Below are 54,985 nucleotides of genomic sequence, written 5' to 3' on the forward strand. Positions count from 1 at the left end.
CCCTTCTACCCCACGGGCACCCTGCTCGCCTCACCCCTTCATTAGCGGCCCGCCGCGCACTCAGCCCGCCACCCTGCCCGTCCCCGGCCGCGCCGCCCGGCCGCCCAGCCAGCCCGCTCCCCGCCACGCCACCCAGCCCACTTCCAGCCAAGCCGCCAGCCAGTCCAGTTCCAGCCACGCCATCCGGCCAGCCCACTTCCAGCGAAGCCGCCAGCCAGCTCAGTTCCAGCCACGCCATCCGGCCAGCCCACTTCCAGCGAAGCCGCCAGCCAGCCCAGCTCCAGCCAGGCCGTCCGGCCACCCAGCCAGTCCAGCAGCAACTCGGCGCAGCGGCCCAGCCGTCGCCCGCGCGGGTCCGCGCTGATCTCGTCAAGCCATCTGCAGCTCCACTCTCGACCCGGTGCGGGACTTCCGCACCCGCAGCCGCGTGGGGATGCGCTGGCGGAGTTCCTCGACGTGCGACACCAGGCCCACCACGCGACCGCCGGCGCGGAGTTCGTCGAGGATGTTCATCACCACGTCCAGTGTTTCGGCGTCCAGGGTGCCGAAACCCTCGTCCACGAAGAGCGTGTCGAGCAGCGCACCACCGGTTTCGCCTGCCACCACGTCGGCTAGGCCCAACGCCAGCGAGAGCGACGCGAGGAACGATTCGCCGCCCGACAGTGTCTTCGCTGGACGCACTGAGCCGGAGTAGTCGTCCAGCACGTCGAGGCCCAGGCCGCCCCTCGTGCCGCGGGCACCGGCCGCGTCCGAGTGCACGAACGAGTAGCGGCCCTGGCTCATCGTGCGCAGCCGCGCGGTCGCCGCGAGCGCGACCTCTTCCAGCCGAGCCGCCAGGACATACGAGCGCAACGACATCTTCCGCGCGTTCTGCCCTCGCCCATTGACCACTTCGGACAGCGCCCGAAGTTCCGCGTACTCCTCCTCCAACGGCCGCAACTCCGACAGCGCCTTGCCCAACCGTCCGGACAGCTTCACCAGCTCGCGATGTTGCGCCGAAACCGCTTGCTGCACGGCAAAAGCAGTATCCGCGCGAGCACGCGTTTCCTTCGCCCGTTCGGCCAGCGGCTCGACCTCCACCGCGTCATCCGGCGAGATCCCGAACAGTTCCGGTTGCGCGAGCATCTCCCGCGCACCGGCGGCCGTCGCTTCCGCCTCGGCAAGACCCTGTTCGAGCTTCGTAACCTGCTCGTCGCTGCGGACGGCCCCGCGCATTTCTTCGAGGGTCGAGAACCCTTTGGCATGCAACGAGATCTCGACGAGATCGCGCTGCTCCGCGAGCCGGGCCTCCGCTCCGGACACCGCGGTGTGCGCCTCCGCGGCCAAGTCGAGCGCACCAGCGAACGTGAGCAGGTGCTGCCGTCGGGCGGGGACGTCCGGGAATTCTCCCCGGCCCGCGACCAGCCGCTGTTCGCGCTCGGCCATCCGCTCGTCCAAGGCGCGGATCTCGCTGTTCGCCTCGGTGACCGTCTGTTCGGCGAGGCGACGCTGTTCGGCCAACTGCTCGGCACCGCGTTCCAGCTCGGTGACTTTCCTGTTCAGCTGGTCCTTGCGTTGCGCCTTGTCGGAGAGTTCCGCGACGACCGTCCGGGCTTCGGTCAGTGCGGTCGCGATCTCCTCCGCCGTGCGTCCGTCCAACCGTTCCCGCAAGGCGACGACCCGCGCCTTGGCCTCTTCCAACGCGGACACCACTCGCTGACGCAACGCCGACGCCTTCTGTTCGGCTTCTTCGGCAGCGCGTTCCTCGGCCGCGTCAACCAACGGCGCGTCATGGTCGGCCGGTGCCGGGTGTTCGGCCGACCCGCACACCGGACACGCCGCTCCCTCGGCCAAGCCAGCGGCCAACTCGGCTGCCATGCCGTCGAGACGCCGTTCGCGAAGATCGAGCCGACGTTGCCGAGCCGTCTGGTGCTCGTCGACCACTTCGCGCAGTTTCGCCTCACCACGCGCGACTTTGGCTTCAGCTGGCGGCAACTCCTCGGCCGCACGAGTGAGCGCCGTCAACTCTTCGACGCGGGATTTCGCGCCGTCCAGCTTCGCTGCCGCTTCTCCAGCCACCGTCGCTTCGGTACGCGCGGCAACGATGAGACCAGGCAGCTCCGCCAAGCGCTCCGCAAGCCCAGCAACCTGCTCGGTGGCTTTCTCCACGGCTTTCTGCCGCTCCGCACGACGTTGTTCGTCGCTCTTCTGCTGAGTCGCTTCCGCGGCCAACTCAGCGAGAGCACCCGCCTCCTCGCGAACGGAACCAGCGCGCTCGCGAAGGTCGGCGACGGCGAGCCCGACCGCGTCGAAACCGAGGTCGGCGAGATCTCGGATCCGGTCTGCCACCAGCACTTGCGCGTCGCCGAGTTCAGCCGTGCGCCGGTCCATCAACTCGGCCTCAGGCACCACCGCGGCAGCGCGCCGAGCTGCCGCGATTTCTTCCGTCCACTCAGCACGTTCGGTCGTCTGCTCGGCGATCTGCGTCAGCCGGGTGTGCGCGAGGCGCACCCGGCGGATTTTGTCCGCGTCCTCTTCCGCCTCGCGAAGCGCGACCTCAGCGCTCTTCGCGTTCGAACGTGCTTGCGCTGACTCGGTTTCCGCCGCCTCGGCCCGAGCTGCGATCTCGGCCAGGACAGCATCGACCCACTCCGGCTGACCTTCCTCCGGCGGTTCCTGCTGCGCTTCCTGCGCGTAGCGCGCGAGCAGCTCGCGAACCTCCTGCTCCCGCTTTTCCAGCGCACGACCGCGTTCCGCGCGAAGGTCCGCGAACCAGCGTTCGACGTCGGAGAACCGCTCGGTGCCGAAAAGCCGTTCCAGCAGCTTCTCGCGCTCCGTGGTGTCGCTGCGGAGGAACTTCGCGAATTCTCCCTGCGGCAGCAGGACAACCTGGAAGAACTGCGCCGCCGTCATGCCCAGCAGCCGCTCGACGGTGCGCGCCACCTCGTCGATGCGGATGCTCCCGTCCGGCGGCAGCCCAGCCGGCGGTTCGCCGACCCAGGTCAGCGAAACCCGGGCCTGCTGCGTGGTGAATCCGTCACCGCGCTTCTTCGGTCGCTGGTACTCCGGGCCGCGCACGATCCGCAGCCGCTGACCCTGCACGGTCAGCTCCAGCACGACCTCGGTCCGCCGATCCGGTTCGGCGAGATCGCACCGCAACCGCTTGACGTCGCCGCGCGCGCCCGGCACCACGCCGAACAACGCGAACGCGATCGCGTCGAGCAGCGTGGTTTTGCCCGCTCCGGTGTCGCCGTGGAGAAGGAACAGACCGTCGGCGCCGAGGGCGTCGAAGTCCACCACCTCCCGCCCCGCGTAGGGGCCGAAGGCCTCCACCTCCAGCAGATGCAGTCTCACAGTTTCTCCACCGCCGCCCGGTTCGCTGCTTCGAGCGCCAGGTACACGAGCCGCTCCTCGCGTTCGGTCGGCGGAGCACCTCGGCAGTCGTCGAGGAAACTGCGCGCGATCTCGATGTCGCTGCGCCCGCGCACCGCCTCGGCGTACTTCAGTTCGGTGCCGGCGGCCCCGCCGTCGGGTCGCCAATCCATGTGTACCGCGTAGGGAAAACGGTCCTGCAGCAACCGCATCGCATCGATCGGACGGACTCGGTCAGTGACGGTGACCGAGAGGAAATGCTCGCGCAAATGCTCGTGCTCGGGGTCCTCAAGCAAAGCGGCGAGTTCACCGGAGAGGGTCGCGAGCGGACGCGGCACGGGCAGCTCGTGCCGGCGGACCTCGGCCAGGCCGGTGGCGTCGAGATCCACGAACCACACCGATTTCCGTTGCCGCGCTTCGGAAAACGAGTACGCCAGCGGACTTCCGGAGTACCGGAGGTGTTCCGCGAGCGTCTGCGGACCGTGCAGGTGGCCGAGCGCGACATAGTCCACGCCGTCGAACACCGAGCCGGGAACCTGCTCGACCCCGCCGACCGCGATGGTGCGTTCCGATTCACTGGCCTCGCCGCCGGTGACGAAAGCGTGTGCCAGCACCACGGACCGCGTTCCCGGACGACCGGCCAAGTCGTCGCGCACCCGCCGCATCGCCTCGCCGAGCACGCCGGTGTGGCCGCGCGCCTCCGGCACGCCCAGCGCGTGCCGCGACGGCTCGGGTTCGAGATACGGGATGCCGTAGAACGCGACCGCGCCGTGTTCGTCGTGCAGCACAACGGGTTCCGCGATGCCTCCGACGGTCGCGCGGACGTGCAGCCCGCCCGCCGCGGCGAATTCGGCGAACGCGCCCAGCCGCGCGGCCGAATCGTGGTTGCCCGGCGTGATCACCAGTTCCGCGCCGGCCCGGCGGATCCGGGTCATCGCGGCCGTGGCGACGCGGACAGCTTCGGCGGACGGCACCGCTCGGTCGTAGATGTCACCGGCCACCACCACGACGTCGACCGACTCGCGGTCGACGAGTTCGGCGATGTGCGTGAGGGCGGCCTCCTGTTCGGTAAGCAGATCGGCGCCGTGGAACGTGCGGCCGATGTGCCAATCAGAGGTATGGAGGACTCTCACGGCGACCACGTTAGGAGCAGACCCCGACGAAATCCGGTAGGCACGCCGTGACCCCACTCGAACGTGTGTACGAAGCCGATCAGGTCCACTGGGGACACGCCAGCGCCGAATCTGCAAAGTCGCAGGTCAGCTACGCAGCGCGACTACGGATGCCGGTTTTTGTCGGTGCGGTCCGCCATGATGTCTCGCGTCCGGACACCCGATGGACCCGACGGAGAGGAGGACCGGGTGGAGACGGTGATTACCACCGCGGCCATCGTGCTCGCGCTGCTCCTGTGCGTCGCGGTCGTCGTGCTGTGGCGGCTGTACAACGACGGAATGCGCCGGGCCGACGCGGCCGCGCGGCTCGTAGCGGCGGAGCGCGCGAAAGGCGACCAGCAGCAACTCGCGCTGCGTCGGTACGAGGTGGCGTTCGCGTCGATCCACGGCCGCGGCGAACTCGGCGAACAGGTGCTCGCGGAGACCGCGCGCGCACTCGGACTGCGGGAGGGACTGCACTTCACCCTGCAGACCGATCTGGGCGGCGGCGGAAGCGCGAAACCCGACCTGGTGCTGAATGTCGGCGGCGGCCGCGCAGTACCGGTCGACGCGAAGGCGAGCATGGCCATCTGGGCGGAGGCGGTCGAGACCGACGATCCAGAAGAACGGCTCGACGCCTTGCGGGTCCACGTCCGGCAGCTGCGCTCCCGCGCGGCGGAGCTGGCGGGCAAGGGCTACCAGCGATGGGCGGACGCGATCTACGGCACCGTCATGTTCGTCCCGTCCGACGCGGCCGTGGTCGCGGCCCTCGACACCGATCCCGAACTGCTGCGCTGGCTGATCGACCGTCGCGTATTCCTGTGCGGCCCCACGGGATTCGGGGTGCTCGCGTCGGCGGCGCTGTTCGCCGCCAGCGACCGGGCGCTCGTCGAGGACGTCGAACAAGTGCGCGCGGGCGCCGCCGCCGCACACCGTGCCGCGGGCAATGCGGTCGAAGCGCTGAATCTGTCCACAACGCACCTTCAGCGCTTTGTTTCCGCTCGCCGTCGGGAACTCGAGGCACTGGAGTCGTTCCGCGCGACGGTCGCGCCGCTCACCGACGCGTCGGGCAGTCCGGCACCGGTGCCGCAGCTTCGGAAGGGAGACGAGGTGGCAGCTGGTTGAGGTCACGGCGCGATGGCCGTGGGCTCGACAGTCGCGATCGGACGATCGACGGCGTGCTCTCGCGGGATGCGCCTGGCGGCGTGGTTTGGCGGGTGCGGGCGTGGCGGCACGTTCCCAATGGCTCGGCACCAGGCAGGCACGGGGTCGACAGCTCCCCCGTAGGCAAGCGTGATCCGACAGCTCGGCCGTCGGAGGGCACGGTCCGGCTGCTCCGCCTTAGGCAGGCGCGATCCGGCCGCCCAGCCGCAGGCGGGCGCGGTCAGACAGCTCGGCCATAGGCAAGCGCGGTCAGACAGCTCGGCCATAGGCAAGCGCGGTCAGACAGCTCGGCCATAGGCAAGCGCGATCCGGCCGAAAAAGCCGCAGCAGGCGCGATTCGTCCGAATGAGCCTCTGCAGCGCGATCCGGTGGAGCGAGCCTCGGAAGTGCGCTCGGGTGGAGCGATGTGGCGGAGCGCGCCTGACGGCGGGACCGATTTAGCGTCCTGGCGTCGCCCGGTTCGGGCGTTGGCGTGAGCAGTAGCGCATCGCGGTTGCGCGGCAGGCGTTCATGGCGAGCGGCGGCCGTCCGCGACGAGCTGAGCGCCGTCCCGGCGAGCGGTGGGTCCGCGATCATGCGTCGGCGGTCAAGGCGGTGACATGGTCCGCCTGGTCATAGTCCGCCGGTGCGGACTGCTGGCGGCTGGGTGCTGCGACGCGCGTCGGACAGTCGGGCGGCGGAGTCCGGATTGCCCAGAACCAACAGCAAGGTCCAGGTTGGACACTGCTGCCGCGGCGAGCGAAAGGGCAGGGTTCTGCCGTCGCACGGGCAGAATCCGGAGGCTCAGGCGGCTCACGGGAACGTCAATTCCCGGTCAAGTTCCGGAACGGCGAATGTTCCGGAACAGGACCGGCGGTGCCGCCGTCGCCGGGGTCGGCTCGTGGCATAGCCTGGGTCCGCGCAGGGCCGGGAATCGGGCAGCCGGACCATACCGTCGGTATCACCGCTGGTCAGAGGTCTGGTCCACTGTTTCCCCGGCTGGCGGCGCGGGGCGGGCAGGCCGTACCGCGAGTACCGCTCGACCGAACGAGATGTCATGCGGTCGAGTGGCTGCTTCGTGCTGTCCTCGGCAGTGCCAACAAGATCGTGACAAGTACGGGCTACGGTGTGCCTCGTGACCGCGATACGCGATCGCCAGAGCGATCCCGATGCCGATGACGCCCCCGTGCCGTGGGACGAGCGTCTCGTCGTCGGCACGAGGCGCGGCCTGCCCTGGTGGGCGGCTGTGCTCGTGGGCTTCGGCTTGGCAGTGCTCGGCGCCATCATCGACGAGAAGTCCACCGGCAGCCTCGGTTTTGTTTTCAAGGCGGGCTACTTCCTCGGGGCCGTGATCGCGGTCGGCGCGGTGCAAAGACGCGGGCTGTTCGGTCCGATGGTGCAGCCGCCGCTGGTGCTCGCCGTCACCGTGCCGGGCGTCGTGCTGCTGACCGGCGGAGGTTCGGAGGCCAGCGACACCCTGTCGAAGCTCCTCAACATCGGGACGCCGCTGATCAAGGGCTTCCCGACGATGGCGGTCACCACCGGCGTCACGTTGCTGTTCGGCTTCTTCCGGATCTACCGCGAGCGCGACCCAAACGCGCCCGTCAAGATCAAGGACGGCAAGGGCCCGCGTACTCGGGATGAGGACGACGACAAAGCCGCCAGCCGTCCGCGTTCGAGGCCGCCGGCCGGCCGCGCCGGGCAGACTGGGCAGACCGGGCAGACACCGCCTCCGGGCAACCGTCGCCGCCCGCCGCGGGACCGGGATCTCGACGCTCCGCCGCCGCGACGTCCGCGTCCGCCGTCCGACCCTGGCGCCCGCCCTCGGCGCGAGCCGATGGACCCGAACGCTCCGCGCGGTGGCCGCAAGCCGCCGCCGGAGGGTCGTCGTCCGCGGCCGCCGGAAGGCGACCCGCGCCGTCGTGATCCGCGGGGCGACGCGCCACCGCCGCGTCGTCGGCCGCGCGCGGACGAACCGCCGCCCGGACGTCCGCGTCCGCCTCGCCGGGAACCGCCGCGCCGCCAACGTCCTTGGGACGACGAGGGCTGAGCCAGCGCGGAATCCTCGCGTCAAGCACGGTCGCGGTCAGCGGCTAGGCAACACAGGCAAACGAAAAGGCCGCCGATCCCTCAACCGGGATTGGCGGCCTTTTCGTTGTGGTGCAAAGAAATCTCTAGCCTGAGGTCGGCAGCTGCGCGGGTCCTGACGGCTTCTCGCCACAGCAGCCGGGCTTCCTCACAGCTTCTCGGCACAGCGGCTGGGTTTCCTCCCGGCCTCTCTCAGCACAGCGGCTGGACTTCTTCACGGCCTCTCGGCACAGCGACTGGGCTTCCTCACCGCGCCAAGCTCTCCGTCGCAGCAGGCCCCGACGAGAGGCAAGCAGCGAGACCCCAAGCGCCCGTCAGGATTCCGACTTAACAGCCTTCCGAAGCTCCTTAGGCAACGCGAACGCGATCTTCTCGTTGGCCGTGGTCACCTCGTCCACCTGTCCGTACCCGCGCTCGGCCAGCCACTTCAGCAGGTCCATCACCAACACGTCCGGCACCGAGGCCCCCGACGTGACCCCGACCGTCGACACGCCTTCCAGCCACGACTCGTCGACCTCCGAAGCGAAGTCGATCAGGTGCGAAGCCGACGCGCCCGCCTTCAACGCGACCTCCACCAGCCGCTTCGAGTTCGACGAGTTCTTCGAGCCGACGACCAGCACCAGGTCGCATTCGGGGGCCATCGCCTTGACCGCGACCTGGCGGTTGGTGGTGGCGTAGCAGATGTCGTCGCTGGGCGGGTCGGCCAAGGTCGGGAAGCGGTCGCGCAACTGGTCGACGCGTTCCATCGTCTCGTCCACCGACAAAGTGGTCTGGGACAGCCAAATCACCTTCGACGGATCGCGCACGTCCACCTTGTCGACGTCCTCGGGCTTGTCGACCAGCTGCACCTTGTCCGGTGCCTCGCCAGCCGTGCCCTCGACCTCCTCGTGGCCTTCGTGGCCGATGAGAAGGATGTCGTAGTCGTCCTTGGCGAACCGGTTGACCTCTTTGTGCACCTTGGTGACCAGGGGGCAGGTCGCGTCGATGGTGCGCAGGTTCCGTTCCTCGGCCTCAGCGTGCACCGCTGGCGAGACGCCGTGCGCGGAGAACACGACGAGCGCGCCCTCGGGCACCTCGGACGTCTCGTCGACGAAAATCACGCCGCGTTCGCGCAGGGTGTCGACGACGTGCCGGTTGTGCACGATTTCTTTGCGCACGTACACCGGCGGCCCGTACAGCTCGAGCGCCTTCTCCACGGCGACTACCGCGCGGTCAACGCCGGCGCAGTACCCGCGCGGCTTCGCGAGCAGCACGCGTTTGGCGGCGCCGGACCGGGAGATCGTCGGGGTACCGGCGGGTTCGGTTCCGGGACTCGCAGAAGTCATGCCTCCAGGGTACGGGCAGTGCCGAACCGGGGTCGAAGTCCTCGTTCGGATGATGGCGGCGGCCATTCAGGCTGTGCCGGGCGTCACGTCCGGCGCCCCTGGCCACCCGTTCGGTTGGGCAGGACGGCCCTGATGCGGCACGCTGGACCCATGAAGCCACTCCCGCTCCCCCTCCGGGTCGCCGCGGGCCTCGCCGTCACCACCGCCGAGCGGGTTCGTGAGCTCCCGAAGCAGCTCACCGGCCTGCCGGTCACCGTCGTGAGCCAGGTACTGCAGCTGTCCATGCGCGTCCAGCAGCAGGTCACCGAGCTGGCCATCAAGGGCGACGACGCGCTGTCGATGCTGCGTCCCGTCGAGGACACGCCCAGCTGGGCCACGTTCGACGAGGACGCCGAGCCCGAATTCGCCCCGTCCCGGCCCACGCTCGTACCGGTCGACGACCTGCCCGAGCCGCGCACCAACGGCCACCGCACGCAGCCGCCCGACCTCGCAGCGGAAGCCATCGACGATCCGTGGGTCGAGGAGACCCGCGCGCTCGCCGAGGAGCACTCCGAGGGCGAGAACGACAGCTCCGGCCCCGCTGGGCTGGGCAACTACGACGAGCTGACGCTGCCGCAGCTGCGCGCCCGGCTGCGCCGGTTGACCGTGCCGCAGCTGGAAGAGCTGCTGGAGTACGAGAAGGCCCACGCCGACCGCGCTTCGTTCGTCGGTATGCTCGCGCGGCGGATCGGCAACGCCCGCAAGGCCGAGGAACAGCCGGGCGACCCCGCGGAAGGCCAGTGAGCAACGACCCCGCCACCAGCGCGGAGAACCCCTGGCCGGTCCGCACCGTCGCGCGCAAGATCGGCGACTGGGTCCACCGGCTCGGCGACGTCTGGGTCGAAGGCCAGGTCACGCAGATGAACGCGCGGCCCGGCACGCAGACCGCGTTCCTGACCCTGCGCGACCCGTCCGCGGACGTCTCGATGTCCGTCACCTGTCCGATGTGGCTGGTGCGCGAACTGCCGACGCCGCTGCGCGAAGGCGACCGAGTGGTCATCCACGCGAAGCCGTCGTTCTTCTTCGGCCGCGGCACGCTGAGCCTGCGTGCGGACCAGATCCGCGCGGTCGGCATCGGCGAACTGCTCGCGCGGATCGAACGGCTGCGCAAACTGCTGGCCGCCGAAGGCATGTTCGCCCGCGAACGGAAGCGGCCGATTCCCTTTCTGCCCAAGGGAATCGGACTGATCACCGGACGCGCGTCGGCGGCCGAGCGGGACGTGCTGGCGAACGCGCAAGCACGCTGGCCGCACGTCTTGTTCAAGGTGCTGAACACCGCCGTGCAGGGCACGCAAGCCGTGCCGCAGATCCTCCGCGCACTGTCCATTTTGGACAAAGACCCGGACGTCGACGTGATCGTCATCGCCCGCGGCGGCGGCAGCGTCGAGGACCTGCTGCCGTTCTCCGACGAAGCGCTGTGCCGGGCCGTCGCGGCCGCGGGCACGCCGATCGTCAGCGCCATCGGGCACGAGCCGGACACTCCCCTGCTCGACCACGTCGCCGACCTGCGCTGTTCCACCCCGACCGACGCGAGCAAGCGCATCGTGCCGGACGTCCGAGAGGAGACCGCGCGGGTGCGGCAGATGCGCGACCGCGGCCGTCGCGCGCTGCACGGCTGGGTCGACCGGGAGACGCGGCTGCTGACCCAGCTGCGCAGCCGTCCGTCGCTGGCCGATCCGCTGGGTCCGATCGAACGCCGCCTCAGCGACGTCGAGATGCACCGCGAACGCGGCCGTCGCGCGATGCTCGGCCTGCTCGCCAAGGACCAGGCCGAGGTCGCGAACGCACGGGGCAAGCTGGCCGCGCTCGGCCCGGCGGCCACGATGGCGCGCGGATACGCCGTCGTCCAGTTCACTGATTCCGCAGGCAACCTCCACGTGCTCCGCTCCGTCTCCCAGATCGAGGACGGAGCGCAGCTGCGCGTACGGGTCGCCGACGGGGCGGTCCAAGCGGTGGCCGAATCCGTCGAGCCGACGACACCCGTACCGGAAGGAGACCGGCCGTGATGCACCGGGCCCCGGCGTTCCTCCCGCTCACGGTGGACGCCGCCGCCCGGCTCAACGCCGGTCTCCTGCTGCGGCAGGCTCTGGTCACCGACCGCGCGGCCGACGAGTGCTGGACGGCTCTGCTCGCCGGCTGCGGCACCGCGGCTCGACGCGGCCTTGCTCCGCAGCTCAGGCGGCTGTCCGAGGCGACGTCCGAGCACGTCGGCGTCCGGTGGTGGTTCGCCGAAGGAACCGGGCAGCGGCGGCGGGTGGCGAGCGCGCAGGAGAACCTCGAGGACGCCATCGCGGACGGGGACGGGCAGGAGTTCGCGCTGGCATTCGTCGGGTACGACCACGCGATGGCCAGCGCGGTGGTCGCTTGCCCGCAGCGGGCTCGCCACAGCATCCCCGGACAGCTTGGAACCGCCGCCGGACGCGGTAGTCTGCGCCAACAGCCCCGTGCACCACAAGGTCGGAGAACGTGAGCGAAGCAGACACCGCCGGACTCGGTTACGAACAGGCCCGCGATCAGCTCGTCGAGGTCGTGAAGGAACTGGAAGCCGGCGGGCTTTCCCTGGAGCAGTCGCTCGAGCTGTGGGAAAAGGGCGAGCAGCTCGCCAAGGTGTGCGAACGGCATCTGGAAGGCGCCCGCGAGCGGATCGAGGCCGCGCTGGCCTCGGTGGAGACCGACGACGACACAGAGTGACGTGCACCATGCGTTGCTGAATCGGTCAGGTGGTCTAGGGATCTGACAGACTGGGCACCCGCTGACGAACCGTGTTCCGGGAGGCCACCATGACCACCGCCAGTGACCGCAGCCGACGCGAAGCGCCTGATCGCAACCTCGCCATGGAACTGGTGCGGGTGACCGAGGCAGCCGCGATGGCGGCCGGCCGCTGGGTCGGGCGAGGCGACAAGATCGGCGGCGACGGGGCTGCCGTCGACGCGATGCGCCAGCTCGTCTCCACCGTCTCGATGCGCGGCGTCGTCGTCATCGGCGAGGGCGAGAAGGACGAAGCGCCGATGCTGTTCAACGGCGAAGAAGTCGGCAACGGAGACGGCCCGGACTGCGACGTCGCGGTCGACCCGGTCGACGGCACCACGCTCATGGCGAAGGGCATGCCGAACGCGCTGGCCGTGCTCGCCGTCGCCGAGCGCGGCGCGATGTTCGACCCGTCCGCGGTGTTCTACATGGAGAAGCTGGCCGTCGGCCCGGACGCGGCGGGCAAGGTGGACCTCTCCGCCCCGGTCGCGGAGAACATCCGGCGGGTGGCGAAGGCGAAGAACTCCAGCGTCAGCGACGTGACGGTCTGCATCCTCGACCGGCCGCGGCACGAGCAGCTGATCAAGGAGGTCCGCGAGGCGGGCGCCCGGATCCGGTTCATCTCGGACGGCGACGTCGCGGGCGCGATCGCCGCGGCCCGGCCGACCACCGGCGTCGACATGCTGCTCGGCATCGGCGGCACGCCCGAGGGCATCATCGCCGCGTGCGCGATGAAGTGCCTCGGCGGCGAACTGCAGGGCCGGCTGTGGCCGAAGGACGACGCGGAGCGCGAGAAGGCGCTCGCCGCCGGCCACGACCTCGACCGGATCCTGCTCAACGACGACCTGGTCACCGGCGACAACGTGTTCTTCTGCGCGACCGGCGTCACCGACGGCGACCTGCTGCGCGGCGTCCACTATCGGGCGGGAGGCGCGACGACGCAGTCGATCGTCATGCGGTCCAAGTCCGGGACGGTCAGAATGATCGACGGCTACCACCGGCTCGAGAAGCTGCGGGCGTACTCGTCCGTCAACTTCGACGGCAATCTCGACCTCGACGAGGACGAGCGCGCGGTGCCTCCGCTTCCCTGATCTGCCAAGGAGTTTCCCGGTGTCGAAACGGCTGTTCGCGCTGGCGTTGACCGTCCTGGCCGGGGTCGCGCTCGACACCGGGAACTCAACGGCGACGCCTTCGATCGTCGGCGGCACCGACGCGGACCAGCCGTACCCGTTCGCGGTGTCCCTGCACACCTCGGGCGGCGCGCTGTTCTGCGGCGGTTCGCTGATCACGCCGACCTGGGTGGTCACCGCGGCGCACTGCCTGTCCGCGAAGGACCCGGCGACGATCGGGCTGCGCGTCGGCAGCAACGACGCGGACGAGGGCGGGGAAACGCCGAAAGCGGCGGAATTCGTGCTGCACCCGCATTTCAACGCCGAAACGCAAACCGGCGACCTCGGCCTGATCCGGCTGACCGCGCCGGTAAAGGCCACGCCGATCGCCATCGGCGGTTCGGCCGCACCGGGCACGGCGGTCCGGGTAATCGGCTGGGGCCAGACGTGCGCGACCCCGAATTGCGGCCCGGTCGCGAAGTCGTTGCGCCAGCTCGACACGCACCTGGTGCCGGGCGCGAAATGCACGGCGACGTTCGACGGAACGTCCGAACTGTGCACGGAAAGCCCAGGCGGATCCAGTTCGTGCTACGGCGATTCCGGAGGTCCGGAACTGATCCGCGACGGCGACCGGTGGGTGCTGGCCGGGATGGTCAGCCGTCCGGGCAACCGGTCGTCGACGTGCGGAACGGCCCCGTCGATCGCGACCTCGGCGGTGGCGTACCAGCCTTGGCTGGCGGAGAAAACCGGCTGATTCACTCGACGTTGCTCGAATGTCCCGGGAACAAATGGGCCTCCGGATTCAACGCCACCGCGATATTGTTCACCGCCGTAGCCGCCTCGCCGAATCCGGTCGCGATCAGCTTCACTTTCCCCGGATACGCCGCCACATCCCCCGCCGCATAAACGCGCGGCCGGGCAGTAGCCATCGTCGAGTCCACCGAAATCGCGCGATGATCGATTTCCAAACCCCAGCTCTCGATCGGTCCCAAATCCGCGGTGAACCCCAACGCCGCGACCACCGCGTCCGCGCGCAGTTGTTCTTCCGCCCCGCCCTTCACCGTCACATCGACCGCTGTCAGTGAACCGTCCGGGGCCTCGACAAACCGGGACACCTCCGCATCGGTCACCAACCGCACGCCCAGCTCCTGCACCTGCCGCACGATCGACTGCGCGGCCCGGAACTTCGCGCGGCGGTGCACGAGCGTCACGCTCGCCGCGACCGGATGCAGCGCCAGGCACCAGTCGAACGCCGAATCCCCGCCGCCGACCACGACCACGTGCTGGCCCTCGTGAGCCGCGAGCGACGGCACGAAATGGACCATCCCCCGGCCGAGCCAGCCGTCTCCGGCGGGCAGCGGGCGCGGGGTGAACTCGCCGATGCCCGCGGTGATCAGGACCGCGCCCGCGCGCAGCACGTCGCCGCCGTCGAGGGTCAGTTCCAGGCCACCCTCGACGCTCTCCAGCTTCTCCGCTTTGCGGCCGAGCAGGTAGTCCGGCTTCCACGGCGCGACCTGGTCCACCAGTCCCTGCACGAGATCCCGGCCGCGGACCGCGGCGAACCCGCCGACGTCGTAGATCATCTTCTCCGGATACATCGCGGTGACCTGGCCGCCCGGTTCGGGCAGCGAATCGACGACGGCCATCGAGAGGCCGCGGAATCCCGCGTAGTAGGCGGCGAAGAGGCCGGTGGGACCGGCTCCGATGACGACGAGGTCGTAATCCATGAGGCTCGCTCCATGCCCGTGGTGGGGTGCGGTGATCGAGAACACAACCGAGCTTACCGAGGTGGGCGACAACACCCGGCCGGTTGCGCGAAACGGGGCCAGAATCGGGGGTATGGCTGAACAGGAATACCGGATCGAACACGACACGATGGGTGAGGTCCGCGTCCCGGTCGACGCGCTCTACCGCGCGCAGACGCAGCGTGCCGTCGAGAACTTCCCCATCTCCGGCCGCGGTCTCGAGCGCGCCCAGATCCGCGCGCTGGGCCTGTTGAAGGCCGCCGCCGCCCGTGTGAACGCGCGGCTTGGCGTCCTGGACGCCGACGTCGCCGACGCGATCGCGAAGGCCGCCGACGAGGTCGCCGAGGGCACGCACGACGAGCACTTCCCGATCGACGTCTTCCAGACCGGTTCGGGCACGTCGTCCAACATGAACGCGAACGAGGTCATCGCGACGCTGGCCACCCGCGCGCTCGGCCGCGACGTGCACCCGAACGACCACGTCAACGCGTCGCAGTCGTCCAATGACACCTTCCCGACGACGATCCACGTCGCCGCTACCGAGGCCGTCCTCACCGACGTCGTCCCGGCGCTGGAGCACCTCGCCGGCGCGATCGAGGCGCGCGCCGAGGAGTGGAACGACGTCGTGAAGTCCGGCCGCACGCACCTGATGGACGCCGTGCCGATCACGCTCGGCCAGGAGGCAGGCGCGTGGGCCGCGCAGATCCGGTTCGGCATCGAACGGCTGCAATCCGGCCTGCCGCGGCTGGGCGAACTGCCGATCGGCGGCACCGCGGTCGGCTCCGGCCTGAACGCGCCGGACGGCTTCGGCGCGGCGGTCTCGGCCGAATTGGCGCAACTCACCGGGTTGCCGCTCACCGAGGCACGCAACCACTTCGAGGCGCAGGCGACCCAGGACAGCGTGGTCGAGACCTCCGGGCACCTGCGCACGGTCGCGGTGTCGCTGAACAAGATCGCGAACGACCTGCGCTGGCTCGGTTCCGGACCGCGCACCGGGCTGGCCGAGCTGGCGCTGCCGGACCTGCAGCCGGGTTCGTCGATCATGCCGGGCAAGGTCAACCCGGTCATTCCGGAGGCGACGCTGCAGGTCGTCGCGCAGGTCGTCGGCAACGACGCGGCGGTCGCGTTCGCCGGTGCGGCGGGCAACTTCCAGCTCAATGTGAACCTGCCGGTGATCGCGCGCAACGTGCTCGAATCGGCGCGACTGCTCGCGGCCGTCTCGCGGCTGTTGGCGGACAAGGTGTTCGCCGGGGTCACCGCGAACGTCGAACGTACGCGGCAGTACGCCGAGGGTTCGCCGTCGATCGTCACGCCGCTCAACAAGTACATCGGCTACGAGGAAGCGGCCGCGGTGGCGAAGCAGGCGCTCAAGGAGCTGAAGACGATCCGCGAGGTCGTGCTGGAGCGCGGGTACGTCCGCGACGGCAAGCTCACCGAAGCGCAGCTGGACGAGGCCCTCGACGTACTGCGGATGGCGCGCGGCGGCAAGTAGTCAGTGGTCCGTGAAGGACTCCTTGAGGGAATCAGATTCCCTCAAGGAGTCCTTCACGGACCTTTTCGGGCGCAGTCCACATGCGACTCCAGCGGCCACCAGGGTGACGCCAGCCAGGTCCTTTAGCTCGAACTGTTGCGCGCCCATCAACACCGCCACCGTCAGCCCGGCGACCGGCATCAACCCGATCAGGACGCCCGCCCGGTCCGCGCCGAGTCCGACGACGCAGCTGTACCAGAGCACGAAAGCCACCGCGGTCACCAGGACTGCCAGCACCAGCAACGCGACGAGTTCGCGCTCGTTCGGCCACCGCCAGGCCCCAGCCGGATCGACCACCGTCCCCACCACGGAACCGGCTGCGGCAGCGGTGAAACAGCTCCACGTCGAGGTCGCCAACGGTCCGAGTCTGCGCAGCAATCCCACCGCGAGCAGGGTGAACGACGCTTCGCACAGCATCGCCAGCGCGGCCAGCAACAACCCGGGCGCGGAAGCGGATCCGCCGCCGGACAGCACCACGATGCCGAGCCCGGCGAGTACCGCCCCGGCGACCGGAGCGGCGGACGGACGGCGACCGTCGAGCATCGGCGCGAGCAGCGCGAGCACGAGCGGGCTGGCCCCGAGAAACGCCGCTACCGCACTGGGTTCCGCATAGCGCTGCGCCAGCAGAAGACAGGCCTGGAACCCGATCATCCCGGTCGCGGCGAGGCCGAGCAGGGTCGGCAGGTCGCGGAGTTTCGGCCGCGGCAGCGGGCTGCGGGTGACCTTCGCCCAACCCAGCAGCAGAAGACCGCCCAGCGCGTACCGCAACGCCTGCCCGGTGATCACCGGATATCCGTCCAGCATGCCGGTGACCGGCACCGATCCCCCGACCAGCACCGCGCCGGCCACCCCTGAAAGCACCATCGACCGTTTCACACCGCTCAGTCTTCAGCGGAGAGTGGTCTATTCAGAAGGACCACTCAACACTGGCCTAACTGGACCACTTCGCAGTACTGTCGTGGTCGTGGAAACCATCCGCGAGCTGCTGCTGCCCGCCGCCACCGGAGGACGCCGGGGGCGTGCGGTGGAGGCCGCGTTGCGCGACGCGATCCGTACCGGACGACTGGCGGTCGGCACCCGGCTGCCGTCGAGCCGCGATCTCGCGCGCCAGCTCGGGGTGGCGCGCGGCACCGTCACCGCGCTGTACGAGCAACTCACCGCCGAGGGCTATCTGCTGAGCAAGCACGGCTCGGGCACTCGCGTCGCGCCGATCGATGATCCCGCGCCCAATCCTCAAGTCAGCGCACCGAAATCGCCGACGTGGGAGTTCAACCTACGCCCGGGACTTCCTGCGCTGTCGGCGTTCCCGCGGGCCGAATGGCTTGCGGCCGAACGGGAAGCCCTGAACGCGACGCCTGACCTCGGTCTCGGCTACCCCGATCCGACCGGTCATCCGGCGTTGCGCGCGGAGCTGGCCGCCTACCTCGGTCGAGTCCGCGCGTTGCCGACGAACCCGGATGACATCGTGATCACCAGCGGAGCCGCGGAAGCGTTGTCGTTGCTGGCCGACGTCTTGCCAGACCAGCGCATCGCCGTCGAAGATCCGAGCCACCACGGCCAAGCGTCCCTCCTGCGCTACCACGGCCTGCGTCCAATCGGGATTCCAGTCGACGACAAGGGTATCGACGTCGACAAGCTGTCTACTTCGGACTGTTCAGTGGTGCTGGTGACCGCCGCGCACCAGTTTCCGCTCGGCGTCGCGTTGCATCCAGAACGCCGTCGCCAGCTGCTGTCCTGGGCGGCGGAAACCGACGGGCTCGTCCTGGAAGACGACTACGACGCCGAGCATCGCTACGACCGTCCCGCACTGGGCGCGATGCGCGCGCTCGCACCGGATCACGTCGCATATATCGGCAGTGTCAGCAAAGTCCTCGCGCCAGCGTTGCGGATCGGCTGGCTGATTCCCCCGCGCCGACTGCGCGACGCCGTGGCCAGGGTCAAGGAAATGCACGACCTGGGCTGCCCGCCGCTCCCGCAAGCCGCGCTCGCGCACCTGATCGCCACCGGTGGTTACGACCGGCATCTGCGCCGCACTCGACGCCTGTACCGCGCTCGGCGTGACGCGCTTATCGAAGCTCTAACCCAGCGTCTTCCGCGGTGGCAGCCGGTCGGAATCGCCGCCGGGCTGCACCTGGTCGTCCGGCTCCCGGACGGCACCGATGACGTACAGCTGCAGGAAAAACTCGCCGCGGCAAGCGTGCATGCCCCAGCTTTGTCGACATATTCCCATACCGCGGCGGGATATCCCGGTCTCGTGCTCGGCTACGCCGCACTCCCGCCGGACCGGCTCCGCGCCGCCGTCGAGCGGATCGCATCGGCCAGTTGAACCGCCGGTGAACACCTGGTGCACCGGGGAGGGGTCCCGCAGCTGACGCTTAGGGTGGACATTCTCGGGAGCGGGAGCAGGGGGATCACCGTGAGCTTCGGGGAAATAGTGCGAACGCTTGCCGACGTGCTCACGTCCAGCCGCGGCCTCGTGCCCATCGCCGTCGTCGCGGGCGCGACAATCCTCGCCCCGATCATCGACCGCTACGTCATCCGGCGCAGGCGCGTCATCTACCGCGAGCTTTACAACTCGAAAATCGGCCTCAACCCGGTCACGCTCAGCGACTCGGACAACGGTGCGGTGCAAGCAGATCCGGAACTCGTGCGCACCGTACAGCTGCTGGAACCGCTCAGCGTAGTCGTGATCCGCATCCGCAACACCGGCAGCTTCGACATCGGCCCGGACGACTGGGAACACCCGCTGCAGTTCACCTTCGGCCGGCGAGTGGTCTGGGACGCGCGCGTGTCCGACGCCAAGGACGGGCTGCGTGAAGTGGTCCGAAAGGGACTTGAATTCTTTACTCACGACGAGCCTACGCCTGACAACGGAACCGCGCGACTGTCCGGAGTGCGGGCGTTGCTCCCGCAGCGGTTGTCCGCGCTGTTGCGGCAAACCGACGCACCGGTCGTCCAAGCACCGCAATGGCATGGAGTCCGTCTTGAACAGCTTTCGTTGAAGCGAAGGGAAAAGTTCAAGCTGGTCGTCGTGCTGCGCGAGCCGGACGACTGGCGAGGCGGGCCGCTGTCCAAGGAGCTGAACGTCACCGGACGGCTCAGCGGCGGCCGGATCAAAGACGAACGCAAACAGCGCTGGCTGTCGTGGCCAGTGGTGACCGGAGCGATCGGGGTGCTGCTGACCGGAGCGTTGCTGAGCATGCTCCTCGTCGCAGTGTCGCGCGGCTCCGAACCCGGCTGCGGCAACGGATCCCTCGCGGTACGCGGATCCAGCGCGTTCGCGCGGATCATGAACAGCGTCGCGGACGAGTACCAGCGGCTGTGTCCCGGTGCGACCGTCACGACGCAGGCAGTCGGAAGTGTGTCCGCGGTACGCGAACTGGGGCCGTTGCCCGCGGAACAGAAGGACAGCTTGGCCGTGTTGTCCGACGGCAAGGCCCCCGACGCCGGGCCGGATCTGGTCACGCAACCGGTCGCCGTGCTCGTGTACAGCCTGGTAGTGAACAAATCCGTCGGCGTCGACCACCTGAGCGGCGAGCAGGTCCGCGGCATCTTCAGCGGGAAGTACACCAACTGGGCGCAACTGCGCGCGGGCCGGTCGATGCCGATCCGGGTCGTCGGACGCGGGCAGGAATCGGGCACTCGCCGGACTTTCGAGGAAAAAGTGCTGGGCACGGCCGAACCGGGGCTCTCCTCGGACGACTGCCGGACGCCGGCCCGCGACCCGCACGCCGCGGTGGTGCGCTGCGAACGCGGCACGACCGACGAGCTGCTGCGCGCCGTCGGCGACACGCCTGGCGCCATCGGCTACGCGGACGTGCCGGCGGCCAAGATCGCCGCGGCAGGAGGCCGGATCGCGATGGCGAAACTCGACGACCGCTACCCCGACGTGACCAGTATCGACGCCGGGTATCGCTTCTGGACGGTGGAGTACTTCTACACCAAGGGTGTGCCGGAGAACGATTCGCTGCTGAAGCAGTTCCTCGACTACCTGCGCAGCAGCACGGCGCGGGCGGAACTGCAGGACGCAGGGTACACGCCGTGTGTGACGAAGCAGGGGCTGCTGGACCAGTACTGCACTCGTCCGGATGCCTGACCAGCTCTTTTTCACCCGGTCGAGGATGGGGCGGGAGTTTTTGTCGGTGGCGGGGGCGATGATGGCCGGGTGTTGTTCACCGACCTCGTCACCGCCTCCGCCGAACTGGCGGCCACGCGGTCACGGAAAACGAAGATCGCCGTGCTGGCCGCTGTGCTGCGCGCGGCCGAACCCGGCGAACTGCCCGCGGTGATCGCGTATCTCACCGGGCAGACCGCGCAGGACCGGCTCGGAGCTGGCTGGCGCACGCTCGCGGACCTTGCGGTCGAACCCTCGGCCACGTCCGCGGTCTCCGTGGCCGAGGTCGACGTCGCGCTCACGGAAGTCGCGGCCGCGGCTGGCGCGGGGTCGGTCAAGCGACGAGCGGAAGTGCTCACCGCCTTGTTCGCCCGGCTGACCCGTGCCGAGCAGGAGTTCGTGTTCCGGCTCGTCACCGGGGAGCTGCGGCAGGGCGCGCTGGAAGGCGTGATGGTCGACGCGGTCGCGGCGGCGGCCGAGGTGGAAGTAGAGCTGGTGCGGCGCGCGTTCATGCTGTCCGGGCGGCTGCCGGTCACCGGGCAGGCAGCGCTGACCGGGGGCGCGGCGGCGCTCGCGGAGTTCGGGCTGGAGCTGGGGCGCCCGGTGCGGCCGATGCTCGCGTCGCCGGCGGAATCGTTGGAGGAAGCCGCGGCGGAGCACGGGAACGCGATCGTCGAGTACAAAATGGACGGTGCGCGGATCCAGGTGCACCGGCAGGGTTCGGAAGTGCACGTGTATACGCGCACGCTGCGGGAAATCACCGGCAGCGTAGCCGAATTGGTCGAGCTGGTGCGGGCGCTGCCGTGCGAATCGGTAGTTCTGGACGGGGAAACCCTCGCGCTCACCGACGACGGGCGGCCGCGGCCGTTCCAGGAAACGATGAGCCGGTTCGGCAGCACGCGGGACGAACAGGTGCGGGCGTTGCTGCTGCGGCCGTACTTCTTCGACTGTCTGCATCTGGACGGAGTCGATCTGCTCGACGCGCCGTTGTCCGAACGCAACGAGGCGCTGCGCCGGGTGGCGGGCGAGCACGTGATCCCCGGCTCGGTCCGGCCCGAATCGCCGGCCGCGGTGCTCGACGCGGCGATGGACGCCGGGCACGAGGGCGTCATGGTGAAGGACCTCGATTCGATCTACGCGGCCGGGCGGCGCGGGCGCGCGTGGTTGAAGGTGAAACCGGTGCACACCATCGATCTGGTGGTGCTGGCGGCGGAATGGGGCCACGGGCGGCGCACCGGGAAACTGTCGAACCTGCATCTCGGCGCGCGCGATCCGGACGGCGGGCCGCCGATCATGGTGGGCAAGACGTTCAAGGGCCTCACCGACGAGTTGCTGGCCTGGCAGACCGAGCGGTTCCAGGAGATCGAGTCGCACCGCGACCGGTGGGCCGTCCACGTGCGGCCGGAGCTGGTGGTCGAGATCGAACTGGACGGGGCTCAGGTCAGCACGCGGTATCCGGGCGGGCTGGCGCTGCGGTTCGCGCGGGTGGTGCGGTACCGGCCGGACAAGGATCCCGGCGAGGCCGACACCATCGACACCGTCCGGGGGTTGCTGCGCGGCAGCCGTCCGGCGGAGCAGCCCGGCGCTGAGGGACCGGCTGGCCAGCCCGGTTCGGAGGAGCTGCTTGATTCCGCGGAGCTGTCCGGCTCGGAAGATCAGCCCGGTTCCGAGGAGGCGTCCGGATGAGCACCACGCCTGTCGTCCGGATGAGCGGGCATATTCCGGACATCGGGCAGTTTTCCCCGCCGTACTCAGGAAAACGCCCGACGAAAGTTGATGTCGCACTCGTGGCCGCGTGCCCGAGAGTGGGAGCACTGGCCTGCGTCGATGGGAGAAAAGCATGACGTTCCGGGTGAAATCAGCCGTCCGGGGAGTCGGACGGCCGATGACCCTGCTGGCGGGCGTGGCGCTCGCCGCCACCGTGGTGGCGGCACCGGCCAGTGCCGCGCCAGCGCCGCCGCAGCCGTCGCGACACCACTTCTCGGCCGCCGCGCAGTCGTTCGTCGGCGCGACCACCGTGTCCGATCGGGTGGCCCGGCTCAACGCGGCGATGGCCAAGCTGCCGAAGGAAAGCGGCGCGTACAACGCCACGAAGCTGTGGAACCAGGGCATCACCGGCGCCGGATCCACCGTGGCCACGCTGGTGTCGTTCGGCGACGACAAGGTCAAGCAGGTGCTGGACGAGTACTCGCGGCAGCACGGCCTGCCGCCGGCGAACGTCGAGGTGCTGCAGCCGTCCGGATCGGTGCCCGCGTGCACCGATCCCGGAGTGGACACCGCCGCCTGCCAGTCGTGGGGCGGGGAAACCGACCTCGACGTCACGATGATGCACGCGATGGCTCCGGCCGCGAAGATCGTCGTCGCGGCCACTCCGGTCGCCGAGACGCAGGGATTCGCCGGATTGCCGGAAATGATGCACGCCGTCGACTACCTGACCGAGCACCGAATCGCCGACGTGGTTTCGATGAGCTTCGGCACCACCGAGGAGAACTTCCCGTCGTTCGAGTCGATCAAGACCCTCGACCCGGCTCTGGAGCGGGCGAGCAAGGCGGGCGTCACGCTGGTGGCGTCCTCCGGCGACGACGGGCCGACCGGGGCGTACCTGCAGGGTCCCGGCAGGTATCCGTACCGCGTGGCGAGCTGGCCCGCCAGCGACCCGAACGTCACCACGCTCGGCGGCACCCAGCTGCACCTCGACGCGAACGGCGTCCGCACCCAGCCCGACGACCTGGTCAACGCGGCGGACAACGGGTTCAGCGAAGGGGCGGGCCTGTCGAAGGCGTACGCGCGGCCGTCCTGGCAGAACCGGGTCAAGAAGATCACCGGCAGCACGATGCGGGCGTACCCGGACATCAGCATGGAAGGCGTCCAGGGCACGTCGCAGTCGGCACCGCTGTTCGCGGGCGTGCTGGCGTTGGCGGTGCAGGCGAACCACGGACGGCTGGGTCAGATCAACCCGGCGCTGTACTCGAAGCTGGGCCCGAAGGGCACCGCTGCCGGAATCGTCGACGTCACCAAGGGCGACAACAGCCAGTTCAACGTCGAAGGCTTCAAGGCCGGTCCGGGCTACGACATCGCGAGCGGCTGGGGCACGATCGACGCATCAGTCTTCGTGCCTGCCCTGGTGAAGGCGGTGCGGTGATGCGGTAGTCCCCTAACCTCCGCCGCAAGCGGGCGCCCGGGCAAGTTCACCCGGCTCGACGCGACCGATCCTGGTCGTGTCGGGCCGGGCGGACCAGGCCGAAACCGTAGGGTCGGCGGCATGTCCTCGAAAGCGTTGGCCCGGCTGTGGTTCGGGGTGACCGCGGTCATCGTGCTGGCCGCGCTCGTGATTCAGATCGTCGCGCTGGTGCCGGCGCAAGGGCGGTACGCCAGCTTCGGCGGGCGGGTGGCGAACCTGTTCACCTATTTCACGATCATCTCGAACCTTCTCGTCCTCGTCACCGGCGCGGCTTTCGCTCGCGGACGCAGCACCTCGCCGCTGATGCGCGTGCTCTGGCTCGACGCGTTGGTCGGGATCGTGGTCACCGGCGTCGTCTACCAGGTCGCGCTCGCCGGACTGTACGAACTGCACGGGCTCAGCCTCGCCGCGGACATCCTGCTGCACCGCGTCACGCCGGTGCTGTGCGTGCTCGGCTGGCTGATCTTCGCGCCGCGCGTGCTGGAATGGCGCACCGTCTGGTGGTCGCTCGTCTACCCCTTGGCCTGGCTGGTTTTCACGCTCGTCCGCGGTGCGATCGACGGCTACTACCCGTACCCGTTCGTCAACGCCGACGACCTCGGCTACGGGCAGGTCGCGCTGAACTGCCTGCTCGTCGGCGTCTTCTTCGTCGTGCTCGCCAGCGGGGCCCGGCTGGTCGACCGTCGGCTCACGCGCGTACCCGGCGAAACGCGTTCAGCGGATCGCTGAGCCCAGCCTGGGCGAGCGCTCGCCACGCGCCGCGCTTGAGGTCGACCGGTTTGCCCGCGGCGACGCGGTGCATCTGCTGGGTGTGCCACTGAATCTCGAGCAGGCTGTCCGCGAGCCGGATTCCCGTGCGCGGGCACCGCCGTTCGGCTCGCACGTCCTCGCCCGCGAGCAACCGTCCCGGCAGGCCGGGGTCCACCGTGAACGGACGGCCGATCCCGATCACGTCCAGCGCACCGGATTCCAGCGCATCGGCCATCCCGGCCGCCGTGGTGAAGCCGCCGGTGACCATCAGCGCGACGTCGCTGATCTGCCGCGCTTTCGCGGCGTAGTCCAGGAAATACGCTTCCCGCCGCTGCGTACTCGCCCGACCGGACCCCATCATCACGGCCCGCTCGTACGTGCCGCCGGAGATCTCCAGCAGGTCGATCCCCGCCTCGCCCAGCGCGCGGACCACCTGCAGCGACTCGTCCTCGTCGAAGCCGCCGCGTTGGAAGTCCGCGCTGTTGAGCTTCACCGAAACCGGCACGCGATCCCCGACCGCGCCCCGAACCGCACGCACCACCTCAAGCAGGAACCGGCTGCGGTCGCGCCCCCACTCGTCGTCGCGACGATTTACCAACGGCGACAGGAACTGCGAAATCAGATAGCCGTGCGCGCCGTGAATCTGGATCCCGGCGAACCCAGCGTCGACGAACGCCCGCGCCGACACCGCGAACCGCGCCACCACCGCTTCGATCTCGTCCCCGGTCAACGCCCGCGGCGCCGCGAACGCCGTCCGAACCCCACGGTCGCCAAACGGCACCGCCGACGGTGCGACCGGCTGCCGAGACAGGTACCGAGGACTCTGCCGACCGGGGTGGTTGAGCTGCACCCACAACTGCGCGTCCGTCCCGTCCACGGACTGCGCCCACGACCGATACGCCGCCGGGTCAGGCACGCCCGGCACCGCGACGTTGCGGTTCGCCGAGCGCGGTGGGATCGACCATCACGTTGCCGGTCACCAGCAGGCCAGCGCCCCCGTGCGCCCACGTCCGGTACAGCCGCGCGAGTTCGCCGGACGGCGCGTTGCGCCGGTCGCCAAGCTGCTCGCTGAGCGCCGACTTCGCGAGGCGATGCGGCAGCACGGCCCCGCACTGCAGTTTGAGCGGTTCGGCGAGCAGATCCCGAGGATCGGTCATGAGCAGTCCCGTCGTCGCGGCTAACTTACCGCGAGTAAGAATACTCGAAAGTAGGTACCGGCGGTATGCCTCGCGGGCCACTAGGGTCTGCGGCATGACGGCGATAGTGCAGAACCTGGTCACGTCGGGCGTGTTCGAGCTCGACGGCGGCAGCTGGGACGTGGACAACAACGTCTGGATAGTCGGCGACGGCTCCGAGGTGATCGTGATCGACGCCGCGCACGACGCGGACGCCATCGCGGACGTCGTCGGAGAGCGCACGGTCCGCGCGATCGTCTGCACCCACGCGCACAACGACCACGTCAACGCCGCCCCCGCGCTGGCCGAACGCACCGGCGCGCCGATCCTGCTGCACCCGGACGACCGCGTCGTCTGGGACCTGACCCACCCGGACCGCGCCCCCGACGGCGACCTGGCCGACGGACAGGTCATCACCGTCGCCGGCACCGACCTGACGGTGCTGCACACCCCCGGCCACGCCCCCGGCGCGATCTGCCTGCACAGCCCCGACCTGGAAGTCCTGTTCACCGGAGACACCCTGTTCCACGGCGGCCCCGGCGCGACCGGCCGGTCGTACTCGGACTACCCGACCATCGTGAACTCCATCCGCGACCGCCTCTTCCCCCTCCCCGACACGACGATCGTCCGCACCGGCCACGGCGAGGCGACGACGATCGGCAAGGAAAAAGCCGCGTCTCGGAGCTGGCCGGTGGCCTGATCGCGGTGGAGTCATGGGCCGCCGCCAATCACACGCTGAGTGCCGCCCCCGGCTTTCTGGACCGGCGAGGCGCTCACCTTCCATCGCGGACAGCCGGCTACGCGGACCCGGACGGCTATGACCCACTCTGCTGAAGATCGACAGGGAAGCCGATTCAGCCGTTCAGGGAGTGATTCAGCACAATCAGGCAGTCCGCCGCCCCGGACCGCAGGGGAGTCTGCCGCAGTGTTGTTCCGAGCATGAAGCAAAGCACGGCGTCTCGGGGAGGCCTGGCCACGACGAAAGTTGCATGATCGGTGGAACGCCGGGAGCGCCGACAAGACCCGCCTCGCAAATTCGTGGCCAACGAGGCCCGGCGGTCCACGGCGATTGCAAGTCTGGCCGTGCGCCGGCTCGACCGCGATCGCCGAGTCGTTGGAAAGACCACCCACGACCGCTAAGCCAACCGGCGGATCGGCCCGACGCCGTCGCGCGACAGTTGTCGCGCGGCCAAGAACACCAAACTAGACTGGCAGCCCGGCCCGGAGTCCGAGAACGTCTTCGACCGCCAGTTCAGCACATGTCTTCCAGAACGAAGCAGGCCACCGATGTAACCCGTTCAGGATCTGAGAGCACAAGACCCCTGTCGCCGACGACAAACCTGTCCAGCCGCTGCGTGGTCACCTGCGCCCCAGCCGACGTTACGGCGAGCCACCAGTCCCGACAACTTTACCTCCAAGAACTTCTTCACCCTTCCGCGGAGAAGAACACGAAGCCGGCCCGGACCAGTGAGCCCTGATTCGTCCGCATCACCTTGTTCAGGCCAGTCCGATCCTCGGAGGCCAGGTCTCCTCACCGCCTGGAGGCTCGACCATGTTTCGACGCTCGCGGCAGCGGACAGGCACCCTTGGCGCGATGTCCCTCGTCAGGCCCGACCTGCGCGTGTACACCAAGAACCAGTACAGCATCCAACCGGAGGGGGGAGGACCTTCGCGGTTGGCCCGGCGAGATGCAAGCGCTCAAACCCGAGACCCACGTAGGTAAAAGTAGGCTGACGCCGGTGCACACGCCGCACTAACCTACCTGAGGAGGAATAATGGAATTCGAACGAAAAACCTTTGAAATCCGGCTGGGAATTTACGCGAGCGAGGCACAGGCGCAGGGACTGGTCGACCAGATCAGACTGATGCTGTGCCCGGATCCCGACCATCACTCCCCCTGCCCCATTCCTTGGGCCATCGGAATCCTGTCGGAGACTGAGCATCCTGACGCAGTCCAGTACCCGGGCCTCAAAGAACAGTACCGCGTCGAGCACCCGAACGATCAATAGACAGCGACACACTCCGACTGCACCGAGCCTCCTGCGACGTTGAGGTGACTGAGCGGCAGTTTAATGCAGGAATCAGGGCAGGAAGCGTGATCGGTTTCGGTGACGGTCGCGCAGTGTGCGGCCATGATACTGATGCCGTCGCGGACAGCATTGACTATGCTGGCGCACTTGCCCCGCCTCGGACCATAAGTTCGGCGATCGGAGATCTTCTCTGCGGTGACTGGCGGTCGCACTCGCAGATCGCGCTGGCGGCCCTGAAGGTGCCGCAGTCATCGTCCGCGGCACCGAGTGCTCCGTCCAGGGAAGAAGGCAGTCGGTATAACAATTGCGCACGATCACTGCGGCGAACGGCGGCAGGTTCTTGGGCCCTGAGAACCAATCGAGGTACCCAGTGCCATATCCGAGCCAGCAGTTCTACATGACGACAACGAATCACGCCTGAACAGCCCTCCGCAATGCCTGGACGAGGCGAGACATGTGCCTGGCACTAAACCGAGCCGAGAGCCAGTCCGACAGGCAAGCAGTCAACGCGTTCAGCGGCCGCGACCGCAGCGGATTCGGCGTACTGCGCGCATGTGACGATGCTCGATACCGAAATCACATGCCTCGGCAAAGCTGGCTCACAGCAGCAGTTTAGGACGGCGCGCCCATGAATCCGTTTGCTGCGCCCACGAGAACGCGCCGCTTCAGACAGCGTCCGGCCTGCTGCTCCAGCCGCCGCACCCGCTACGCCTGCGCCGCGGGACGCCGGAGATCGACGCAACGTGATCAACCTCCCGAACGAAGAGTTACGCCAAGCCCTGCTACCCCGAGGTAGCCACTGCTTGGTTGTTACACATCAACACAAGCAACGGGGAAGGCCCCAAGATCGACGGACCATCCGAACATTCGCCTAGCCGACCGAGCAACTCCGGCGTACCCTCCTTCTTCCTTGTTCACCACCTCTAGCGCGTGTACCTTGGCCGTTGAGGTGTCATGGATGTTGCCACTCACGGGGAGGGTGAAGTGGGGCAATATTTCGACGTGAATACCGTCCAGACCTTCACGAATAGGTGCACCCAGGGGGTTTCCTGTCATTTTCTGATCGAGACTTTGCCGAGTGGTCTCTGACTCGTCCACGGAGGCTTCAGAGCCGAACAAGATAGCCACCGTGGCCATCAGCGCATTACGACCAGCAGACTCACCGCGATCAGCCGGGGAGGATGAGGAACACGCACAACGGTTGGCGGAAGCCGACCAGGCGCTTCCGCCGATACTGGTACATCGAAGCACGATGCGCATCATTGATGGCATGCACCGGGTACGCGCAGCCAAACTCAAGGGCGCGCAAGATATCTCCGTTCGGTACTTCGAAGGCAGTGACGTAGACGCGTTCGTGGCGGGCGTGCGAGCCAACGTCGAACACGGATTGCCGCTGAACTCGAAGGATCGGCAAGCAGCAGCGAAGCGTATTCTGCGCTCGCGGCCGGAGTGGTCTGATCGATCCGTCGCCAAATCAGCCGGCCTCTCCGATAAAACAGTCGCCGCGATTCGCTCGCGTTTAACTTCGGAAATTCCGCAGTTGCCCACAAGAACAGGGTCCGACGGCAGGATGCGTCCGCTGGACAGCACCGACGGACGAAGACGTGCGCGTGATCTGCTCGTCCAGCAGCCCAATTTGTCGTTGCGCTCGATCGCCAAGGCAGCCGGGATATCCGTTCGCACAGCCAAGGATGTCCGCGACCGACTGAGCAGAGGAGAGGACCCGGTTCCGCCAAGCAGTCGTCAAAGTTCACGCGCCACTGAAAACGCCGGCCGTGCTGAGAGTCGTGACCTCACCGTACTGCTGGTCGAACTGCAGAATGATCCATCCCTGCGTTACAGCGAAAGCGGGCGTCGCTTGCTGCGAGGCCTGGGAGCTGGGTTGCTGACCAGTCAAGAATTCGACCGTGTCGCCGAGACTGCTCCCCCTTACGTCACCGAGAAGCTCGCTGCGGCCGCCGCGGCCTGCGCGGAGATCTGGCGCACACTTGCCGAAGACTTGTCTCGTCGAGCATCTGACAAAACCTGACTTCCACCGAGACTTGCCTAATTCACGGGGCTGTGTTTTTCTTTATTATGAAGAATTGATAGAAGTCAATTCTTTTATTTCCACCCCACACATCGAGGAGCATTCATGATCAAACGTGCAATTATTGGCGCGGCCGGAGCACTCGCAGCATTGAGCTTGTTCGCCGCCCCAGCCGCTACGGCGTCCCCCATAAGCACAAATTCCGCAGTCGCCGCGTCTGCACACGTGCTCGCCAGGTACACCATTACAGTGAAATGCGACCTAGTTCGCATCTCACCCTATGGCAATGTCGGCTACGTGTACGGCACGGGCAGCGCCAGCAGCTATGGTGCCGCGTTCAACAACGCAGAAAAGGACGCGAACACCCACGTGCCCGCAGGGCACTACAAGCGCCATTGCCGTCCTATCTGATATCCGCCGCGCAGGCCTGGAAAGGATTGTGAATTGTTCAGCTCGAGATTCCGCCGCGGCGGTGTAGCCGCTGCAATCGCCATGAGCCTGTTCATCGGCGGGTTTGGCGTGGCAATGGCCGAGGCAAGCCCTCGGGCAGCGACGGTCACTCCAACGTCCTACTGTGACGATTACCCTCCAGTATTCAGAGTTCTTGCTTCCAGCACAGACCCGATCGCCCTCGGCAGGGCGCTTGATACCTGGATAGGGTGGATGGAGGCCGCTTTCCCTCAAGTACCTCCGGCCAACCAGCCGGCGTTCCGGAAGTACATCAACCACATCAGGGACCTGCGCGGCGCGCTGACACCAGCGTCTATCGAGGAAATCCATGAGATCGCAAAGCCAATCCTGGCTTCAGTGATTGCTCGCTGTTCCTGACGAAAAGAACGAGGCGGTGGGGCGAGAGCGTTTCAGCTCTCGCCCCACCGCCTTGTCGTTGGGGCTACCGAAGAATCAGATGACGTCCCGCCGATTCAAGACGACCATGCTCACGACGACGGTGGCCAGGACATAACCGACGAGCACGATAGTCGCCGCGATCGGCACCGCGATGTCGGTAACCCCCAGCGGACCCCCCTGCCCCTGCACAGCGGCACCGAGCGCGTGCGCCAGCACGCCGGAATTCGGCCCGATGAGGATGGCCCGCAACGGCTTCAGGCCTTCGAAGGTGGCGGCGAGTCCCGCGAGCAGCGACTCCAGCGCGAGCGTCCACACCAGGCCGATCGCCAGCGCAGCTGCCACGCTGCGGAAGACAAAGGCCAGTGTGAAGCCTAAGCCCGCGAAAGCCAGCACGGAAAGCCAGCAGGCACCGAACGAGGCGACCAGGTCGCCGATCAGAGGCCACTGCTGAGATCGGCCCTCAGCAGCGGCTACGGCCGTCGCGCAGACAGCCGAAACAACAAAGGACATGACGACCAGGACAGCCATAACCGTCGCCAACGAAGCTAGTTTGCCCAGTACCACCGTCCTGCGGTCGGGTCGCTGGGTAAGCAGTGTGGTCATCGTGCGCCACCGATAGTCCCCGCCGCCGACCAGCGCACCGATGATCAAGGCGATAGCCGAACCGTAAAGCGGGTAAAGCGAAGCGTTGTAGTACGCGAGCCCATCGGGAACGAGGGTGTGAATCAGCGTTTCCGCCTTGCCGTGATCCGGTTTCGCCGCCTCTTTGCGATAGGTCAGGTATTGGACGAGGTAAGCGAACACCACGATCTGGACCAGCCAGACGGCGCCGGCCGCCCAAAGGGCGACTCTGCGTCGCAACTGGCCGAGCTCCGCGCTCGCCACTTGGATGATCATGCCGGCCGCTCCGATTGCTCGATGGACACCTGCTCGCTCGTCCCCGTCGCGAGTTCCATGAAGATCGCTTCGAGCGACCTCTCCTCTTGCCGCAACTCAGTCACCTGAACCCCGCCGAGAGCCAGCTTGCTGCTGATTGCGCCCAGTTCCGCGCCGTCTGATCGAAACCGGATCTCGCCGTTCGTCACTCGGAGGTCTCGCACGCTCTGCATCGCCGCCAGTATCGCGAGTGCATCGTCTTGAGGCGTCGCCTTGATGACCGTTTGCGGCGTGGTCCCGTCACGTCGCAGGTCCCCGACGGTGCCCTCTACCACCAATCGTCCTTCGCGGATGATCCCAATTCGATCGCATACGGCCTCGACTTCGGCCAGCAGATGGCTCGAAAGCATGATGGTGCGGCCTTCATCCTGCAACGAACGAATGAGATCTCTCATGGCGGCCATGCCGGCCGGGTCCAAGCCGTTTGTCGGCTCGTCGAGTATGAGCAACTCAGGTTCCTTGAGCAGTGCGGCGGCGACACCGAGTCGCTGCTTCATGCCGAGCGAGTAGGCACGGAACGGCGTTCGTTTTGCCTCCAGACCAACGCGTTCCAACAGCACCGGCACGGTCTTCGCAGACCGCCCCGAATAGCGGGCTAGGAGCTTTAGGTTGGCAGTGCCGGAGAGGAACGGATAGAACGCCGGAGCTTCGATGAGACAGCCGAGCTTCGCCAGCGTTGCGGGGAAGCCAGGCGGCTTTCCGAGTACCGTGATCGAGCCCGCTGTCGGCCTGACGAGCCCCGCCAGCATGCGCATGGTCGTCGTCTTGCCAGCACCGTTAAGCCCTAGAAACCCGTAAACCTCGCCACTGCGAATATTCAAGCCAAGATCGTCGACGGCACGCTGGCTCTTGCTGTAAACTTTGCTCAGCTTCTCCGTAACTATTACGGAAGGCGTGTTCATTTATCCCCCTGAAGTGATGCTCGGACATCGAGGCTAGCAGCAGCTCGGCGAGCGCGGCAAACAAATCTCACTCATTCAGTGGCTTGACGATGCAAGATCTCCGCGCACACCCTATTGGCAAACCGACAAAAGGGCACGCGCTTCACCGCTTGACGACACTTTGCGAAGCAGGGTAGCTTGAAGCCATATTCTTTCGGGGAAAATCTCATCTGCATTTAGACTAGCGCTTTTAACTGATTCAATCTGGGGGGATCGCATGAGCGCGTGGACACAGTCACGAATAAGTTCTTCCAGACCAAGGCTGAAGTCAGATACCGCCTTTCTTCCCTTGCCAAACGGCGTACTGTTGCGGAACAACAAAGCCAATTTCGCAATCAACGGAAGCTCTGCCTACCAATGGATTTCCGCACTCGCACCGTTGCTCACCGGAGAAAACTCGATCGAATCCATCTGCCTGCCCTTGAGCGAAGAACAGCGTGCTACCGTCCGCCAGCTCGTCGAAGCGCTCGTAGAGCAGGGGTTCGCCGACGACAGAGGCGTCAGCGGCGACGAGGAGACAGCATTACCGGTCGCGGTGCGCGAATTGTTCGCCGGGCAGATCGCGTTCATAGGTCACCACGCGGACCATCCAGAACAGAGGTTCGAGGCATTTCGCCGCAGCCGGGTGCGCATCGTCGGTGCCGGTGCGGCATTCGAAGTCTGCATTGACACGTTGCGGGAAAACGGACTTGAAAATGTCACTGCCACATCGACCGTGGGTCTAGAACTAGGAGCAGAAAGCCTTGACGCGGTAGTTTACTGCGCCACGCCAGGCGATCCAGCCGCGATTCTGGCGCTCACCAAGAGCTGCCTTGCTGCCGGCGTCCTTTTCCTGCCGCTCACTACATTCGGGCACCGAGCAGCGTTAGGTCCGGTGACCGTGCCGGGCGGGCCGTGCTGGTTCTGCCTGCAGCTGCGAATGACGGTCAACCGGAATCCGGAAGAAAGCATCGATCTCTGGCAGCGGATGGCAGGCGGCCCCGCCTTCGCCGAGCATAGAGGCATAACGAGCGCCACGGCCAAAATCCTCGGCAGCGGGCTGGCTTTCACCCTCTTCAACGCGCTGGTCGGCGGCATGAGCGACTACCGGGCCGACGAGGTGGTGATCCAGGACCTGCACACTTTGACCGCTCGGCGAACGCGACTGCTCGCCGAGCCACGTTGCCCATGGTGCACGCCGGTGTCCCGGCATGACCCGGTCACCGGACCGCTGGCCGGCGAAGAACTGCACCGTGAACTCGATGTGCTGGCAGACCAGGAAGTCGGCGTGATCACCGCGTTCGCGGACGAAGATCTCGAACAAGCCCCGCTGAAAACTGCGGCACTCCGCTCCGGCGCGCTGCCGGCCCTGCGCGGTCGGAGACTGGTCACGTTCGGCCTCGACACGATTTTGGAAGCCAGGCTTGACTTGTTCGCCGAATTTGTGCGGCGATACACCATGTCGATGCCGGATCGGCAGGCCATGGTGTGGTCCACTCCGGACGACCTGGCGGCGCGAGGGCTGCCGTTCGTTCCGGGACCTGACTTGGTGACCTGGAGCGGTCTGGCCCACTGCCCGTCCACCGCGGGGCAATGGTGGTTGCCAGCGCTCAGCCTGCGGTCGAGCGAGGAGATCCTGGTGCCCGCCGCAGCGGTCCACCCGAGCACCGATGTCAATTCAGCGCTAGCGTTCGAACCGTCGCCCGCGGGATCCGCCGCGGCGTCCACCGTGGCTGCGGTGATCGATGCAGGAACGCTGTCCGTGCTCGAATACGCGAAACTCCGTGCCCTGGTCACGCACGAAGCGGCGCTGGCCAAGCTGGCTCCCGGGTCACTCAGCCAGGCCGACCCCAGGCTGGCGTTCCTGCTGAGCTGCCTGGAACGGTTTGAGGCGAAGCCGTCGCTCGCCGAAGTGCGGGGCGCCGGCGGCCCGCACGTCGTGCTCGCTTCTGACGGCAGCGGTCACCAAGTCACCGGAGCCGGTCAGACCGGCATCGACGCGGCAGTTGCCGCGCTGCGTGATCTGGCCGGGAGGCACCAGTTGGCAGACGTCGCCGACATTCTCTTGCGGGAACCCGTGCTCGCCGACTTCTCTCCGGCCGCCGAACCGGTCTCGGCGCGCTCGGATCCGGACGAGTTCGCTCGTGAATACACATTCGACGAGATCAGGGAAGGAATCGAGGGGGAGTTGCTTTTCGCCCGCGCCACGAACGACGGCATGACAGGCGCCGGCGCGCTCGTGAGCGGCCGAGTACTGCTTCGTCTGCCTGGATGAGGCAGACGGGTCCATGAGCGCGGCGGGGGCGGCCCTGTGGGGCGCACACGGGAGGAAAGGAGGTGAACGCCATGACGACTGACGTTATGGACGAGCTCAGCCGCCTGGAGGCGGAGACCTTTGAAATTCAGGCGGTCGATTCACTCGACCAAATGCTTCCCGACAGTTCGAGCACGAGCAGCTGTAGCAGCACAAGTTGCTGCAGCTGCACCAGCACCGGTGCCTGACCGTCTGCGAAGACGGCCTGTGCATCAGTTTCGATAAACGGATTCATTGCGATGAGATACGTATCGTAAATTAGCGCGCGTCTTGCGTAATTAACTAATCCGTGTGCTCCCCGCTGGGCCGCTCGCGCCCATGTTTCGAGGAATAGGGATTCCACCGTGTTGACGGAAATCGTGGACGACCGGAAGACGGTCGAGGTGGTGTGGACCGGCACCGCATTGGACGAGAACCTGGCAGCAATCCAGTCCCGGATAAGTACAGAATTGGCGGACCTCGGAGCACCGCTCATCCGGATCGCCACACTCGGCACCGCCGCGCAGACGGACGTCAGCGGCGAAGCCGGACTCCGGATTCTCCCGGTCTGGCTCTACCAGGCCGGAGTTCTCTGCGGCCCGGGCTATCAGATCAGCGAGACAGGCCCGTGCCCCCGGTGCCTGCACACCCACTGGCTCGCCAATCGCAGCGAACCGGAACGGGAGTCGCTGGAGACCTTCGCTGAGATCGTTCAACCACGACCTCAGCCAGATCTCACCGGGTTCGCGCTGACGGCCCTCGCCGCATTGGTGCGGCATCTGGCCGAGAACGGCTCGAGCGCCGAGGTTTACCGCTTCCGGATGGACAGCTGGCAAGTCGACCGCTTCCAGGTGCTGGCCGATCCGGACTGCCCGGTCTGCGGCCAGCCGGTCGCGGACACCGCGGACACCGCTGTGATATCCCTGCGCTCCCGGTCCAAGCCGCACCTCGCGGCCACGCGGCTGAAGCCGGTGCGCGACTACCGGCTGGACGCTGAGAGCCTGGTCAATCCGGTGTGCGGGCCGTTGGGCGTGCGGACCGTCAAGGCCTATCAGGTAGGACCGACCGCACCGGTGAACGGTTTCTTCCGCGCGAGAGCCAAACTCGGACTGCACCAGATGAGCTGGAGCGGTCATGCCAACAATTACGCGGACAGTCTCTGCTACGGCCTCCTGGAGGGACTGGAGCGCTACGCAGGGCAGTCGAGCCGGGGAAGAACCCCCGGAGTGCTCGACACCTACCGAAATGTGGCAGACCATGCGCTGGACCCGCGAGAAACCGGGTGCTACGCGCCCGACTTCTATCAGGCCGAACCGCACTACCAGCCGTACCGGCCGGATCTGCCGCTGCAGTGGGTATGGGGATTCTCCCTGCGCGAGCAGCGGCCATTGCTCGTGCCAGAGCAAGCTGTCTACTACCTCGACCGGCTGGACCGTCCCCCGCTGTACATCCAGGAATGTTCCAACGGATGTGCCGGCGGCAGTTGTGTCGAAGAGGCGATCCTGCACGGCCTGCTCGAACTGGTCGAACGGGACGCCTTCCTGCTCAACTGGTATGCGAAGCGCTCTCTGCCGGAAATAGATGTGTCCACTTGCGACAATCCAGAGATCGGTTTCACCTGTGATCGGCTGCGGTTGCTCGGCTACCGGCCCTATCTCTTCGACATGCGGGTCGACCTGCCGATTCCTGCGGTCATGGCGGTTATCCGGCGCAAGGACGAGAGACTCGGCACGCTGTGTTTCTCCGCGGGTGCGAGCCTGGATCCGGTCGATGCGGTCCGGGCCGCGTTGTGCGAGGCGGCCTCCTATGTCACCGATCTCGCGGACCGGATGAGCACCTGGCTGCCGAGGCTGCGTGCGATGGTCCATGACTACGACCAGGTCGTCCACCTTTCGCACCACTCCATGCTTTACGGACTGCCGGAGATGGCACCACACGCCGGCTTCCTGTTCGACGGTCCCGCGCCTGCCGACATCGCAGGGCTATACAGCGACTGGACTGCATCGCCGAGATCAGCCGACCTGACGATGGACCTGCGGAGGTGTCTCGAACTTGTCTTCCCGCTGAGCGACCTCATTGTCGTCGATCAGACCACCGCTCATCAGCGAGCACTCGGCATGCACACCGTGCGGGTGATCGCACCGGGCCTCGTGCCGATCGACTTCGGCTGGCGGAGGCAGCGTGTCTTGCACCACCAGCGACTGGCCGCACTGCTGGACGGCAAGCCAGCGCACCCGCACCCCCACCCGTTCCCGTGAGAGGACGAAGCCGATGAAACAAGCGTCGACGCTCCTGGTCAAGGACTATGCCGAAGCCGTCTTCGCTCGGGCGCGGACACCGCTTGGGCCTTCCGGATACACCCCAGATTGGGACGACCGGCCCGCCCGTTTTACTGTTTATCCCACCGCGACGAGTTTCCCTCTGCCGGACCGGACTCCGGTGATGTCCGCGTCGCTCGGCGAGGTGTGCCGAAGTCCGGCGACCGGACAAGGAGCCATCGGAATTCCGGAACTTTCCGGACTGCTGAAAATGTCCTATGGATTGCTCGCTCGTCGGACCCGAATCAACTGGAACGGGCCGGCGCCGACGAGCCATGCCCGTGCGGTTTACGCGCGCGGGGCGGCTTCGGGCGGCGGACTCTATCCGATGGAGATCTACTACGTCACCGGTGCCTCCGGTGCGGTGCTGCCGGGGATCTACCACTACTCGCCGGCTGATCATGCGCTCGAGCGGCTGCTCACCGGCGACGTGATCGCGCAGGTGCGCACGGCACTCGGTACCCGCGAAGGTGACCAGTTCCTTCTGATCGGATGCAGGTTCTGGAAGAACTCGTTCAAATACGCGAATTTCTGCTACCACGTCGTGACTCAGGACGTCGGCGCTTTGCTGGAGACTTGGGAGTTCGGCGCAGCCGCCCTGGGCACTTCGATCGCGTCCACGCTGTGGTTCGCTGACGAACAGCTCGACGACCTCGTGGGCATGGACGGTGCCACCGACAGCGTGCTGGCCGTGGCGACGTTGCGCTCTGCCCGGAACAGCGGCGAGCGATCGAGCGGAAGTCCGAGCCCGACGGTCCTCCACCGCGCGTATGAGCAGTCGTCGAAGGTCGTGCGGTTCAAACTGGTCGAGCAGGTGCACGCGGCAACGAAACTGACTCGACCGCCGGGACTGGACTCGATCAAGGATCGGGGAGAGAAGATCGAGGCCGTCCGATACGGCGAGTCGATCCCGCTTCCGCCCGTGCCCGGTGACACGCCCTCAACCGCGCTCGACACGGTGCTGCGGACTCGCGCGTCGAGCTTTGGCGGCTTCACCGCCAGCCCGACGGCGACGTCGGCGGAACTGGCCACGGTGCTCTCGATCAGCGCTTCGGCGCTCCGGCAAGACGGCGACGGCCCGGAACGTCTCACCCGGCTCGCGCTGTTCGTTAACCGAGCCGACGGCATCGCCCGTGGTGTCTACGACTACGACCCGGATGCCCACGGGCTGGTCCGCATACCAGGTGCGCCCGCCGACGTTGGTCGTTTTCTGCAGGACAACTATTTGCTTACCAACTACAACCTAGGCCAGGTGAATGCCGTACTCGCGGTGGTTGGCAGGCTCACCACCGCGCTGACCGCGTTCGGAGCACGCGGCTACCGCCTGCTCAACGCCCAAGCCGGCCGAGCGATCCAAGCTGGCTATTTGGCCGCGGCCGCAATCGGGCTGGGCGCTGGTGCCGCGCTCGGCTTCGACAACCTCTCGATGAACGAGGCGCTCAATGTGTCCGGAGCTGACGAGCGGTCCCTGCTCTTCCTGCTGCTCGGCAAAGAACGCAGATTGCACGCCTCCCTTACGATGCCGGTGGACCAAGGCACGGTGGCCTGATATGAGTTCGACGGAATTCGCGCTCTCCGACCCATCGGGAACCGAGAGATCGGGCAGCTGGCGACTTTCGCCACTCTTTCTGGTCAGGGTCGCCGGGTTGCCGGTCGCCCGGACACGGGCGCTGATCTTCCACGAGACAGCGAAGTGGGCCGGTCAGGTCGTAGCAGCTGAAACCACATTGCGAGCGAACGCGACCGGGCTATGCGATCTGCTGGCAGCCGGCATCGGCTGTTGCCCGGACAGTGCGGGGCGCGCGGCATTGCTGCGAGTACGCCGTGACCTGCATAACCTCCGACTGCCGAAGGAGCACGACCTGAATCAGCTGGAGACCCGGCTGAGGAAGTCGCTCGCCGGCTGGCTGGCCAGCTTCGCGGCCTACCGCGAACTGCGCCAGGCCGGCGATGAGGTTTTCGAGCGAGAAGTACTCGACCGTCGTGCAGCGTTGCGCGAACTAGGGCGTGATCCGGTGTTGCGCAAAGGGATCCTACTCGCCTCGCCGACGTTGGACCGATTTCTGCCCAGCTACCTCGACGGCACGGCGAGCGCCAAGCGCGCACGGCGAATCGAGCGCTCATTGGTCGAGTACACGCTCCGTGCCGCGCTGAAGACCAGTCCATTCAGCACCTTCACTACGGTCGGTCTGGGCAGTTTCGGCCGCGGAACCGCCTCGCTGTTCGACGCTTCGTCCGCCACCGGCACAAGTCACGCCAGACTGAATCTCACCGTGCTCGCCCAACTGTCCGCCTTGGTCGCGGTCGACGAGCACCGGATGGCCGACCTGCCGGTGACGGTCACGCCGGGCTGCGAACGCATCGGCGACCGGATCCGCTATCTCCGGCGACGGCAAGCCCTCGGCACCGAAACCGAGGAAGGGGCCGGCCACCTCGACACTGTCCATGAGGATCTGCTCTACCTGCCGATCGGACCAGTGTTGCGCGAAGTGCTAGGCCTGTTCGCGGAAGGCGAGGTTGTCCAGTTGCGGGTGCTGCACGAGCGGCTGGGCGGTACCGACGCCATCTGGAGGTATCTCGTACGGCTTTACCGGCTCGGGTTTCTGATCTGTCCCGGGTTCGCGTTGGACCTGGGAATGACGGATCCCGTGGCTCGGTATCTGAAAAACTTCGAATCCCTCGATGCCGGTTGGGCGGAAGAGCCAGCACACCGTCTCAGGATTGCCTACCAAGCCACTGCCCGGTACGGACATGCCGACCTGACCGGAAGACGAACGCTGCTAAACAGTGTTCGGCAAGAAATCAGTGCGGCATACGTCGCGCTGGGCAGCGAGCTGACGTTGCCGCGCAATGTGATCTACGAAGACGTCACCCCTGATCTGGCCAGGGTGCAAGGCTCGATGCCCGCGTGGAAGAGCCGGCTGCTTCCCCAACTCTCCGGTGTCGCCGATCTTCTTTCGGCGTTCGATGCCGAGCTGCCGACCCGCTTGCTAGCTCGCTGGTACTTCCGGCAGCGCTTCGGTACCGGCGGACGCTGCTCCGACCTCCTTGCCTACGCGCATGAATTCCGCCGCGATCTCTATGCGCACTACCAGGACCGGTTGCGAGGCAAGGAGACGGACTGGTTCGCAACCTCGGAGCTGCGTGCCGTCGCTGGCGTGCGATCGGCTCTGGCCAACCGGGTGGCCGAGTGCAGCGCCGCGGACGAGGTCACCCTGTCCCAGTCCGATTTACAGGCGATACTGAGCAATCTGCCGGCATCGGTCCGCGGTATCGCGTCCTGGTCGTTGTTCGGCCAGCTGCACGGGCCGGATTTCGTCCTCAATCAGGCTTACTCGGGATGGACACTGATGTTCTCTCGATTCGCGCACTGTTTTGCCGACCAAGACATCGTAGCCCGGTTGCGATCCGTACTTCTTCGAAGCTGCCCAGAAGGCGCAGTGTTCGCCGAAGTGCGCGGCGGCTATGAGACGTCCAATCTGAACCTCCACCCGTCGGTTACCGACTACGAGCTGGTCTGTCCCGGCGAACTACGAGACCTGGCCTCTGAACGCCAGCTCCCGATCGCTGACCTGGAGCTGATCGACGATCCGGAAAGCGGCGAGCTGCGGCTCTGGTCGCACCGGCTCAGATGCCGCGTAATCCCGGTATACCTGGGTTTTCTGCATCCCATCGCACTGCCGGAAGTGCAACGGATCCTGCTGGCTCTGGCTCCGATGGGAATGGCGTCATTCTCCCTGACACCGAGCGCCGTCGAGATCGGTGACGGTGTGGTGAAACGCCCGCGAGTCCGTTGCGGCCGGATCATCCTGCAGCGGAGGTCGTGGACCGCGAATCCGACAGCGCTGTCGCCCGGCGAAGCCGAGACGTCGGCTGCCAAGGCTTTGCGGTGGGCGAGATTCCGCGAACGGCACGGCATACCGGTCAGAGTTTTCGCGCGGGAAGTCGCCGCAGACAACCAGACGTGGGCGAACCGGAAACCCTTGCCGATAGATTTCCATAATCAATTCGCACTGGACCTGCTCGACGACTTGACCCGCAACGCACGCGGGCCCGTGGAATTCACCGAATCTCTGCCAGACAGCCACGACGGACAGGTCAGCGAGCTGATCGTCGAACTAACCAGGCAGGAGGTATTGAAATGAACGACGATTGGATCAGCATGCATATCTTCTACGCGGGGAACTCCGACGCATTGCTGGTGGAGTGCGTGGCTCCGCTCGTGGCGCAGTTGCGCTCGGACGGGCTGCTGGGCCAGTACTTCTTCATCCGATACTGGCTGGCGGGGCCTCATGTCCGGCTCAGGCTCCGCCCCGCCCGAGCCGAAAACGCTGACGAGGTCCGCCGAAGGGCTGAAGATTCGGTGAACGGATTCCTCACGCGTCATCCCGCCCTCTACGAACCGGACTTTCCCGGAGCCGACGAGATGTACCGCAGGCTGGGCATCGCCGAGTACGGCGATGCCTGGTGGACCGAAAGGTTCGGCGCCGACGGCGCCATGGTCTTCGATCCCAACAATTCTTTCCGCTACGTGCCCTACGAGCCGGAGTACCGCCGATACGGCGGCCTCGCCGCCACCCGGCTGGCCGAATGGCATTTCGAGTCGTCCAGCGACTTGGTGCTCAGGCTGACCGCCACAGCCAACGTGCACATCCGGCCGGTACTTCTCGGGCTGTCCCTTCAGCTGTCCCTAATCATGTGTTACGCCTTCCTGGAGACGGACGGCGCGGTCGCCTGGTATCTGGACCGTTCCCGACGTTTCTGGGAAACGTCGTTCATCGAAGATGTCGAGAGTACGCACGCAGCATTCGAACGCAGCTGGAAAACCATGTCGGGCCAGTTGTCTGAACGCGTTCACAAGCTGCGGAAAACAGTCCGAATCGGCAGCTCTTCATTGAGCGTCGTCGAGCGGGAGTGGTTCGCCCATTGCACGGAACTCCGAGACCGGATCGTTGAACTGGCAACGAGTGGGCAAATACTTCTGAAACTTTCCGAAGACAGCGACCTGGAGCCCGCACCTCGACCGAATATTGCACTCTCCATGCTCATGACGTCATATATTCACATGACCAACAATCGTCTGGGCGTCACGATTTTTGACGAGGTCTACCTGTCGTATCTGCTCGAGCGCACACTCGCCGTTCCCAGCTCCGAGTGGGTGACGCCATGAGCGAAGCACTGCTCGCCAGCACACCCGAGATCCGTCCTGACGTGACGATGGGGCCAGCGAAACGGTTGGGACCCAAAGTGGTGCACTATCTGAAGGACACCGCGGGCGACGGGTACCTCGCGACCGGCCCTCGCGAACTTTTCCTCATCAGCAGGCTCGACGGCAAGCACAGTCTGGCGGAGATAGGCGAGGCATACTCCGCGGAATACGACAGGAGCCTCAGCGCCCCGCAATGGCAGCAACTGCTCGGCCTGCTCGCTTACAACGGGCTTCTGGTCGATGGTCCGCCACCGGCGGACCGCGGTGCCCGAACAACGCGAAGCAGCCTGTTCTATCGCCGGATGCCGCTGTTCGACCCGGACCAACTGCTCGGCGTGCTGGACCGGCGACTCGGATTTCTGTTCAGACCCGCGACAGTGTGGATCGAGGTCGCGCTGGGTCTCGTCGTGCTCGGCTTCGTCATCTCCAACGCGGCGGAATTGGCCGCAGACTTCACCAGTCGCTCGTTCTCGCCCATGTTCGCCTCGCTAGCCGTCGTGACAAGTTGGCTGATCATGGTGCTGCACGAACTTGCCCATGGCCTCACCTGCCGTCACTTCGGAGGCCGGGTACGAGAAATCGGCCTGCTGTGGCGGTTCCCTCTGTTCGCCCCATACTGCAACGCCGATGACGTGATGCTCTTCGCCTCACGAAGGCAAGCCATTTACACCGCCCTAGCAGGCACCCTCACCCAACTGCTAACCCTCGCACCATTCACGGTCGCCTGGACGATGACAGCAAGCCCATGGCGAGGGTTCTTCGCGGTCATCGTCCTCATCGGCACCCTGGTCACCCTGTTCAACCTTGTGCCGTTCCTTCCGCTGGACGGCTACTACATGCTCAACCATGCACTGGGGATGGCGGACCTGCGAGGGCAGGCGCGAATCTTCGTGTTCCTCTGGTTCAGGAGGGTGCGCGGCGATACAAAAGCCTCTGTACAGGGTTACTCTCGCAGAGATCGCTGGATCTACGGCTCTTACGCCGCTTGCTCATCGGCGTTCCTGCTCGGACTGCTCGCTGGAGTCATCGGCTGGATATTTTACCTGCTCAGGTCATGGTTTGGCAGTGACTGGCTAGCGGCGTGCGTCCTCGCCGTGGCATGCGCAGCCCTACTTGGGATTCGACTCCTCAAGCGTGCTGTCGACACCCCGAGAGCGAAGAACGGGCACGGTGACCGTGATCAGCGATAGCCGCGCGGAGCCAGTAGCAGACTCGAAGGTTCCCGCTGTTCACCTGCTTGACGGAAGACCTGAACGCGCGGCCAGATCAACGATTCAATACGATATCAAGATCGTGAAATTCGCCACAACATGAAAAGTTGCCAGCACGAATCTCTGGTCCGACGCTCCGTGAACCTGCCCAGCAGATTGATCACAGCGGAATCCGCAGGGCTGCGCCGGGCGACCCGTCGACCTCACTTGACACGGCCGACGATAGGTCCGAACGGCAGACGCTTGCGACCAGCTTTGCCCGACTTGCGACACGCCGTGAGAGCGTTCAGCCGCCCCGAGCCACGCCGCTGGACGCAGGGATCAACTCTTGGCTACCGGGCCAGCCGAGGAACCTCCGGAACCACTCGAACCCGTTCCCGAGCCTCCGCCGCAAGCGCTTGCGCCCACTGCAGCAGCCCGGCCACATCCACCCCATACGGAGGCTCGTCTCGGAACGGCGCGATATTCTCCGCACCCCGTTCCAGCAGCGCGACCGCCCCGTTCCCGTTCCCCCGCAGCGCGTGCGTCAGCCCTACCGCCAGCTGCGCCAGGCCGCGCCACAGTTCCTGCTCCGGGCCGTCCGTCGCCTTCCACGCGTCCTCGAAGACCTCGTGGGCGTGGAACGGGCGGCCGGAGTCCAGCAGGTCCTGCGCCTCCGTCAGGGTCTCCGCCGGGGTCCGCTGCACGCCTTCGGGCTGGCGCGGCACGCCGTCGGCGCCGTAGGGCAGCGGGCGGCCCAGACCATCACGCGGGCGGGCGTTGCGCGCTCGTCCCTGGTCGTCGCGATCACGGCTGTCCACCTCGCCATTGTTCCACGTGCCACGCCGGGTTAGCGTCTCGCGCGCAAGCCACGTAGCCTGGGGACTCGTGCGCTTTCTGGATGGGCATGTGCCCGCTCACGACCTGACCTACGACGACGTGTTCTTGCTGCCGAACCGTTCGGACGTGGAATCCCGCTTCGGCGTCGACTTGTCCACTGTGGACGGCACCGGCGCGACGATTCCCTTGGTGGTGGCCAACATGACGGCCGTCGCCGGGCGGCGGATGGCCGAGACGGTCGCTCGCCGCGGCGGGCTCGTCGTGCTTCCGCAGGACGTCGACACCGAGGCAGTGGCCGAAATCGTCTCCTGGGTGAAGTCCCGCCACGCCGTCTGGGACACGCCGCTGGTCCTCACCGGCGGCGACGCGGTGGCCGACGCCCTCAACCTCGTGCACAAACGAGCGCACGGCGCGGTCGTCATCGTCGATGGCGACGGCAATCCGGTCGGTGTCGTGGACGAAGCCGCCTGCGCTGGTGTCGACCGCTTCGCGCGGCTGGCCGACGTCGCCGAGCCCGCCATGGTCGCGGTGCCGCTGGACACGCCGCCGCGCGAGGTTTTCGAGCTTCTGCACAGCCACGGCGGACGGCTCGCCCTCGGCCTCGACGCCGAGGGTCGCCTCGCCGGCGTCCTCACCGCGGTGGGCGCGCTGCGTTCGGAGATCTACACCCCGGCCGCCGACGCTCAGGGCAAGCTGCGGGTCGCCGCCGCGGTCGGCGTGAACGGCGACGTCGCGGCGAAGGCCGAAGCGGTGCTCGCTGCGGGCGTCGACACGCTGGTCGTCGACACCGCGCACGGACACCAGGAAAAGATGATCGCCGCGCTCAAGGCGGTCCGTTCGGTGTCGCCGAAGGTGCCGATCGTGGCCGGGAACGTCGTGACCGCCGAGGGCACCCGCGATCTCATCCACGCGGGCGCGGACGTCATCAAGGTCGGTGTCGGCCCCGGCGCGATGTGCACGACGCGGATGATGACCGGCGTCGGCCGCCCGCAGTTCTCGGCGGTCGCGGAATGCTCTGCTGCCGCCCGTGAGCTGGGCAAACACGTGTGGGCCGACGGCGGCGTGCGACACCCGCGGGACGTCGCGCTGGCGCTGGCCGCGGGCGCGTCGGCGGCGATGGTCGGCTCGTGGTTCGCCGGGACCCACGAATCTCCTGGCGACCTGCGGTACGACGAGCAGGGCCGCCCGTACAAGGAGTCGTTCGGGATGGCGTCGAAGCGCGCCGTCGGGGCCCGCACGCGCACGGACAACGTTTTCGACCGTGCCCGCAAGGCGCTGTTCGAGGAGGGCATCTCCACGTCGCGGATGGCGCTGGACCCGACCCGGCCCGGCGTGGAGGACCTGATCGACTCGATCTGTTCGGGTGTGCGCTCGTCCTGCACGTACGCGGGTGCGCGCACGCTGGAGGAGTTCCACGAGCGTGCGCTGCTGGGCGTGCAGTCGGCGGCGGGGTTTGCCGAGGGGCGTCCGCTGCCTGCGGGCTGGTAGGGCCTCGTGAGTGGCAATCACGGTTCTAACCGTGATTGCCACTCACGACTAGATCAGCCGTGGTCCTCCAGCATCTCGGTCACCAGCGCCGCGATCGGCGAGCGCTCCGACCGCGTCAGGGTCACGTGCGCGAACAGCGGGTGCCCCTTCAGCTTCTCGATCACCGCCGAGACGCCGTCGTGCCGCCCGACCCGCAGGTTGTCCCGCTGGGCAACGTCGTGCGTGAGCACCACCCGCGACGCCGAACCGAGCCGCGAAAGCACGGTCAGCAGCACGTTGCGCTCCAGCGACTGCGCCTCGTCCACGATCACGAAGGTGTCGTGCAGCGAGCGGCCCCGGATGTGCGTCAGCGGCAGCACCTCGAGCATGCCGCGGTCGAACACCTCGTCCAGCACGTCCTGGCTGACCAGCGCGCCGAGCGTGTCGAACACCGCCTGCGCCCACGGCTGCATCTTCTCGCTCTCGGACCCGGGCAGGTAGCCGAGATCCTGGCCGCCGACCGCGTAGACCGGGCGGAACACCACGACCTTGCGGTGCTGCTGGCGTTCCATCACCGCCTCCAGGCCCGCGCACAGCGCCAGCGCCGACTTGCCGGTGCCCGCGCGCCCGCCGAGCGAGACGATGCCGACGTCGGAGTCCAGCAGCAGGTCGAGCGCCACGCGCTGCTCAGCCGAGCGGCCGTGCAGGCCGAACGCCTCGCGGTCGCCGCGCACCAGCCGCACCCGCTTGTCCGCCGTGACCCGGCCGAGCGCGCTGGAGCTGCCAGCGAGCAGCCGCAGCCCGGTGTGACACGGCAGTTCGCCCACCTCGCCGAGACCGAATTCCGCCGGATCCGCCGAACCGCCAGAGAAGAGCGCGTCGATCAGCTCCTGGGGAGCGTCCACGTCCGCCATGCCCGTCCAGCCCGACGGCGTGACCTCCTGCGCCCGGTACTCGTCCGCGGTGAGCCCGACGGCGCCCGCTTTGACCCGCAGCGGGATGTCCTTCGTCACCAGGGTGACCGCCGGTCGCTCCGTCGCGAGGTTGAGCGCGCACGCGAGGATGCGGTGGTCGTTCGAGTCGGTGCGGAAGCCCACCGGGAGGACGGACGGATCGGTGTGGTTCAGCTCCACCTGCAGGGTTCCGCCCTGGTCGCCGATCGGGATCGGGGCGTCGAGCCTGCCGTGCTTGAGCCGGAGGTCGTCCAGCAGCCGGAGGGATTCCCTGGCGAACCAGCCCAGTTCGGAGTGGTGGCGCTTGGCCTCCAGTTCGCTGATGACGACCAGCGGGAGCACCACCGCGTGTTCGGCGAACCGGGTGACCGCCCACGGGTCGGAGAGCAGCACCGACGTGTCGAGCACATAAGTGATGCGTGGGGATTCGGGCGAGATCGAGGCTTTCTCCGGCGCCGGGGCACCGGTCGAAGAACGGCCTGAGGCCTTGCGGGGTGAACGCTGCGCAGTCACGACGGCATCTCCCTCGAGGGCGTGTGCACCCCACGCCCGCACTCGCTGGGCCGGGCACCTCCCTGGCTGGGTCCGCACTCCCTGACGCTGGCTGCGTCAGGCGGCACGGCCACGAGGGCCGGGTGCCGGCCCCCTCGTGCATCTCGTGGGCGGCTGAGCCGCCCCCTCGATCAACGCCACGACCAGGGCCTCCCGCGAGAACCCGCACGGAACGCGAGTCCTCTATCCCGGAAGGTACCTACGTCCGCCCCGTCGTGCAGGCAGCCACACAGGTGATTCGCCGATTCGTCATCCCACCGTCGGTCGCCCGAAACAGAGTGTCCACAGTGCTCACTCAGCGTCACAGGGTCCGGCGATCAGGGGGTCGCACAGAAGGATGATCAAGGAAAATTAATCACCGAGTGCAGGCAATTCCCAGGTAAAGGCCTTGTACCACGGAGCAGACCAGAATGCATTTCGCGTCCTGGACACTGAACCGTACCGAGTGAACTGGGCCTTCAAGCGCTCACACAATGGGCGTACGCACCATTCGCTAGAGGCCATTCGGGGGTAATTTACTCACTGCGGGACACACCACCGGAACACTCCGGTGCCCCGAATCCCAGTATCTCTACCTAGGAGTGTGCGAAGTGCTGAAGAAGGCTGGAATTGTCGCCGGTGCCGCCGCGGGTCTGATGATGATCGGCGGGACGGCGTTCGCTTCCCCGGCCGCGACCCAGGGTGCCCCGGACCCGACGTTCGGCGACGCCTACGCCACCTTCATCGAGGGCGGCGGCGCGCTGGGCTACGGTGCCGCTTCGCTGGTCGCGGGTGCCTACACCGGCATCGCGCTGACCCCGGCGCTGGTGGCCCACTCGATGGAGCACCACCACGGCTGAGCCGTCTTGGCGCGAAGGCCCCGGAGCCCGGCTCCGGGGCCTTCGCGGCGTCTGCGGCCCGGGGCGAACCGGCCCGGCCGGGTGGGTCCGCCGGGCCGGTTCGCCGCTCAGACTCCGAACCGGCGATGCCGCCAGGCGTAGTCGCGCATCGCGCGGAGAAAATCGACGCGCCGGAATGCCGGCCAGTAAGCCTCGGTGAACCAGAATTCCGAATGCGCGGACTGCCAGAGCAGAAATCCGGAAAGCCGCTGTTCACCGGACGTTCGGATAATCAGCTCCGGATCCGGTTGACCGGACGTGTACAGATGTTCCGAGATGTGGTCGACGTCGAGGATTTTCGCGAGTTCGCGAATCGAAGTGCCCTCGTCGGCGTGCTGCAGGAGAAGTTTGCGGACGGCGTCGGCGATCTCCTGCCGTCCGCCGTAGCCGACCGCGATGTTCACCTCCATGCCCGAGTGGTTCTCGGTCCGCGCCGCGGCGGCGGTGAGCTTCTGCGCCACCTCGAGCGGCAGCAGGTCGAGCGCGCCGACGATGCGCAACCGCCACGGGACCTCGGCCCCGGCGAGTTCGTCGGTGACGTCGGTGATGATCTTCAGCAGCGGGGTGAGCTCGTCCGGATCGCGGTTGAGGTTGTCGGTGGAGAGCAGCCACATCGTCACGACCTCGACCTCGGCCTCCTGGCACCAGCTGAGGAAGTCGGCGATCTTCTTGGCCCCGGCGCGGTGCCCGTCGGCCACGTCGGCGAACCCGGCCTCGCGCGCCCAGCGGCGATTGCCGTCGAGCATGATGGCGATATGCCGCGGATGACGACCGGCCGACTGCTGGATCAGCCGGCGGCTGTAGATGCTGTAGACAACGTCGGACATGAAGGACCGGAGGCTCACGTCGCCCGAGCGTACGCACCCTCGCTTCAGGGGTGTGACGCGCCACGGAGGCTGGCAAAAAACCTACGGTTCCGTAACCTTGGGACGGTGAGCGTGAAGACCGAGCCCCCCGCCGTCCCCGAGGACACCCGCCCCCGGCTGCGCGGCCATATCCACTTCTGGTCGTTCTTCGGCGCGGTCGCCGGAGCCGCCACGCTGATCTGCCTCGCCGCCTCGACGGTTTCCGGGGTAGCCGCGCTGGCGACGTCCGTGTACGGCCTGACCGTGCTGGGCGTGTTCGGCGTGAGCGCGCTGTATCACCGCAGGCTGTGGAGCCCGCGCGCGTACAAGTGGATGAAGCGCGCCGACCACTCGATGATCTTCCTCTTCATCGCCGGCACGTACACCCCGTTCACCCTGCTGGCCATGTCGAAGCCGACCGGATACATCGTCCTAGGCATCGTCTGGGGCGGCGCGGTCCTCGGGGTGGCGATGAAGATGCTGTGGCCGCATGCCCCGCGCTGGCTGGGGGTGCCGATCTACATCGCGCTCGGGTGGGTCGCGGTGTTCGTTCTGCCGGAACTGCTGAGCCATGCCGGGGTTGCGGCGTTGGTGCTGCTTTGCGTGGGCGGTCTGTTTTATACCGTGGGGGCGGTTTTTTACGCGGTGAAGTGGCCGAATCACTGGCCGGAGACGTTCGGGTACCACGAGTTCTTCCACGCTTGCACGGTGTTGGCCGCGGTGTCTCATTACATCGCGATTTGGTTGGCGATGTACGCCTAGCTGGGGTTTGCCTTTCTCAGGCCGTCTCCAGGCCGTCACGCTTCCTGGAGGCGGCCTGAGTCGTTTCCGAAGCGGCGACGGGCCTGCTTCTCCGGAACGAGGGCGTGGCGCTCAGAGCAGATCGAGCGCTGTCACGATCTCCTGGACCTCAGTGCGAGTGGCGTAGTTGGGGTGCACATCGATCCACCGGATCGTGCCCTCGGCGTCGACCAGGACGACCGTCGGCATCGGTACGCCATGGCTGCCGTCGGCATTGGCCGCGGTGAGGTCCAGGCCGAGAGCCGCCTGCGCGACGCGGACGCTCTCGGTCGGGGCGGTGAGCACGCCGAGAGCGGCGGCGATCTGGTTGCCGGGATCGGACAGCACGGTGAAGGTCAGCTCATTCTTCTCCGCCATGGACAGCGAGCCGTCCGGCTTCTGCGGGCTGATCGCGATCAGTTCGATGCCCCGTTCGGCGAGCACGGGCACGAGCTGTTCCTGGTAGGAGCGCAGCGCCACGTTGCAGTACGGGCACCACGCGCCTCGGTAGGTCACGACCACAGCGGGCCTGCCGTTCCGGGCGGATTCGAGCGTCGCCGGGTTGCCGTGAGCGTCGAGCAGCTCTCCGTCAGGCATCGCCGCGCCTGCGGCGAGCACGCCCTCGGGCAAGCCGGCCGCGTCCAGTTCCGCCTGCTCGCCGCCGAAAGCCGCCAGGGCCTCGGCCGGCAGCTGACCGGCGAGGCCCTCGTGCAGGGTGGACAACCGCTCGGCAATGGTGCTGTTGATGGTGGTCACGTCAAGCCTTTCGGACGCGGGAGGTGCTTCACGGGACAGGGGTCGAGCCTCAAACTGGATTGCTCTATCCAGTAGTACCGATAGGGAACTGGATAGTCAAATCCAGTTTCGGCTGACACCCGTATCCTGCAGGAGTGAGCGAGACCGTGACCCCGGCTGCCCAGGGCGCCGGCGCGACGAAACGGACGACCCGCGGGCTCGTTACGCGTGAGCGGATCGTCGCCGCCGCCGCACAGTTGATGTTCGAACGCGGCGTCGCCGGCACCAGCACTCCCGACGTCCGGGACGCGGCCGGGGTCAGCTCGTCGCAGATCTACCACTACTTCGCGGACAAGAGCGCTCTCACCCGCGCGGTGATCGAGTTCCAGACGGCCCGCATCCTGACCGGACAGCGAGTGCTCCTCTCCCGCCTGGACAGCTTCGAGGCGCTGCGGGACTGGCGAGACGCGATCGTGCAGATCGAACACGACCTCGACTGCCGCGGCGGCTGCCCGCTCGGGAGCTTGACCAGCGAACTCGCTGAACACGACCCTGCCGCGCGCACCGCATTGGCGGAGGGCTTCACCCAGTGGACCGATGCGATCCGCGACGGCCTGCAGGACATGCTCGACCGGGGCGTGCTGCGCGACGACGCCGACCCGCACCGCCTGTCGTTGGCGACGATGGCCGCGCTGCAGGGCGGCCTGCTCCTCGCGCAGGCCCAGCGCAGCACCGCGGCGCTGGAAGCTGGGCTGGACGCGATGATCGAACGCATCGCGTTCCACGCTGTCGCTCCCTGACGGGCGGGGCAAACCGCTGCTAGCCTTCGCGCCGAGCTGATCGAGCGATTGCCACACAGTCCGTACGTGGCTTAATCGCTGTCGCCGCACTCCTCGTATCGAGAAGAACCCATGAGCGCTTCGTCGCGATCTGGTTGGCGAAGCACTCTTAGCGAACCGCGCGCACGTACAGAAACACCGGTGTCGTCCGCAAGATCCTGTCCAGTTCCGGGTCCTCCACTCCCGGAGTCGGTTGCGGTTCCTCCACCGCGTCGATCGCGAATCCGGCTTCCAGCAGCGACGTGAAGACCGCCGACACCGGGCGGCGGTACATCCGCCCGGTCACCGTCTTTCCGTTCCAGTCCCAGTCTTCGCTGATCAGCTCGACGCGGTGGTAGTCCGTGCGATCCGAGCGGAGCCAGCCGGTGATCGGGTGGTGGACGGAGAACACCAGGGTGCCGCCCGGTTTCAGGCAGCGGTGCAGTTCCGCCAGAAGCGGACCCCAATCCTCGAGGTAGTGCAGGACCAGCGACGCCACCGCCACGTCCGTCGAGGCACTCGGCACCATGGTCAGCGGTTCGTTCAGGTCCGCGGTCTCGAACCTGGCGCGGGCACCCAATCGTTTCCTGGCGAGTTGGACCAGATCGGCACCCCGGTCCAGGCCGAGGACCTCGGCGCCGGCGGCGGCCAGTTGTGCGGTCAGGCCACCGCCGGCGGAACCCAGTTCCAGGACCTGCTTTCCGGCTAGACCACCAGCCAGGCGCAGGATCGCCGGACGGTCGTAGTGCGCGTTCGGGCCGCTGTTCTCGGCATAGTCGGCGTATCGCTCGGCGTGCTCTCCAAAGAGTTCAGACACCTCTCCGAACGTACTGATTTCAGCCGTTCAGCATGGGCGCGTCCAGGAACTGTTCCGGAACAGCGAACCCGTCCACCAACGTCCGCGCATGCGGCCGCAAAGCCCCGCACAGCGCATTAACCGCAGCGGTCACCGCCTTGGAGCGGCTTGCGGAGATTCGGCCGTGTTCCAGGAACCACGCGCGGTCCGCTTCGATCGTCGACAGGGCGTACAGATCGCACACCCGCGAGAGAAGCGTCGCCGCGTCCGGGTCGGGGCAGGCGTCGATAGCGCGGGCGAAGGCGTCGAGGATCAACCGGTCCACGTGTACGCGGCCTGCGAGCAGCACATGGTCCTGTACGGAGTTGAAGACGCCGAAGGGATCCGAAGCAGCTCCGCGGAGACGGTTGGCCACGCTGCTCAGCACGTGCTCTTCACGGTCCTCGAAGAGACGCTGCTGCCACTCACGGTCGAAGAGCACCGAAGCGTCGTCAGACTCCCTCAGTCGTTCCAGGAACCGCCACGCGGCTGAGCGTTCCATGACGGTGTCCACCAGTTGCTCGGCGACGAAGCGGGCCGTCGCGAGGGGGCTCAGGTCTTCGAAGTGTTCCTTGTACTGCGTCAGCAAGCCCTTCGCCACCAGCTGCAACAACACGGTGTTGTCGCCTTCGAAGGTGGTGAAGACGTCGGTGTCGGCTTTCAACCCGGCCAGCAGGTTCTCCGACAAGTACCCGCTGCCGCCGCAGGCTTCGCGGGCCGTCTGGATGGTCGCGGTCGCATGCCAGGTGTTCGCGGCTTTCAGGCCTGCGGCTCGGGACTCCAGTTCGCGCTGTTTTTCCTCCGGCGCATCCGAGGCGATGTCGTGCAGGGCGGCGACCAGTTCCTCCTGCGCGAAGTGCAGCGCGTAGGTCTTCGCCAGAGCTGGCAGCAGCTTTCGCTGGTGTCCCAAGTAATCGAGGATGACTACCTCGTCACCGTCCGAGCGTTGGAACTGCCGCCGGAGGTCGCCGTAGCGGACTGCCAGTGTCAGGGCGCGTTGGGTGGCGCATCCGGCGCTGCCGCCGACGCTCACGCGGCCGCGGATGAGCGTGCCCAGCATCGTGAAGAACCGGCGACCGTCGCTTTCGATCGGGCTCGTGTAGGTGCCGTCCTCGGCTACGTCGCCGAAGCGGTTCAGCAGCGCTTCCCTTGGCACGTGGACCTTGTCGAAGGTCAACCGTCCATTGTCGACGCCGTTCAGGCCCGCCTTCACGCCGCAGTCCGCGATGGTGACACCGGGAGCAGGAGCACCGGAATCGTCGCGGATCGGGACCAGGAACGCGTGTACGCCACGGGATTCGCCGCCGGTGATCAGCTGGGCGAAGACCACCGCGAGTTGTCCGTCGCGGGCTGCGTTGCCGATGTACTCCTTGGTGGCGCCCGGATCCGGGCTGTGCACGACAAACTCGCGCGCGGCCGGGTCGTACGTCGCGGTCGTGTGCAGGTGCTGGACGTCGGACCCGTGGCCGTGCTCGGTCATCGCGAAGCAGCCGAGCAGGTCCAGATTCATGATGCGGCGCAAGTACTTCTCATGGTGCGACGCGGTGCCGAGCAGCTGGACCGCACCGCCGAACAGGCCCCATTGCACGCCGGCCTTGACCATCAGCGACAGGTCGCCGTAGCCGAGCATTTCGAACGACATCACGGACCCACCGACGTCGCTCAGCCCGCCGTACGCGGCGTCGAAACCGAGCGCGGGGCGATCCGTTTCGGCGAGTTTCCGCAGTTGGTCCAGCACCTGAACGCGATGCGCCTCGACGTCGAGGCCGATCGTGTCCCGGAACGTCTCCTCGGTCATCTGCGCGCGCACGTCGCGCTTCAACCCGGCCCAGCGGCCGTCGAGGACTGCGGTCAACGCGTCCGGATCCACTTTCGCGGGCACAGCAGGGACGTCCACGGTTCCTCCGATACAGCAGGCTGCCACCAGCCTGCCGCAGCGGAGGAAGTCCCGCAGCTCAGCCCAAGTCGGGCCCCTTCGACCGCAGGTCGTCGACCTTGGTCATCGCCTCGCGCAGTTCGGTCAGCCACGTGTCCGCGTGCTCGCCGACCAGCCGCACCGCCCAGGCCAGCGCCTCGGACCGCGACCGCGCGACACCGGCGTCCACGAGCGTGTCGAGGACCAGCCGTTCGGGCTGCCGCAGCCGGGTCATCACCGGCACCGACAGCGTCGTGAAGTGCCCCGTCGTACCGCCCAGCTTCGCGCCCCACGCCACCTTGCGCTGGTAGCGGTGCTCTGCCTGCCGGGCGATTTCGATGCGCTCGTCGCGGGTTTCCTCGCGGAACCGGCTGATCCGCCCGTCCTCGGCGGCCGCGCGGGCCGCGTCGTCGGCGTAATCGCCGGTCAGCGCGGGCAGTTCGCCCACGATCAGGATCTCTTCGCGGTCCACGGTGATTTCCGGGTCACCGGTGAACCAGCCGTCCGGGAGCCGTCCGCCGAACCACGCCGCCGCGTCGTCCGCCGACGGCGCCTCGGCCTGCTGCCAGCCCCGGCCTTTCCAACCTCGCCCCATGACGTCCACCATCCTTGATTACATGATTACGCCACTACTGAAGCTACGCTGATTCCATCCGGCCGGGTACCGCGTTCACCAGGGGCGGAATTCGTCAGAGCTGAGCGATGAGCTGGTCCGCCGCGGTCACCGGGCGTTCGCAGACGTAGCCACGGCAGACGTAAGCCGCCGCCTCGCCGTCCACGAGCGGCCGGTCGGCCAGCAGCGGGACGCCGGACGCATCCGGCTCGCCGCCGAGCACGATGCCGCCGCCGTGGATGTGCTGCGCAGCGGCGGTCACCAGCTCCGCACGGTCCGCGCCGACCACCGCGACCTGCACCGGTCCGGACTGCGCCGCCTCCGCCACGGACAGCCAATGCCCAGCGAAGCGAGGGACCCGCGCGGCGAGCAGCCCGACGCGGCGCAACGCGAGTTCAGCAGCGTCGCGGTAGCGCGCCGCCTGGTCCGGCCCGGCCAGCGCGGACGCGGTGAGCAGCGCGCCGGCCAGCGCCGAGGCACCGGACGGGCTCGCATTGTCCGTCGGATCGGACGGTCGCTGCACCAGGACT

Annotated in this window: 47 protein-coding genes and 1 pseudogene; 30 read left to right on the forward strand and 18 right to left on the reverse strand. The window is 67.3% G+C overall.

Annotated elements, in window-relative coordinates:
* Window positions 1–60: 60 nt before the first annotated feature.
* The 3 genes from D0D37_RS48495 to D0D37_RS23345 all read right to left on the reverse strand — a co-directional run bounded on the left by D0D37_RS48495 (window position 61) and on the right by D0D37_RS23345 (window position 4,484).
* Window positions 61–183 carry a hypothetical protein gene (locus D0D37_RS48495; RefSeq protein WP_279630333.1) on the reverse strand — a complete coding sequence of 41 codons (123 nt, stop codon included), beginning with the start codon at window positions 181–183 and terminating at the stop codon, window positions 61–63.
* Between the two features lie 186 nt (window positions 184–369).
* Complete coding sequence (locus D0D37_RS23340; RefSeq protein ID WP_116202702.1) at window positions 370–3,333, reverse strand: AAA family ATPase; 2,964 nt, start codon at window positions 3,331–3,333, stop codon at window positions 370–372.
* Entirely contained in the window at window positions 3,330–4,484 is a 1,155-nt protein-coding gene (locus D0D37_RS23345) for an exonuclease SbcCD subunit D (RefSeq protein WP_162834415.1), read from the reverse strand. The genes D0D37_RS23340 and D0D37_RS23345 overlap by 4 nt, the downstream gene beginning before the upstream one ends.
* Window positions 4,485–4,712: 228 nt before the next feature.
* Here D0D37_RS23345 and rmuC point away from each other — a divergent pair, with 228 nt between their 5' ends.
* Both rmuC and D0D37_RS23355 read left to right on the forward strand, forming a co-directional pair.
* Window positions 4,713–5,627 (forward strand): DNA recombination protein RmuC, encoded by a 915-nt coding sequence (gene rmuC / locus D0D37_RS23350; RefSeq protein WP_116202704.1) that lies wholly within the window; start codon window positions 4,713–4,715, stop codon window positions 5,625–5,627.
* Between the two features lie 1,153 nt (window positions 5,628–6,780).
* The gene (locus D0D37_RS23355) at window positions 6,781–7,695 is read left to right on the forward strand and encodes a DUF6542 domain-containing protein (protein ID WP_167493557.1); all 915 of its coding nucleotides are present in this window, start codon (window positions 6,781–6,783) and stop codon (window positions 7,693–7,695) included.
* A gap of 352 nt (window positions 7,696–8,047) precedes the next feature.
* On the opposite strand, the gene D0D37_RS23360 is transcribed toward D0D37_RS23355, so the two are convergent.
* Entirely contained in the window at window positions 8,048–9,058 is a 1,011-nt protein-coding gene (locus tag D0D37_RS23360) for a 4-hydroxy-3-methylbut-2-enyl diphosphate reductase (RefSeq protein ID WP_162834417.1), read from the reverse strand.
* A gap of 150 nt (window positions 9,059–9,208) precedes the next feature.
* On the opposite strand from D0D37_RS23360, the gene D0D37_RS23365 reads away from it, so the two are divergent.
* From D0D37_RS23365 to D0D37_RS23390, 6 genes are all read left to right on the forward strand, one after another.
* A complete protein-coding gene (locus tag D0D37_RS23365; protein ID WP_116202706.1) occupies window positions 9,209–9,841 on the forward strand; it encodes a lipid droplet-associated protein in 633 nt (210 codons plus the stop codon).
* Complete coding sequence (gene xseA / locus D0D37_RS23370) at window positions 9,838–11,103, forward strand: exodeoxyribonuclease VII large subunit (RefSeq protein ID WP_116202707.1); 1,266 nt, start codon at window positions 9,838–9,840, stop codon at window positions 11,101–11,103. Before D0D37_RS23365 ends, xseA begins: the two co-directional genes overlap by 4 nt.
* Entirely contained in the window at window positions 11,103–11,567 is a 465-nt protein-coding gene (locus tag D0D37_RS23375; RefSeq protein ID WP_116202708.1) for a hypothetical protein, read from the forward strand. The genes xseA and D0D37_RS23375 overlap by 1 nt, the downstream gene beginning before the upstream one ends.
* Window positions 11,564–11,788, forward strand: coding sequence for an exodeoxyribonuclease VII small subunit (locus D0D37_RS23380; protein WP_020664931.1), 225 nt, complete (start codon window positions 11,564–11,566; stop codon window positions 11,786–11,788). The genes D0D37_RS23375 and D0D37_RS23380 overlap by 4 nt, the downstream gene beginning before the upstream one ends.
* Before the next feature lie 89 nt (window positions 11,789–11,877).
* Window positions 11,878–12,936, forward strand: a complete 1,059-nt coding sequence (glpX, locus tag D0D37_RS23385; protein WP_162834418.1) for a class II fructose-bisphosphatase — start codon at window positions 11,878–11,880, stop codon at window positions 12,934–12,936.
* Between the two features lie 19 nt (window positions 12,937–12,955).
* Window positions 12,956–13,708, forward strand: coding sequence for a S1 family peptidase (locus tag D0D37_RS23390; RefSeq protein WP_116202709.1), 753 nt, complete (start codon window positions 12,956–12,958; stop codon window positions 13,706–13,708).
* A 1-nt stretch (window position 13,709) separates the two neighbouring features.
* Here D0D37_RS23390 and D0D37_RS23395 read toward each other — a convergent pair whose 3' ends face one another.
* Window positions 13,710–14,681 carry an NAD(P)/FAD-dependent oxidoreductase gene (locus D0D37_RS23395; RefSeq protein WP_116202710.1) on the reverse strand — a complete coding sequence of 324 codons (972 nt, stop codon included), beginning with the start codon at window positions 14,679–14,681 and terminating at the stop codon, window positions 13,710–13,712.
* Window positions 14,682–14,793: 112 nt separating this feature from the next.
* Between D0D37_RS23395 and D0D37_RS23400 the strand changes: the two genes are divergently transcribed.
* On the forward strand, window positions 14,794–16,191 hold the full coding sequence (locus D0D37_RS23400) for a class II fumarate hydratase (protein WP_116202711.1): 1,398 nt from the start codon (window positions 14,794–14,796) through the stop codon (window positions 16,189–16,191).
* Here D0D37_RS23400 and D0D37_RS23405 read toward each other — a convergent pair whose 3' ends face one another.
* Window positions 16,192–17,106 (reverse strand): DMT family transporter, encoded by a 915-nt coding sequence (locus D0D37_RS23405; RefSeq protein WP_244223635.1) that lies wholly within the window; start codon window positions 17,104–17,106, stop codon window positions 16,192–16,194.
* An 88-nt stretch (window positions 17,107–17,194) separates the two neighbouring features.
* Here D0D37_RS23405 and pdxR point away from each other — a divergent pair, with 88 nt between their 5' ends.
* The 5 genes from pdxR (at window position 17,195) to D0D37_RS23430 (ending at window position 24,254) form a co-directional block, all read left to right on the forward strand.
* The gene (gene pdxR / locus D0D37_RS23410) at window positions 17,195–18,556 is read left to right on the forward strand and encodes a MocR-like pyridoxine biosynthesis transcription factor PdxR (RefSeq protein ID WP_116202735.1); all 1,362 of its coding nucleotides are present in this window, start codon (window positions 17,195–17,197) and stop codon (window positions 18,554–18,556) included.
* A gap of 126 nt (window positions 18,557–18,682) precedes the next feature.
* Window positions 18,683–20,326, forward strand: a complete 1,644-nt coding sequence (locus tag D0D37_RS23415) for a PstS family phosphate ABC transporter substrate-binding protein (RefSeq protein ID WP_244223636.1) — start codon at window positions 18,683–18,685, stop codon at window positions 20,324–20,326.
* Between the two features lie 69 nt (window positions 20,327–20,395).
* A complete protein-coding gene (locus tag D0D37_RS23420; protein ID WP_167493558.1) occupies window positions 20,396–22,030 on the forward strand; it encodes an ATP-dependent DNA ligase in 1,635 nt (544 codons plus the stop codon).
* Between the two features lie 154 nt (window positions 22,031–22,184).
* Entirely contained in the window at window positions 22,185–23,486 is a 1,302-nt protein-coding gene (locus D0D37_RS23425) for a S53 family peptidase (RefSeq protein ID WP_244223637.1), read from the forward strand.
* Window positions 23,487–23,606: 120 nt separating this feature from the next.
* On the forward strand, window positions 23,607–24,254 hold the full coding sequence (locus tag D0D37_RS23430; protein ID WP_116202714.1) for a Pr6Pr family membrane protein: 648 nt from the start codon (window positions 23,607–23,609) through the stop codon (window positions 24,252–24,254).
* Here D0D37_RS23430 and D0D37_RS23435 read toward each other — a convergent pair.
* Both D0D37_RS23435 and D0D37_RS48085 read right to left on the reverse strand, forming a co-directional pair.
* Window positions 24,214–25,191 carry an oxidoreductase gene (locus D0D37_RS23435; protein WP_244223638.1) on the reverse strand — a complete coding sequence of 326 codons (978 nt, stop codon included), beginning with the start codon at window positions 25,189–25,191 and terminating at the stop codon, window positions 24,214–24,216. The two genes, D0D37_RS23430 and D0D37_RS23435, sit on opposite strands and share 41 nt — an antisense overlap.
* Window positions 25,184–25,432: a hypothetical protein gene (locus D0D37_RS48085; RefSeq protein WP_244223639.1), complete on the reverse strand. Its 249-nt coding sequence runs from the start codon at window positions 25,430–25,432 to the stop codon at window positions 25,184–25,186. Before D0D37_RS48085 ends, D0D37_RS23435 begins: the two co-directional genes overlap by 8 nt.
* Before the next feature lie 94 nt (window positions 25,433–25,526).
* Here D0D37_RS48085 and D0D37_RS23440 point away from each other — a divergent pair, with 94 nt between their 5' ends.
* The 5 genes from D0D37_RS23440 (at window position 25,527) to D0D37_RS46770 (ending at window position 30,337) form a co-directional block, all read left to right on the forward strand.
* Entirely contained in the window at window positions 25,527–26,150 is a 624-nt protein-coding gene (locus tag D0D37_RS23440; protein WP_116202715.1) for an MBL fold metallo-hydrolase, read from the forward strand.
* A gap of 1,075 nt (window positions 26,151–27,225) precedes the next feature.
* The gene (locus tag D0D37_RS23445; RefSeq protein WP_116202716.1) at window positions 27,226–27,459 is read left to right on the forward strand and encodes a hypothetical protein; all 234 of its coding nucleotides are present in this window, start codon (window positions 27,226–27,228) and stop codon (window positions 27,457–27,459) included.
* Between the two features lie 1,150 nt (window positions 27,460–28,609).
* Entirely contained in the window at window positions 28,610–29,509 is a 900-nt protein-coding gene (locus D0D37_RS23450) for a ParB/RepB/Spo0J family partition protein (protein WP_244223640.1), read from the forward strand.
* Window positions 29,510–29,614: 105 nt separating this feature from the next.
* On the forward strand, window positions 29,615–29,920 hold the full coding sequence (locus tag D0D37_RS46765) for a hypothetical protein (protein WP_162834419.1): 306 nt from the start codon (window positions 29,615–29,617) through the stop codon (window positions 29,918–29,920).
* Between the two features lie 81 nt (window positions 29,921–30,001).
* Window positions 30,002–30,337 (forward strand): hypothetical protein, encoded by a 336-nt coding sequence (locus D0D37_RS46770; protein WP_162834420.1) that lies wholly within the window; start codon window positions 30,002–30,004, stop codon window positions 30,335–30,337.
* 75 nt (window positions 30,338–30,412) lie between these two features.
* Here D0D37_RS46770 and D0D37_RS23455 read toward each other — a convergent pair whose 3' ends face one another.
* On the reverse strand, window positions 30,413–31,255 hold the full coding sequence (locus D0D37_RS23455) for an ABC transporter permease (protein WP_116202717.1): 843 nt from the start codon (window positions 31,253–31,255) through the stop codon (window positions 30,413–30,415).
* Complete coding sequence (locus D0D37_RS23460) at window positions 31,252–32,196, reverse strand: ABC transporter ATP-binding protein (RefSeq protein ID WP_116202718.1); 945 nt, start codon at window positions 32,194–32,196, stop codon at window positions 31,252–31,254. Before D0D37_RS23460 ends, D0D37_RS23455 begins: the two co-directional genes overlap by 4 nt.
* Window positions 32,197–32,542: 346 nt before the next feature.
* Here D0D37_RS23460 and D0D37_RS23465 point away from each other — a divergent pair, with 346 nt between their 5' ends.
* From D0D37_RS23465 to D0D37_RS23495, 7 genes are all read left to right on the forward strand, one after another.
* Window positions 32,543–34,489: a TOMM precursor leader peptide-binding protein gene (locus tag D0D37_RS23465; RefSeq protein ID WP_162834421.1), complete on the forward strand. Its 1,947-nt coding sequence runs from the start codon at window positions 32,543–32,545 to the stop codon at window positions 34,487–34,489.
* 152 nt (window positions 34,490–34,641) lie between these two features.
* A complete protein-coding gene (locus D0D37_RS48885) occupies window positions 34,642–34,716 on the forward strand; it encodes a hypothetical protein (protein WP_425266966.1) in 75 nt (24 codons plus the stop codon).
* 156 nt (window positions 34,717–34,872) lie between these two features.
* Complete coding sequence (locus D0D37_RS23475) at window positions 34,873–36,765, forward strand: TOMM precursor leader peptide-binding protein (RefSeq protein WP_116202720.1); 1,893 nt, start codon at window positions 34,873–34,875, stop codon at window positions 36,763–36,765.
* A 13-nt stretch (window positions 36,766–36,778) separates the two neighbouring features.
* Window positions 36,779–38,374 (forward strand): SagB family peptide dehydrogenase, encoded by a 1,596-nt coding sequence (locus tag D0D37_RS23480; RefSeq protein ID WP_116202721.1) that lies wholly within the window; start codon window positions 36,779–36,781, stop codon window positions 38,372–38,374.
* A gap of 1 nt (window position 38,375) precedes the next feature.
* The gene (locus D0D37_RS23485; protein WP_162834422.1) at window positions 38,376–40,970 is read left to right on the forward strand and encodes a lantibiotic dehydratase; all 2,595 of its coding nucleotides are present in this window, start codon (window positions 38,376–38,378) and stop codon (window positions 40,968–40,970) included.
* Window positions 40,967–41,995 carry a lantibiotic dehydratase C-terminal domain-containing protein gene (locus D0D37_RS23490; protein ID WP_116202723.1) on the forward strand — a complete coding sequence of 343 codons (1,029 nt, stop codon included), beginning with the start codon at window positions 40,967–40,969 and terminating at the stop codon, window positions 41,993–41,995. Before D0D37_RS23485 ends, D0D37_RS23490 begins: the two co-directional genes overlap by 4 nt.
* Complete coding sequence (locus D0D37_RS23495) at window positions 41,992–43,224, forward strand: metalloprotease (protein ID WP_162834423.1); 1,233 nt, start codon at window positions 41,992–41,994, stop codon at window positions 43,222–43,224. The genes D0D37_RS23490 and D0D37_RS23495 overlap by 4 nt, the downstream gene beginning before the upstream one ends.
* 353 nt (window positions 43,225–43,577) lie before the next feature.
* Here D0D37_RS23495 and D0D37_RS23500 read toward each other — a convergent pair whose 3' ends face one another.
* Window positions 43,578–44,045: a DUF309 domain-containing protein gene (locus D0D37_RS23500; RefSeq protein ID WP_116202725.1), complete on the reverse strand. Its 468-nt coding sequence runs from the start codon at window positions 44,043–44,045 to the stop codon at window positions 43,578–43,580.
* Between the two features lie 67 nt (window positions 44,046–44,112).
* On the opposite strand from D0D37_RS23500, the gene guaB1 reads away from it, so the two are divergent.
* Window positions 44,113–45,552: a GMP reductase gene (guaB1, locus tag D0D37_RS23505; RefSeq protein WP_116202726.1), complete on the forward strand. Its 1,440-nt coding sequence runs from the start codon at window positions 44,113–44,115 to the stop codon at window positions 45,550–45,552.
* 53 nt (window positions 45,553–45,605) lie between these two features.
* On the opposite strand, the gene phoH2 is transcribed toward guaB1, so the two are convergent.
* Window positions 45,606–46,892 (reverse strand): RNA 5'-3' helicase PhoH2, encoded by a 1,287-nt coding sequence (gene phoH2 / locus D0D37_RS23510; protein ID WP_116202727.1) that lies wholly within the window; start codon window positions 46,890–46,892, stop codon window positions 45,606–45,608.
* Window positions 46,893–47,626: 734 nt separating this feature from the next.
* Between phoH2 and D0D37_RS23515 the strand changes: the two genes are divergently transcribed.
* Entirely contained in the window at window positions 47,627–47,875 is a 249-nt protein-coding gene (locus tag D0D37_RS23515) for a hypothetical protein (protein WP_037367894.1), read from the forward strand.
* Window positions 47,876–47,982: 107 nt separating this feature from the next.
* On the opposite strand, the gene D0D37_RS23520 is transcribed toward D0D37_RS23515, so the two are convergent.
* Window positions 47,983–48,741: an isoprenyl transferase gene (locus D0D37_RS23520; protein ID WP_116202728.1), complete on the reverse strand. Its 759-nt coding sequence runs from the start codon at window positions 48,739–48,741 to the stop codon at window positions 47,983–47,985.
* A 105-nt stretch (window positions 48,742–48,846) separates the two neighbouring features.
* Between D0D37_RS23520 and trhA the strand changes: the two genes are divergently transcribed.
* On the forward strand, window positions 48,847–49,521 hold the full coding sequence (gene trhA / locus D0D37_RS23525; RefSeq protein WP_208720107.1) for a PAQR family membrane homeostasis protein TrhA: 675 nt from the start codon (window positions 48,847–48,849) through the stop codon (window positions 49,519–49,521).
* Between the two features lie 111 nt (window positions 49,522–49,632).
* On the opposite strand, the gene D0D37_RS23530 is transcribed toward trhA, so the two are convergent.
* On the reverse strand, window positions 49,633–50,295 hold the full coding sequence (locus tag D0D37_RS23530; RefSeq protein ID WP_116202729.1) for a peroxiredoxin-like family protein: 663 nt from the start codon (window positions 50,293–50,295) through the stop codon (window positions 49,633–49,635).
* 134 nt (window positions 50,296–50,429) lie between these two features.
* On the opposite strand from D0D37_RS23530, the gene D0D37_RS23535 reads away from it, so the two are divergent.
* Entirely contained in the window at window positions 50,430–51,074 is a 645-nt protein-coding gene (locus tag D0D37_RS23535) for a TetR/AcrR family transcriptional regulator (RefSeq protein ID WP_244223642.1), read from the forward strand.
* 148 nt (window positions 51,075–51,222) lie between these two features.
* Here the strand turns inward: D0D37_RS23535 and D0D37_RS23540 are convergent, their stop codons facing one another.
* The 4 genes and pseudogenes from D0D37_RS23540 to D0D37_RS23555 form a co-directional block, all read right to left on the reverse strand.
* Window positions 51,223–51,909, reverse strand: coding sequence for a class I SAM-dependent methyltransferase (locus D0D37_RS23540; RefSeq protein ID WP_116202730.1), 687 nt, complete (start codon window positions 51,907–51,909; stop codon window positions 51,223–51,225).
* Between the two features lie 19 nt (window positions 51,910–51,928).
* The gene (locus tag D0D37_RS23545; protein ID WP_116202731.1) at window positions 51,929–53,824 is read right to left on the reverse strand and encodes an acyl-CoA dehydrogenase family protein; all 1,896 of its coding nucleotides are present in this window, start codon (window positions 53,822–53,824) and stop codon (window positions 51,929–51,931) included.
* 58 nt (window positions 53,825–53,882) lie between these two features.
* A complete protein-coding gene (locus tag D0D37_RS23550) occupies window positions 53,883–54,437 on the reverse strand; it encodes a hypothetical protein (protein WP_116202732.1) in 555 nt (184 codons plus the stop codon).
* 94 nt (window positions 54,438–54,531) lie between these two features.
* Window positions 54,532–54,985, reverse strand: a pseudogene (locus D0D37_RS23555) (N-acylglucosamine 2-epimerase); the annotation flags it as partial.

The organism is Amycolatopsis circi (assembly GCF_003385235.1).
Classification (GTDB): domain Bacteria; phylum Actinomycetota; class Actinomycetes; order Mycobacteriales; family Pseudonocardiaceae; genus Amycolatopsis; species Amycolatopsis circi.

Coding starts and splice junctions, on each gene's coding strand:
- D0D37_RS23480 (WP_116202721.1), top strand. CDS start 36,779: ATGAAACAAGCGTCGACGCTCCTGGTCAAGGACTATGCCGAAGCCGTC.
- D0D37_RS23490 (WP_116202723.1), top strand. CDS start 40,967: ATGAACGACGATTGGATCAGCATGCATATCTTCTACGCGGGGAACTCC.
- D0D37_RS23395 (WP_116202710.1), bottom strand. CDS start 14,681: ATGGATTACGACCTCGTCGTCATCGGAGCCGGTCCCACCGGCCTCTTC.
- glpX (WP_162834418.1), top strand. CDS start 11,878: ATGACCACCGCCAGTGACCGCAGCCGACGCGAAGCGCCTGATCGCAAC.
- D0D37_RS23445 (WP_116202716.1), top strand. CDS start 27,226: ATGGAATTCGAACGAAAAACCTTTGAAATCCGGCTGGGAATTTACGCG.
- D0D37_RS23375 (WP_116202708.1), top strand. CDS start 11,103: ATGCACCGGGCCCCGGCGTTCCTCCCGCTCACGGTGGACGCCGCCGCC.
- D0D37_RS48085 (WP_244223639.1), bottom strand. CDS start 25,432: ATGACCGATCCTCGGGATCTGCTCGCCGAACCGCTCAAACTGCAGTGC.
- D0D37_RS23495 (WP_162834423.1), top strand. CDS start 41,992: ATGAGCGAAGCACTGCTCGCCAGCACACCCGAGATCCGTCCTGACGTG.
- D0D37_RS23425 (WP_244223637.1), top strand. CDS start 22,185: ATGACGTTCCGGGTGAAATCAGCCGTCCGGGGAGTCGGACGGCCGATG.
- D0D37_RS23485 (WP_162834422.1), top strand. CDS start 38,376: ATGAGTTCGACGGAATTCGCGCTCTCCGACCCATCGGGAACCGAGAGA.
- D0D37_RS23460 (WP_116202718.1), bottom strand. CDS start 32,196: ATGAACACGCCTTCCGTAATAGTTACGGAGAAGCTGAGCAAAGTTTAC.
- D0D37_RS23360 (WP_162834417.1), bottom strand. CDS start 9,058: ATGACTTCTGCGAGTCCCGGAACCGAACCCGCCGGTACCCCGACGATC.
- D0D37_RS23400 (WP_116202711.1), top strand. CDS start 14,794: ATGGCTGAACAGGAATACCGGATCGAACACGACACGATGGGTGAGGTC.
- D0D37_RS23520 (WP_116202728.1), bottom strand. CDS start 48,741: ATGTCCGACGTTGTCTACAGCATCTACAGCCGCCGGCTGATCCAGCAG.
- D0D37_RS23365 (WP_116202706.1), top strand. CDS start 9,209: ATGAAGCCACTCCCGCTCCCCCTCCGGGTCGCCGCGGGCCTCGCCGTC.
- D0D37_RS23440 (WP_116202715.1), top strand. CDS start 25,527: ATGACGGCGATAGTGCAGAACCTGGTCACGTCGGGCGTGTTCGAGCTC.
- D0D37_RS23550 (WP_116202732.1), bottom strand. CDS start 54,437: ATGGGGCGAGGTTGGAAAGGCCGGGGCTGGCAGCAGGCCGAGGCGCCG.
- D0D37_RS23455 (WP_116202717.1), bottom strand. CDS start 31,255: ATGATCATCCAAGTGGCGAGCGCGGAGCTCGGCCAGTTGCGACGCAGA.
- D0D37_RS23430 (WP_116202714.1), top strand. CDS start 23,607: ATGTCCTCGAAAGCGTTGGCCCGGCTGTGGTTCGGGGTGACCGCGGTC.
- D0D37_RS46765 (WP_162834419.1), top strand. CDS start 29,615: ATGATCAAACGTGCAATTATTGGCGCGGCCGGAGCACTCGCAGCATTG.
- D0D37_RS48495 (WP_279630333.1), bottom strand. CDS start 183: ATGGCGTGGCTGGAACTGGACTGGCTGGCGGCTTGGCTGGAAGTGGGC.
- D0D37_RS46770 (WP_162834420.1), top strand. CDS start 30,002: ATGAGCCTGTTCATCGGCGGGTTTGGCGTGGCAATGGCCGAGGCAAGC.